The 43,510-nt window shown below is 68.4% G+C and carries 22 protein-coding genes and 1 pseudogene; 14 read left to right on the top strand and 9 right to left on the bottom strand.

From position 1 onward, the window contains the following. Positions 1 to 456: 456 nt before the first annotated feature. The 3 genes from ACIBF8_RS30640 to ACIBF8_RS30630 all read right to left on the bottom strand — a co-directional run bounded on the left by ACIBF8_RS30640 (position 457) and on the right by ACIBF8_RS30630 (position 2,352). Positions 457 to 1,362, bottom strand: coding sequence for a hypothetical protein (locus ACIBF8_RS30640; protein ID WP_396787391.1), 906 nt, complete (start codon positions 1,360 to 1,362; stop codon positions 457 to 459). 139 nt (positions 1,363 to 1,501) lie between these two features. Next, positions 1,502 to 1,795 (bottom strand): hypothetical protein, encoded by a 294-nt coding sequence (locus ACIBF8_RS30635; protein WP_396787390.1) that lies wholly within the window; start codon positions 1,793 to 1,795, stop codon positions 1,502 to 1,504. A 17-nt stretch (positions 1,796 to 1,812) separates the two neighbouring features. Then, positions 1,813 to 2,352: a hypothetical protein gene (locus tag ACIBF8_RS30630; RefSeq protein WP_396787389.1), complete on the bottom strand. Its 540-nt coding sequence runs from the start codon at positions 2,350 to 2,352 to the stop codon at positions 1,813 to 1,815. A 268-nt stretch (positions 2,353 to 2,620) separates the two neighbouring features. Between ACIBF8_RS30630 and ACIBF8_RS30625 the strand changes: the two genes are divergently transcribed. Further along, positions 2,621 to 2,923, top strand: coding sequence for a hypothetical protein (locus tag ACIBF8_RS30625; protein ID WP_396787388.1), 303 nt, complete (start codon positions 2,621 to 2,623; stop codon positions 2,921 to 2,923). A gap of 178 nt (positions 2,924 to 3,101) precedes the next feature. After that, positions 3,102 to 3,983, top strand: coding sequence for a tyrosine-type recombinase/integrase (locus ACIBF8_RS30620; protein WP_396787387.1), 882 nt, complete (start codon positions 3,102 to 3,104; stop codon positions 3,981 to 3,983). A gap of 125 nt (positions 3,984 to 4,108) precedes the next feature. On the opposite strand, the gene ACIBF8_RS30615 is transcribed toward ACIBF8_RS30620, so the two are convergent. Then, entirely contained in the window at positions 4,109 to 4,522 is a 414-nt protein-coding gene (locus ACIBF8_RS30615; RefSeq protein WP_396787386.1) for an Imm1 family immunity protein, read from the bottom strand. Positions 4,523 to 7,607: 3,085 nt separating this feature from the next. On the opposite strand from ACIBF8_RS30615, the gene ACIBF8_RS30610 reads away from it, so the two are divergent. Then, positions 7,608 to 8,609: a hypothetical protein gene (locus tag ACIBF8_RS30610; RefSeq protein WP_396787385.1), complete on the top strand. Its 1,002-nt coding sequence runs from the start codon at positions 7,608 to 7,610 to the stop codon at positions 8,607 to 8,609. Between the two features lie 202 nt (positions 8,610 to 8,811). After that, a complete protein-coding gene (locus tag ACIBF8_RS30605; protein WP_396787384.1) occupies positions 8,812 to 12,381 on the top strand; it encodes an NACHT and WD repeat domain-containing protein in 3,570 nt (1,189 codons plus the stop codon). Positions 12,382 to 12,552: 171 nt separating this feature from the next. On the opposite strand, the gene ACIBF8_RS30600 is transcribed toward ACIBF8_RS30605, so the two are convergent. From ACIBF8_RS30600 to ACIBF8_RS30585, 4 genes are all read right to left on the bottom strand, one after another. Further along, entirely contained in the window at positions 12,553 to 13,923 is a 1,371-nt protein-coding gene (locus ACIBF8_RS30600) for a recombinase zinc beta ribbon domain-containing protein (RefSeq protein ID WP_396787383.1), read from the bottom strand. A gap of 322 nt (positions 13,924 to 14,245) precedes the next feature. Then, the gene (locus ACIBF8_RS30595) at positions 14,246 to 14,476 is read right to left on the bottom strand and encodes a hypothetical protein (protein ID WP_396787382.1); all 231 of its coding nucleotides are present in this window, start codon (positions 14,474 to 14,476) and stop codon (positions 14,246 to 14,248) included. 1,065 nt (positions 14,477 to 15,541) lie between these two features. Further along, positions 15,542 to 15,850 (bottom strand): transposase, encoded by a 309-nt coding sequence (locus ACIBF8_RS30590; RefSeq protein ID WP_396787381.1) that lies wholly within the window; start codon positions 15,848 to 15,850, stop codon positions 15,542 to 15,544. A 52-nt stretch (positions 15,851 to 15,902) separates the two neighbouring features. Then, positions 15,903 to 17,582, bottom strand: coding sequence for a hypothetical protein (locus ACIBF8_RS30585; protein WP_396787380.1), 1,680 nt, complete (start codon positions 17,580 to 17,582; stop codon positions 15,903 to 15,905). Between the two features lie 226 nt (positions 17,583 to 17,808). On the opposite strand from ACIBF8_RS30585, the gene ACIBF8_RS30580 reads away from it, so the two are divergent. From ACIBF8_RS30580 to ACIBF8_RS30555, 6 genes and pseudogenes are all read left to right on the top strand, one after another. Continuing rightward, the gene (locus tag ACIBF8_RS30580) at positions 17,809 to 18,168 is read left to right on the top strand and encodes a transposase family protein (RefSeq protein ID WP_396787379.1); all 360 of its coding nucleotides are present in this window, start codon (positions 17,809 to 17,811) and stop codon (positions 18,166 to 18,168) included. 82 nt (positions 18,169 to 18,250) lie between these two features. Further along, positions 18,251 to 18,652, top strand: coding sequence for a DUF664 domain-containing protein (locus tag ACIBF8_RS30575; RefSeq protein WP_396787378.1), 402 nt, complete (start codon positions 18,251 to 18,253; stop codon positions 18,650 to 18,652). A gap of 1,111 nt (positions 18,653 to 19,763) precedes the next feature. Further along, positions 19,764 to 19,878 (top strand): annotated as a pseudogene (locus tag ACIBF8_RS30570) (IS701 family transposase); the annotation flags it as partial. Between the two features lie 553 nt (positions 19,879 to 20,431). Next, positions 20,432 to 20,992 (top strand): hypothetical protein, encoded by a 561-nt coding sequence (locus ACIBF8_RS30565; protein WP_396787377.1) that lies wholly within the window; start codon positions 20,432 to 20,434, stop codon positions 20,990 to 20,992. 1,177 nt (positions 20,993 to 22,169) lie between these two features. Continuing rightward, positions 22,170 to 22,826, top strand: a complete 657-nt coding sequence (locus ACIBF8_RS30560; protein ID WP_396787376.1) for a YeeE/YedE thiosulfate transporter family protein — start codon at positions 22,170 to 22,172, stop codon at positions 22,824 to 22,826. Further along, positions 22,826 to 23,242 (top strand): YeeE/YedE thiosulfate transporter family protein, encoded by a 417-nt coding sequence (locus ACIBF8_RS30555; RefSeq protein ID WP_396787375.1) that lies wholly within the window; start codon positions 22,826 to 22,828, stop codon positions 23,240 to 23,242. Before ACIBF8_RS30560 ends, ACIBF8_RS30555 begins: the two co-directional genes overlap by 1 nt. 244 nt (positions 23,243 to 23,486) lie before the next feature. Here the strand turns inward: ACIBF8_RS30555 and ACIBF8_RS30550 are convergent, their stop codons facing one another. Continuing rightward, a complete protein-coding gene (locus tag ACIBF8_RS30550) occupies positions 23,487 to 23,909 on the bottom strand; it encodes a hypothetical protein (protein WP_396787392.1) in 423 nt (140 codons plus the stop codon). Between the two features lie 114 nt (positions 23,910 to 24,023). Here ACIBF8_RS30550 and ACIBF8_RS30545 point away from each other — a divergent pair, with 114 nt between their 5' ends. From ACIBF8_RS30545 to ACIBF8_RS30530, 4 genes are all read left to right on the top strand, one after another. Continuing rightward, entirely contained in the window at positions 24,024 to 25,535 is a 1,512-nt protein-coding gene (locus ACIBF8_RS30545) for a CehA/McbA family metallohydrolase (protein ID WP_396787374.1), read from the top strand. A 1,100-nt stretch (positions 25,536 to 26,635) separates the two neighbouring features. Beyond that, positions 26,636 to 41,581 (top strand): amino acid adenylation domain-containing protein, encoded by a 14,946-nt coding sequence (locus ACIBF8_RS30540; protein WP_396787373.1) that lies wholly within the window; start codon positions 26,636 to 26,638, stop codon positions 41,579 to 41,581. Continuing rightward, positions 41,581 to 41,790: an MbtH family protein gene (locus ACIBF8_RS30535; protein WP_396787372.1), complete on the top strand. Its 210-nt coding sequence runs from the start codon at positions 41,581 to 41,583 to the stop codon at positions 41,788 to 41,790. Before ACIBF8_RS30540 ends, ACIBF8_RS30535 begins: the two co-directional genes overlap by 1 nt. Positions 41,791 to 41,867: 77 nt before the next feature. After that, on the top strand, positions 41,868 to 43,510 hold a 1,643-nt coding region (locus ACIBF8_RS30530; RefSeq protein ID WP_396787371.1), incomplete at its 3' end, for a condensation domain-containing protein.

The following is a 43,510-nucleotide window of genomic DNA, read 5'->3' as shown; positions in this document are numbered from 1 at the left end:
CCTGCAGCAAATAAGACCAACGACTAAAGATCAACCAACCGAGGTGGTCCAGTTTCAGCCGGACCACGGTGGTCAGGTTTGGAGCGGCGTTGACACGTGCATCTTCCTGGTGCGGCTTGCCCGCCGTCCAAGGGGCGCAAGGCCCTCCGTGAGCAGCAGCCCGTGTGGCCCCCGGCGATGCAGCAGTCGACGCAACGGCTCCTGGTCGCGGCATCGGTCGGTCGCGAGCTGCCTGCCACGGCTGGTTGACATCCGAGATCTCATCGTCGCCAAGGCGACCGTCACCGCCGAAGCCGAGGTCAGTGACGCATGACGACGATGGTCCCGGGCTGGGTCGCTGCCACCGCTCTTGCGTGCCTTAGCGGCCAGCTGCACCCCTTCGATCAACTCTGAAAACGTCGGCATCCGAAGCTGATCAATGACGCGTTGAAGCCGACGCGCGACCGCCTGATGGAATCAGCGCAGACCGTGCTGCGCGGCGACGCTCTCGGCTACCTTTCGGTGGGTGCCGGCCAGCCCCTGGGTGTCGACCGTGCCGGCGAAGGGCTTGCTGCTGTCTGGTTTGACGAGCGCGCCGCGGCGGACCCAGACGTCGGTGTGGCGGATCAGATAGTTGGTGGTCAGGATTGTGGCCCTGTGCGCGAGAAGGAATTCGAGGATGCGGTGCAGCTTCTCGCTGTTGCGCGAGTACCGGCTCAGCGCCGACGTGCACAGTACAAAGTTGCCTTCGGCGGCCTTCGCGAGCAGGTCCACCAGGCCCTGGTCGAAGCGCGGGTCGATCGCGCTGAACACGGTCGTGTCGTCGTCGGACGGTGGTGCCGTGACTACCTCGTCGCCGGAAGGCAGGCTGGGCATGGGTGCCGACGGTAGGCGCAGTGGACCGCGGCCGCCGTCGGCGAAGGTGTCGGTCAGCGCGTCCAGACACGCCCACGCACGTGGATAGCGCCCGGCCAGCCCGGCGAAAGGGCCCGGATCCTGAGCGGCGATGGGCTGGCGGCGGCGCGCGGCCAGCAGATGTGACAGCGGGCCGGCCGCGTACTCCGTCGCCGGGATGATCCCACTGTCCAGCGGACCGTCGTGGTGTGCCTGCTCGAGCAGGCTGTTTCGCACCACGAGGGTGACCTTGGCCTTCAGGTCCAGTGGTGACGCCAGCGGCTTGTGGTCGAACACCTCCTCGACGAACGGCGCGATCAACACGTCCTGCTCACGCTGCGGAAGGGCCGCCAGCGCCTCGGCCCGCTGCAACACGTCGTCGCCGATACGGTGGGCCAGATCCTCGTCAACGTCGCACGCTTCGGTCAGCATGCTGGGCAGCACGTCGCGGCAGTATTTGACCATGTGAGTGGGATCAGGGGCGGTCATCCCGAATGCCTCCGTCGGATGCGGACCTGGTGTCGACAGCGCCACACCCTAAGCAGACCGACGCGCTGTCGCGACAGACGCGCCATGGCGAATGCCAAACAGCAGGCCCCACTGGGCTGTCGACACCGATGCGGTCGCGCTACGGCCGCTTGTCGGGATCGAGGGCGTGGATGAGATGCCCGATCCTTTGCTGGTCGGGTGCCGGCCAGTACAGGTAGCGCGGACCGAGGAAGCAATGGAAAGCCCCGCCGGCGAACAGCTCCTCGAGCAGGTCAGCGGGCGTCGCGATGAGCAGACCAAACGGCCGCACCGCGTCCGTGGCTTTGAGGATCCCGACGTCGCGCGTCAAGAACACGTTCGCCCCGACCTGGAGCGCATCGTGCACCAGCCGGCGGTCGTTCCCGGCTGGAACAGCCGTCAAGGCTCGCGTCATCTCCCGCTCGGGCAGGATCAGCAGTCCTTCGCGGGAGGGGCGCTCCTCCGGTTCTCCCAGCCTAGGAGTTGTAGCGCGGCGGTGAACTCCTCGAAGGCAAGCAGCCGTTGCACGTGACGCTCCTGGGACAGGGTCTTCTTCGCATCGTCGACGGACGCCGCGAGCATGATGAAGCGGATGTCCCGAACTGCCCACAGGGCAAGAACAAGTTGCAGCGATTCCAGGTCTGTCGCGTAATCCTCGCCGGACACAAGATCAACGACGCTGTCGCCCGTCCAGAGCCGATGCCCATACGTGAAGTAATCGATCAACAGATTCGTGTCCCAGGCGACATGCAGGGGACCTCGCCCTCGTCGTCCCGCGAACAGCCGCACATTCTCCTCGTACACGAAGTGCGGTCCCTCAGGAGGAGCAAACAGTGCGGCTCGCTCCAGCATCCGCGTCACCTCGTCGGGGCCGAAGGAGGCCCGGAGCCGTCGGGCCATCTCGTTAGCCAGGTGGAAGCCCCACCTTTCGTCGTCGCGGTAGGCGGCGGTGGCATCGACGTAGAGCAACACCAACTCATCGTCTCAAGCGCCCATCGCCACTCCAAGCCCCTACTGCAGGCCGTAGGTGTGTCGGCAGTCGCGACGTTGTGTCGTCATGACACGACCTACCCGAGTCCTTGAGCAACTCGTTCGTCCGCTCATCCCTGCTACCTCGCCCGCGCGGCCGAGCCCACGCCCGATGCCGATGCCAGCGCTACCCGCCCGCGTTTGCCCGCCGGCAATCACCGACGCCTCGGGACTGCTGCTGTGGATGGCTCTCCCCGCTCGCTGCGGCCGGGTGAGCGCCCAGCACCTCCTGCACGAGATGGGCTGGGCGCCGGGACATCGCCTCGACATCCAGCTGTGCCAAGGCATGCTCGTCGTCACCTCCGCGCGGGACGACCGGTACCAGGTGGGCAGCCGAGGCGAGTTGCCCTTGCCGGCGAGCGCCCGGCAGATGTGCCGGATCGAGCCCGGCCAGCCTGTGCTCCTGGCCGCCTTCATCACGCATGACCTGCTCGTCGTGCATCCCGTCAGCACCGTCGCCCGCCTCCTCACCGACCTGCACCACCAGCTGTCAGGAGGCGACAGTGACCGCTGACCCGTCTGCTGTCGCCGCCGCACACCAGGTCCTTGCCCACCTGGGCGTCACCATGGCCGACCTCCAAGCCCACCCCGGCGCCCGGGTCGCCCTGCCCACGGTCGCGGAGTACCTGCCGCGCGTTGTCGCCGCAGCCGGGCCTGGAGCGCGGCGTACGTACGGCACCTACTGGGAGCGGATGGCCGCTACCTGGCCCGACCGACCGTTGGACAGCGTCGCCGCCAGCGACATCGAGGCCTTGAAACAACTGATGATGGCCAGCTCGGTGTCGCGGCGCAACAGCCGCAACGGCCGCCACGCCGGCGAGCACGTCGTCGCCGCCGCGCGCGCCTTCTACACCCGGGCCATCGCCGATGGCCTGATCGACGCCTCCGCCAGCCCCGCCCACCGGGTCGCGAAACCCCGCCGCCTGCCCAGCACCCGCCGCGCCCTGACCCCACACGAGCTGGAAGAAATCAATATCGAGGCCCGCATGAGCGGCAACGACGTCATCCTCGACGCACTGCTCCTGCGCCTGCACACCGAGACCGCTTGCCGTCGCGGCGGCGCACTGGCCCTGCGCCTGGTCGACCTGGACATCACCAACGGACTCGTCCGCCTGACCGAGAAAGGTGCCACCGTCCGGTGGCAACCGATCACCCTCGATCTCGCCGAACACCTGCACGAGCACGCCCGCGCCCGGGGCGCGGTGCTGCTCACCGATGCGCTCCTGCGCACCCGTGCCGGCCAACCAGTCACGAGCCGCCGCTACGACCACCTGTGGAAACGTCTCGGCGAGCGCCTGCCGTGGGTCGCCGTGCACGGTGTGTCCACACACTGGCTGCGCCACACCACTCTTACCTGGGTGGAACGTCACTTTGGCTACGGCATCGCCCGTGCCTACGCTGGCCACACTGACAGCCCTGGATCCTCCACCACCACGTACATCAAAGCCGACCTCCACGACGTGGCCAACGCGCTGTCAGCCATGACCAGCCAGCCCCATCCGCTGGCCCGTCTGACAGATCACGCCGACCAGTGGTCGCGGACGAACTGTGCAGTCTTACCTACATCCGAGTAGGGGCGGGTAGCCGCGTGCGGTGCTCCGAGTATGGCGGCGCCGGGGTCACCGCACGCGGCGAGGCCCGGCGAACGACGCCCTACCTCGGTCGCCGCACCTGCCTCCGGAGCCGTCCACGCTCGGAGCTATTCGACGGTTTCCCAGGCCAGGGCGGGGGGTCGTTGCCCGCCGCTGGTGAGGAACTGTCGTGCCGCTTGCCGGGCGGTCGCGTCGGTGACGCGGGTGCGTTCGGGCCACGCGTCGGTGGGCGTGCCGGCGTAGTCGAAGGTGAACGCGGGCCCGGGTTCGAGGTCCGGCTGGTATCCCCACGCGCTGCTGCCGTCGGCGGCGACGTAATAGACGAACGACCGTTCGGCGTGCCCGACGCAGATGTCGAGCATGACGGGGAAGTCGGCTTCGCTGGGTGCGATGAGGGTGACGCAGTAAGGCAGTTGCTCGGTGTGGGCGTGACTGATCGTGTCGAGCGCGGCGTCGAGTTCGGCGACGGTGCTGACCGCCGCGGTGCCGTCGCCACGTCCCCAGGTGATGTCGATACTCACCGCCGGACCCCTTCTCCTGTTCCGACGTACAGCTTATGGAGCCAGGTGCGATCGCCGTCGGTGAGGAACACGGTCAAGCGTGTTCCTTGCGGCAGGATCGTGGTGAGGATCCGTCGGGGCCCGCGACAAGGGCTGAAGTAGGAGCGATCCCGCACATAGGGTTTTTGCCCTATTGCCGCATGCTCATGAAGTCGCAGGCAGAGAAGGAATCTGCGGGCGAGAGAACTGACGTGAGTGATCGAGCTGAGGACCACGACGGCACCGATCAGGTCAAGGGGTCGCACCGACCGCAGTAGCACGGGTGGCGTGCCAGGTGGCAGTGCTGGCATGCTTGCCCGAGCGAATCTGCGATTCGTTCGGGATGAAGGACACTGCCTTCCATCCAGGCGGCGACGCATCGGCCGGTTTCGACGGCGTACACGCCGGAGCCACCGGTGGGCTGGGTGATGCGTCGTCATCTCGATCCGACGGGCTTGCGTTTGGCTTCGGCAAGTTTTTCCAGCCCGCGAAGCCGTCGTAGGCGATGGTTCAGGATCTAAGCTTAGGTAGGCGCGAGCCAGCGGGTCATCCTGTCGGTGAAGACCACCTCGTAGGGAAGATCTCGTAGGTCTTCTGCGGTCGCGTCCAGGCCGCGAGCCCGAGCTAGTTGGGCTAGCCAAGACCACGGATGTTCCTGCTCCTTTGCGCACTCTTCGTCGTCGGGGAGTACGGTGTTTAAAACGTGCTGGGTGATGCTTTCCCGAGTCTCGATGAGCGGGACGACGCCCCCCGGGACGCCGGTTGATCTAGCAGTGACAGTGAATCCGCGATCCGCATGCAGGAGCACACGCCGACCGTCGTCCAGTATCGCGAATTCGCTGACCAGGAAGCTGCGGGTACAAGCGTCCTCGGGGTACGCCTCTCGGAGGTCGCAGCTGGCACCTAGGCCGACGATGCGGCCGGGCTCGACGGGGGGAAGGTTTCCTGGAGCACGGTAGGCGCCCGGGTATGGGCGCCAACCGGCTTCCTCGTTGTTCACTGTCTGACTCCCGAGGATCCCGCGATCGTTTGGTTCTTACTTACTAAACCTCGCCACCTGATCACCGGTTACGGGCGTAGCTGGGACGCGGCGGTCAGGGGCTACAAGCGCGGTTCACCGGACCACCGTAATACAGTCCAGAAGGGTCGGCGACGCCAATCAGGTCGACATCAGTAGCGCCTCTCCAGCCGACGGTCGTGCTGCTTGAGCAGTTGATCCTCGCGTTAGATCTGCGGCCGGAGCCACCTCCTGCGTAGTAGTCGCCCGAGCCTGAGGCAACGGTGACCCATTGGCATGTGAGGTCGCACCAGTACGCCTGCAAGTAGATGTCGACGTTCGCCATGCTCGGACACGTGCCGGCGATAGAGAGCCAGTAACCATGGACGGATGTCTCGCCTGTCCCATGCGGGTCGTCGTTGGCCTGTCTGTAGGTGCAGGAACCAGCAACGATGTTGCCTGACTCCCCGAGGGGAGCGGCGTGATTACCAGGGTAGGGAGCCCAGGAGCCCGAAGGCGTACCGGACGATGACGAAGGCGCTGCCGCCGCGTTCGCGGGGAGCGCGCCGAGGCATACGAGTACAGCGCAGCAAACTGCCGCCGAGGTACGTCGTATGCGCCTCAACGTGCCGACTTTGGTCAAGCCAACCACCTCCACGATAATGAATATTACTCGTCGTACAGGAGGCAGTTACAAGCTGTCAAGAGGCTTTGCGTGGTCGGTTCCCACGCCGGCGATTACTACTGCGGATCGAACCTGATCGTTGTAGCCCTAGGTAGTGTCTTTAAAGGATCTTGGTGTCGGATGATGTAGCGCGTGGGTCGTCGCTACGAGTTGTCTGACATCGAGTGAGAAGCGCAGTCGTGGTACCTGCCGTCGATGGTGACCGGGTGGTCGGCCTCAGGTGGATGACCGACGGGTGCTCAACGGGATCGTGTGGAAGATCCGGGCCGGGCCGGGGCGGCGTGGCGGGACGTGCCGACCCGTCACGGGTCATGGCGTCGATCTACGCCCGTTTCCTTAGGTGAGCCCCGGGCGGCACCTTCGCGCGGATGCTCGCCGGGGTCCAAGCCGACGCGGTCGCGGCCGGGGACGTCGACTGGCTGGTCTCGGTCGACTCGACCATCGTGCGAGCCCACCAGCACGCCTCTGGCGCTAGAGGGAGGCCTGTGAAACGGACGAACCACAAGATCGGGCCCTCGGTCGATCTCGAGGCGGACTGACCATCAAGGTTCAACCTCGCCTGCGACGGTCTGGGTCGGACTCTGGCGTTCGTGCTCTCTGGCGGCAACGTCAACGACTGCGCCCGCTTCACCCACGCCGTGGCCGCCATCCGGGTCGAGCGGTCGGGACCCTGCCGGCCTCGGGTCCGGCCGGAGCATGTCATCGCCGACAAGGGCTGCAGCTCCAAGGCCATCCGAGCCGACCTGAGCACCAGACCGCCCACCCCACGTACCCGTGCGAGGATCTCCTCCACCTTGTACGCTGACTGACCGATCGACTGAGACACCCGCTCCACGGAGCTGCTGTGAGCTACGGTCCACGATCGCTGCAGTGCTCTGATCGGCAGCGCCCTGCAACCCCGCCTGGATCAACGCCTGCGCTTGGCGAAGCTCAAGCGCAGGTGAGCCTGTAGCCGTCAGCATTGGGCTGGGCGGGTTGGATCAGGCTCCTACCGGGAGCGCGGCGGTAGCCAGCGGCAGCGTCTGGTCGATGGTCATCCGGGTCCACCCGGAGCGGGGTGAGGGAATGGGCGACCGCGGCTAGATTGCCCAGACCGTGGTGTCGGCGGTGAGGACGGTCCGCAGGTCGGCACGCCCCGGGACGCCCGACCGGCCATGTCCCGGCTGCGGTCCAGATGCCGTCGAAGGCGGTCGCGGTGGTGACGCGAGGGCGGCGAGGCGTACACCAGGGATGAGGTTGGCCGCCTCGGCGGCCCGCAGTCGCTGGGGGTGCCGCCGGCCACCCCGTCCGGCGGCGTCGGCTGTCGGATATGCCCATTGCTGCGGATGGCACAAATGGCACAGCTTTCCTGGATGGCACTGTGCCATCTGTGCCATCGTCAGTTCATGACTCCGATCCCGCTGTCCCAATGGGCCGACCAGAACGGCGTCCCGCGCCGTACCGCCTACAACTGGGCCAAGAACGGCAAGCTCAACGTGCCGATCCATCGCACCCTCACCGGCCGCCTGGTCGTGCTCGACGACGACGAGACACCCGGTGATGCCCATCCGTTCGTGGCCGCCTACGCAGAGGCGCTGAGCCTGCCCGTCGGCGTGCACTCCGGCGACCTGCACCACTCGCCGGTCCTCGAGGCTTGGGGTATGGACTTGTACGACACGGTCGCCGACGACCTGCGTCCCGTGGTGCTGCAGCTGGCCCTGGCGGCGGCGTGCGCCCGCCCAAAGCGGGACGCGTGGTGGCGACTGACTGACTGGCTCGGCCGCGTCGAGCTGGCCGATTGGCACACCTCGACCGGCTTCCCCGAGGTAGCCGCGCTCATCAGTGAGAGGCAGCCGATCACCGACCAGGACAGCTACCTCGACTGGTGGCCATGTGGCGTCGGCTCGCACAAGTTCTGGCAGGACTTCGACGCCGCCGCGGCGCAGGCCGTCACCGCCGCCGGGCTCGGCCCGTCCGAGCACAATGACGCGATCTCGTGGCTCACCGAGTCGGCCCTGACGGACAACATCCCGATCGCCGGGCGCCGCGAGAGCCTGCGCAACCGACTCGACAAGCTGGCCGGCACCACCACCGACCACGAGCAAATTCCCACCATCCCTGACCGCAGCGACCTGTGGAGCCTGCGCGGTATGTACCCCGAGCCGGCCTGGGCCATCGCCCGCCCCCACGCCCGACGCACCGCGCAGAGCATCTGCGCCATCGTCGGCTGGGATCCCGAGAGCCCGGCACCGCCCGACGGACACCCGCTGCGCGAGATCGGCTACCGCGCCTGCCTGCACGCCGCCGAGACCGCTCTCGTCCCGTACGTGCACGACGCCCACCTACGCGAGATCGACGCCTTCCGTCGCGTCGCACTCGGCAAGCCGTGGCAACTTATTACGACATGAGGAAGCTGCGCAGGTGGATGTCTCGGTCAGCCACAGGGAGGGCAGCACGTCGGGGTGCGATCCATCGGTTCGCGGTGCCGCTGATCGAGATCCGGGCTTAGCCACGTCAAGGGTGTGGGTCCAGTCCCGGCCATGGTTGGAGTCTCTGTCGGCTATCCGCCACGCGCTGGCGAGCAGTGCCTTCTCGTAGTGCGATGACCACGTGGGGCGGGCACTAAGGGAGTACCGTCGCGAGTCCGGTGCCCTGCTGGGCACAATCGCCGTCGGTCTGGCTATCAACATCCTGACGGCGCGCACGGACAGCTGGCGCGGGCCGTGGCGCCTTGTCCTTGACTACGCCTACCTGTGGCTCCCACTCTGCGTCGTCCTGTGGCTCAGCTGGCGCTTCTTCGTCCATCGCCGCACAGCGGTCACGTGGCGCGGCGCGGAAAGCCCCTACCCCGGCCTCGCACCGTTCACGGCGGAGCGCGCGGGTGTCTTCTTTGGGCGCGACCGCGAAGCAAGGGACGTACTGAACCGACTGGAGCGCTCCGGGCCGGCGCCGGCAACCCGGATAGTCACAATCGTCGGCCCCTCGGGGGTGGGCAAATCCTCGCTGATCCGCGCGGGTGTCCTCGCTCGACTCCCACGGCGGTGGACCGTGGTGGGTCCGCTACGTCCGGCCGCTGACCCGTTTATGAGCCTCGCCGCGGCGTTAGCGGATGGCCCGGAGGCTGTGCTGGAGACGGCGCGACTGCTGCGCGAAGAAGCAGCCTCTCCGGAGGCCCCACTCCAGGTTGTTCCAAGTTTCCTCGCCGCCGCCCGCGGCCCTGTACTGCTCGTTGTCGATCAGGCCGAAGATCTGTACACGATGACCGGTGAGCATGACCGGGCCCAGTGGTGGACCTTGCTGACCCGAACGCTGACGGTGCTGCCGGAACTGCGCATGCTGGTGGCGATCCGGCCCGAGTTCCGCCGCCGGCTCACCGATCAGCAGGCCGGCTTCATCACCCGGCCGGTGGCCGTCGGTCTGCTGGATCCGGCCCGCATCCGACAGGCCATCGCCGGGCCTGCCCGGGCTGCCGGACTCACGTTCGAGGACGACCTCATCGACCGCATGACCGCCGACGCCACGGTCGGTGACGCGCTTCCCCTGCTCAGTCACCTGCTGCAACGCCTGCACCTGCAGTCCGATCGCCAACACGTCACGGTGGCTCAGTACGAACAGGCGGGGGAGGTGGGTGGTGCCATCGCAGCTCACGCCGAGCAGATCTACGAATCTCTCACCGAGCGGTACCCCCAACACGCCGTCGACTCTGCTCTGCTGCGTGGCATCGCTATGGAAGGTAAGGAAACCGTACGAAGGACGATCCAACGATCTGACCTCGATACCACCGCAGCGAGCATCCTCGAGGAGTTCAGGGCAGCCCGTCTGATCATCGACGTCGCGGACGGCACCTGCCTCGAATTGACCCACGACGCCCTGTTCCGCCAGTGGCGCCGACTCGCCTCGCTGATCAGCGCCAACGAGGAACGCCTGCACCGCATCACCCGGCTCGAGCACCGCGCGACAGCATGGCAAGCGGACCCACACACCGACGACCTCTTGCGCGGCCGAACGCTCGCCGATGCTCTCGCGCTCGCAGCCGAGGTGCCCCTCTCCACCACATCCCGACGCCTGCTTGACGCCTCCCAAGAGTCCGACCACCAGGACCGCGTCCGACAGTCCGAGCGGATCGCCGAGTTGGCGCAACAGGTGCGCCGGCAGGACCCCGAACTGGCCGTGGCACTGGCCCACACCGCGCTACACGAGTTGCCACCCACCCCGGCAGCGACGATTACGCGCTGGGCCCTGACCGCCACGTCGCGAATACAGCACCTCACCATCGGGCACACCACCAGCGTCACCTCCGCGGTCTGGTTGCCAGACAGTGGGGCCTTGCGCACCGCCGACAAGACGGGGCGCGTTTGCACCTGGGACGATGCCGGTCGCCTTAACGGAGTCGCCTTCGCCGCTGACATGAAAGCGTGCGGGCACACCCTGCTGAGTGCCAGCGGCGCCCTCGCCCTCACCGAGCATGATCGAGGCGCCATGCTGTGGCGCGTCGCAGACGGCCGCAACCTGGGCAGCCGAAGGGGGAGTCTTCCAGCGTCGTTCGACTCATTCTCGTGGCACGACGATGTCTGCTTCGCGGGACAGTTCGACTACCGAACCGTCGACGTCTATCGCTTGAACGATGACGTCCCACAGTTTGTCACCAGCATCGCGGCCACACACGTTCGCGCCACCGCATGGTCTCCGCAGGGTGACCGGCTGGCCATCGCCTCAGACGACCTGCTGCTCGTGGTCAGCATCGGCGAGCAGGCGTCGGAGGTCCTGCGACAGCAGGTAGCGTGGTCGCGCCCGGTGCTGTGCTGGGCACCGGACGGAATCCGACTCGCCGTCTCCGCCGATCCGGCATTCACGATGCGCCGCACCGACATCCTCGCAGCGAAGGCCCGCAAGCTGTGGATCTATGACACCGACACCGGCCAAGTCGCCGAAAGTGCACCGCCCGGCATGACCGAGGCCATGGCATGGTCTCCCGTCGAAGATGTCATCGCTTGCTCCGTGCGTCCAACCCGCCACCGTGACCGCGTGGCGCTGATCGACGTCGGCACCGGCCGGACAGTTGAGCGGCGGGCACGCCCTCACCAGATCAGCGCGATCGCCTGGTCCTCCGACGGCAAGCGAATAGGCTTAGGAACCTCATTTCACTATGTCGAGATCTGGGACGTCACCGGACGAAGCTTCCGCCGCCTGCCCACCGGAAGCCTGCAGAGAATTTCCTGGTCGCCGGACCTCAAACGAGCCGCTGTAAAGCGGCTCGGAACGATGCCAGAGATCATCGAAGCGGGCAAGGCTACGCCGGCGCTGAGGATCGGAGACGATGATTGCCTGTCAATCGCGCTCTCGCCACTAGGTGACCTGGTCGCCACCGGGATGCAAGAGCAGGTCACGGTGTGGGACGCGCGATCCGGTGCCATCCGGGTGCAGTGGGGCGCTCGCCCCCGACAAACTCCGAAACACAGACCGACGTTGGCGCCGCTTCCGTGGGTTTATGGACTCGCCTGGTCCGGCGACGGCTCACGGCTGGCTGTCCATACGCATTGCTTCTTCGACAGAACCCGACCCGCCCTCTCGGTGTGGGACGTGGCCAGAGCGCAGCGCCTAGCAGTTCTCGACGGAGGCGAAGACAGCACCGGAACGATTGCCTGGTCCCCGGACTCAAGCCTCATAGCCGCAATCGCCGGCGAACACAACGTGAGCTTGTGGCGAGCAGACGACTACACCCTCGTTCACCAATGGCGAACCGAAGGGCCCGACGAGGTAGCAGCCCTGGCCTGGTCGGATGACTCCACAAGACTCGCCGCCGCCGTCGGCAATCACGTGGAGATCTGGGACGTAGCGCAGGAGCAAGTCGGGTCACGCTGTCTCGGCCATACGGGCAACGTCGGGCACCTCAGCTGGGCAACCGACGGGCACCGCCTCGCGACCATCAGCGATGACTACATGCTCTACATCTGGCGCGCTCAAGAGGGACGGCCGCTCGGCGTACTTGACATACCTCGTGGGGTAGTGCGCAGCCTGTCATGGCAAGACGCCCTCATCGTCACCTACGACAACGGCACGATAATGAGTTGGGAAGTATGCGCTGACCTCGCGTCGACTTTGGTCGGAGGCAGTGAGCCTCGTGCGCTCAGCGTCGACGAACGCGCACGATACGGCCTGCCGTCAACGCCAACCGACTGAAGGCTCGGCAGGACACTAAAGCGGGATTCAACTTGATCCTGCACGTTCATCTCGGTCAGCCATGACGGAGCGAGTCGGCTTGAAAGCTTTGGCACTATGCATCCAGCATCGGGAGCTGGTAAATTAAAGGCATGAACACCCACGCTAAGCGTGGATGCTCTAAATATGTGTTCAGCTCCCCCCTCGGACACGAACCATTACCCCACGGTGCGCGCTGAGATCGATTGCAGCGCGCACCGTTTGCGTTTCAGGCTGGTAGTTCAGCCGGAGACCGAGTTGCCGGTAGACCTCGGCCTTGTCGACGGGATCGGCGTCGCGGAGCACGGCGGTGATGTCGCCGAGCGCGTTCACCAGGGTCGTGATCTCTGCTCGGCTCATCCTGCGCGGGGCGGTGCCCGTGTTCGCGCGGAGGTCTGCCTCCGCACGGGCGCGTTCGGCCTGGGTCTGCGCGATCCAGCCGGTGACCACCGTCGGGTCGGCTCCAGCGTCGAGGGCGGCACGGTAGCGCTCCAACTTGGCGTCGCACTCGGTGATAATCGTCTGGGCTGCTGTGCCCGTTGCGGGCGGTTGATGTAGGGGCTGGGCTTCGGTCATCGCAGTGATCGTTGATTCGATTTGGTGGGGTGCGAAGGCGGAGGCCAGCCAGGTGTCGATCGGGTCGGTGAGGGCATCCTCGCGTAGGTACACGTTGCGGGGATGCTCAACTTGGTTGGCGAGGGCGTATTCCTGCGGGAAGCGGCAGCGGTAGTAGGCGTCGCCGTGGTTGTACTGGCCCTGCATGCGTCGGTCGCAGGCGGCGCAGTAGATCATGCCTCGGAAGACGTAGGGGTTGCGGGTGCGCTGCCGGACGTGTTGTCCGCCGGCTCCCCGTCCGCGTCGTTGGAGTATCGCTTGGGCCTGCTCGAAGGTCGCGTCGTCGATGAGTGGCTCATGGGTGATGCCCTTGGAGACCACCCATTTGTCGCGGGCGTTCCAGGCGTTGCGTCGTTCGACCGCGGCGAACATGGGGCGGATGTGGCCGGTGCGCAGCTTGTCGAGTGGGATGTCGGCGAGGTGCGGGATGAGGTGCACGCGCACGATTGACTCGTAGCCGCGAAGGGTGTTCGCGTCGACGTCGATGTGGGCCAGCCAGGTGGTGAGATAGTCGGCGACGGTGGGCATGTCCGCCAAGACTCCGTCGCCGCGCAGTCGTTGGCGGATGCGCTCGACGTCGGGCAGGGGTCGTTTGGCGCGTACGGCGCTCTGGATGAGGTCGGCGATTTCGGTGCGGCGGCGCGTATCGCCTTTGGGTGCGAGGGCGAGGAGTTCGCGCACCAGGTCGAGTTCGTCGGCGGCGGCTCGTCTCGTGGGTAGGCCGGCGCGTCGCAGGAGCCGTCGGCGGCCGTCGGTGCTGGGTGGGAGTTCGAGTTGGTAGGCCCAACTTCCGTGCTCGGAACTCCAGGCGCGGTTGGGTCGGCGTAGTTTCGGGCAGTCGTTTCCGTAGGGCTTGCCGGTGTCGGGATGGCGGCAGCCGCAGCGTTTGAAGACATTTCCTGCAGGCATGGCTGGTGGTGCTCCTTGGTCAGGTGGGGGTGCATCGGTTTCGGTGATCCACATCGACGCGTGACATGCGGGCACAATCAAGTCGGCCAGGCCCGTCCAATGGACGGGCCCGGCCGACATGGAATCGGGCTCGGGGTTCTTTTGAAGGGGCGCGGGCCCTGTAGCCGGAGTGGCTACATGGCCCGCGCGTCAGGCGGTAATGGAGGGGTGTCCGTTGCGGCGCTGGGTATCTCTCGGGGTGCGGGGGTATCGAGCAGGCATGCTGCGCCGGCCCAAGGCCTTGAGGATCCGAGTCCCTCCTCCACCGCCGCGCGTCCGTGGCTCAGAGGAAGAGCAGCCGGCTCTTAACCGGCGGGTCGGGATGTTGGAATTCCCGCAGGCCTGAAGGTGCGATTTCCATACAGGACTCCCGGCGCTCGCCGCAGCGCACCGGCACTGTTGCGTCGATGCTGGTCGGATCATTGATCCAGGTCGGTAGCGTGTTGTCGGTGGAGCCGAAATGTAAGTCATGGATGCCCTGGCTGCTTACCATCTTGGCTGCATGCCTGGTCACCGTACTTTCGGTAATCGCCGTTCGCCTTTCCGTGGCGTACGAGCCACCGCCAGGTACAGAGCCGCCCAAGATAACCGACTGGATGCAGGGGTGGGGGAGCTTGGCCGGCGTGCTGGCTGGCGCTGGGGCGGCGGTGGCGGCGAGCTGGTTGCTGGTGCACGAGCGGCAGCAAAGCAGGGAGGCTCGCGTCGAGGCTGAGCAGGTCGGAGCCCGCGCGGTCCAATACTCATCGTTGTTCGGGACGATGTGGCGCAGTCCGAGTTGAGGCGCGCGCCTCTCGATTCGCTTCCAGGCGACCAATTACGGATCACAGCCAGCGCGCCGTGTCGTGGCGGTGGCTCGGTGCCCGCGCGCGCGTAACATCTGGTGATCTTCGTGGCGGAGATCCTTGAACCGCACGATAGCTGCGGGGGGTCAGGGATGTTCGAACTGCCCGAGGCGCTGCTTCCTCCGACACCGCTGACCAGCATGGGGATCGATAACTTCCTGACGGACATCTCCCTTACGTTGCGCTTTTTCGATTTCAACGGCCGGGAATGGCAGCGGACAGACAACGGCGATCCAGTACGAGCGCGAGAGCCTTTCCCACAAGGGAGCCGGCAGCGGAGTACGAGGACCAGCCTTGAACCGCGCCGCCAAGCCGCCGACGTCCGTTTCACCACCTCTGCCCGCTAGACGTGAGTCCGCAGTGCGGTGAACGGGGGCAGGACCCGCCTCCGGGGCCGCGTTCGACTCGCCATGCGCTGCCTGATCTGCAGGTACCTCGGCACGGGTTCTCCTCGCCCGGCGGCACCGGCTCTCGGCCCTCGCACCCTAACGTCGAACGGCTGGCGGATCCGGTCGGGTCGTTGCCGGGGTCGCCGCGGATGCCTTTGATCGGTGGGATCTTGCCGACCAGGGGCAGGAGTTGGGCGACTCGTGGCGGTTGCCGCCGGTCAGCGTACGGCGAGGGGGATGCCGCCCGCGTCGGTGATGACGTGGTGTTTCGAGCCTGGCTTGCGGCGGTCGACCGGGCTCGGACCGGTTTTGGGCGGCCCTTGAGCGCTCGGATGTGGGAGCCGTCGATCACCGCGCCCTCGACATGTCCAGCTGATCGGTGGCCGGCAGCTTGCCGAGCAGGATCTCGTGCAGTCGTTGCCACACGCCGACGTCGTTCCAGTCCCGCAACCTGCGCCAGCAGGTCATTCCAGAGCCGAACCCCAATTCCTGGGGCAGGTACTCCCACGGAATCGCGGTGTGAAGCACGAACGGGATCCCGCACAACACTCTGGGGTCGTCGAGGGGCTTGCGGCCGGGGAACCGGCGGGCGTGGTGGCAGCAGCGGTTTGACCTCGGCCCAGAGTTCGTCCGAGACGATCCACGGCGGCTGCTCACCCTCCTCACGTTCAGACAGAACGATCCTCGTATCCCGAGGACACGCTCACCATCACTTCGTGTTGGTGTCGATGGTGTAAACCACGTCTGACCCGACGTCGTGGCGGGTGATGCCGGGTGCGTCGGGGATGTTGAGCAGTGGTTCGTATGGGGTGCCGTGGACCCGGTTGCGGAGCAGGACGACGCTGCGGATGCCGAGCTGGTGCAACCGATCCAAGGCCGGCTGGCTGGGGAAGGTCGTCATGACGTCGCGGATCGCCTGACGGTTGGGTGTGGTGTAGCTGGCCGCACCGTTGACCATGGCGGGAAAACCGTCGGTCGACCAGAGTAGGACGTGGAGGTCGATGCCGTCGTTGGACGGCAATACCATGATCGGGGCGTGCGCGGAGGCTAGCGCCATCGCGGCTGGTTTGGCTGGGGTTTGGGGGTGGTCCAGGTTAGGCAGGCCCTCAGCTAGCACGAGGACCAGCAACGGAACGGTCAGTAGCCGTGCCGCTCCCACCGACCATTTCGGCTTGGCATCCCTGCGAGCCACGTCGGCCAGGTGGGTAACCAGGCCGGCCGCGAGGATGGCCAGGCAGAGAGTGGGCCACAAGATCAACCGGCCTGGTGTACGGGATCCATCGAACCCGGGCACGTAAAGGTAGAGCAGGCGGTAGATCGGCCCGTTCGTGCCCAGCGCGAGCAGCACTCCGACGACCGTCCCAAGCAGCAGCAGAAGCCGTTGCGTCGGTGACCAGCGGGACAGGAAGAGGCCGGCGAAGGCCAGTAGATACAGTGCGTACCCGCACAGCAGCACCTTCTCAGTCGGTGCGCCACCAAGAGCGATGCGGGCGTCGTTGTGCAGGGTGCCCCAGGGCAGCGAGGACTGCGGCGCCACGAGAAGTCCGCGCAGTGTCGGGGAGAAGTACGCGACGTAGTCCCAGTCCCGGGTGACATATGGGTTGAGCTCGCGGACTTGTTGGTACGCGTACGCGAAGTATCCGGTCACCGCGGTGAAGACCAGCCCCCCGATCAGATCACTGACGATCAGCCGGAGGCCAAGGCGTGGGCGGTGGATCAACCAGGCTGTCAGTGTGATCAGGCAGAGGGCGGCGAGGACGTACACGAATCCCAGCCCCACGCCGAAGCCTAGGCTGACCTGCCAGGCCGCGACGAGCCAGCCGGCGAACGCCCAGCCCGGCCGGACTCGTTCGGCAAGGTAGCCGCGGGTGAACGAGAGTCCGTGGCCGCGCGCCAGCATCGCCAGGGCCAGAGTGATGCCACCGGTGGAGAGAATATTCAAATGGCCGGCGTGGCCGTAGCGCCAGGGCGCGTAGGCGAGGGCGGCCCCGGCTACCGCGGCGGCGACCTTGTTCGCGCCAAGTTGGCGCAGGAGCGCGTAGCCGCCGAGGAAGGCGAGCGCGAAAGCCAGCACGAACAGGATGTTGTAGCGCAGCACGGCGGCGACTACACCGTTGCCTATCAGCCCTGCCGGGGCATAGCCGAGCAGGCTGTCGTTCAGGGCCAGGCCGTACTTGTCGGGATAAAAAGCGTTGGTATCCCACAGGCCACGCAGACCGTGGGTGAGAGCGTGGCCACCCCATCCCACCAGCCACGCTTGGGCCGTCGGGTCACCCGCGTCACCGACGATGGTGTGGGCCGGGTCGGCGATCGGCACAGTCTTGGCGCCGGAAGTCACCACGCGCGAGTACGGCGGAATCAGCCAGATCATCGCGACAGCGAGGAGCACCGAACCAAGGCTCGCGATGCTCAGTTCCCGCCGATGGGCTCCACGTGTCAGCCGACCCCTCGTGCCTGAAATGGCACGCGCGAGTCGGCCATTTTGTCCAAGCTCGCTGAGAGTGACGGCTGATGTGGGGCCTCCCGCCGGTGGCTCTACCTGCGTCATCACATTGACCCTCACTGTTGAGCCGCCGGAGTAAATCATGAGCAGGGCGGCGCATAGAGTCAAGACCTTGATCAATGCCGTCCAGGTAGCCGGGATTTGCGCTGTTTACCAAAGGCGTCTTGTCACGCAGGAGTCGCGATCGGTGCAGCGGCGCATCTTGCCGCTTCCGAAACAGGACACGCCAGGGTTGCTGCAGGCCCTCGCCCGGGTTCCGGACCCACGGGACGCCGGCGGCCGGATCCATCCGCTGCCGGGACTGCTCGCGATCGCGATCGCGGCGGTGGTTTCGGGATCGAGCCGCGTCGTGGAGATCGTCAAATGGGCCGCCCACCTGCCGGAGCGGCGTGGGAGCGTCTCGGCGCAACCCGCGACGCGTTCACCGTTGCCCGGCGGGTGCCTGACGACAGCACCCTGTCCCGGGTACTGACCGGTATCGACGCCGGCCCCTCGATGCTGCGGTGTGCCGCTGGCTGCTCAGCCGGGCGGTTCTGACCGGGGCCGGCAGGCGAGTGATCGCGGTCGACGGCAAGACACTGCGCGGTAGTGGGCCGACCGGGGCCCAGGTGCACCTGCTGGCCGCACTGGACCAGGCAGAACAGATCGGCCTGGCGCAGATCAACGTCGCTCAACAGCCCCACGAACAGATCAGCGGGAACTCCCGCGGCGATGGCGCCAGTTGGCAGATCACTGCGGACGAGATGATCGCCGACGTGGTCGCCGAATACACCGAGGCGTGCACTGAGTCCCGGCGGATCGCGGCCCGCTTCGCCCTCGACGACACCGTGCCGCACCATCGACTCGGCTGGGTATCACTGTGCTGGATCTACGTCCACATGATCGAGGAGATGGCCCGGCACGCCGGTCATGCCGACATCTTTGCGCGACAGATCGATGCGGCAACCGGCGACTGAGTTCCCCGCCCGTCGAGCCAGCGACACCGCAGCACGGCTGACACGGCGGTCAGTTGCCCTAGCCCCAGGACCCGGCCATGCTGCCGAGACATCAACGGACCCTCGGGTTCCCGCTGAGCAGCCGTCAGTTTCGCTGAACTCACGGGAGGCCAGGCCCCACGCTTGGATAGCTGACCCAGCTCCGCCAAATACTTGATTCTGATGGATCCGTGGGCCGCGTACTGTATCGTTTGTTCGATTTGCACGATATTGGCGCAGGCGTTTGCCCAGTTCGGTTATGTAACGCAAGCCGTGCCCGCGTTTTTGTAACGCGCTCGGGGGTTCGCGATACATCGGTCCCTTTCCATCCTGGTGTGCTGGTCGGGAGAGGCTTATGGAACCGGCCTCGCCGGGTCGCTTGTCCGTCGTCACAACGGCGCGTACGGTCGGTCGCAGAGCTGGCCTCGTCCAGCTACTAGACCTGCTGCTATGCCGTCCAGTTGTGCGGAGCCCGAGTCGGCCATCGATGCCGACGGCCTAAGACCCCGCCTGCGGCGCGCCTTCGGATCCCTTCGGTTGCAGTCGTCGACAAACTCGCTGCGTGTCACTCCAGGTCGGGCGTTGTCTGACTCGCCGCTGCCGCCTCACACCGGTTAGGTGCCACGACGTGCCGGTGTGCCCTCGCCTGCGAAGGAGCGCCCTCATGACCTCGTACGCAGTCCGCAGCCGTCGTGAACCGCCAGCTTCGAGCCGTTGGCTCGCCCAGCAGTTTCCGCACCGGGCCTGGCTCATCGCCGACCTGCAACGACGAATCGGCCGCGCCCCTGCAGCCATCCGCGCCTGCGCACCTGAGCCGGACCGATTCGGGCAGGCGATGGAGCCACGAAGTGCGCGTCGGCGGATGCGTCGGGGAGGATGATTCCGTAGGGGCCGCCGCCGCTGACGTTGTCCTTGTGGAAGTGGTCGGGCGCGACGGGCAGTAGGAATGCGGGTGCGTTCCAACCAACCACACATCGCCCACGATCCGGATCCGCGTCCCCAACCTCTCTGGGCAGAACACCTAGATGGCTAGCGGCCAGCAGCGCGTGCCTCGCCGACAACAGCGGCAAGACGACGTGGCGCCCGACCGCGGGTGCTGATCGTGGATGAGGCAGGGCTGTCTGGAGGAGGGAGTTAAGTCGGCGGGAGTGCAGCGTCAATACTCGGGCACAGCTGGCCTGTCGGAGAGATACCAGCTCGGAGTGTTCCGGGAGCCCCACGACGAGACTAGGGCGATCACCGCCGGGCTTGTCGCCGGCCAGGCCGTAGTAGGGCGTGACCGGCCGTCGATCGCGATCGGCATGGTCGCTCATCGATCGCCAGTCGTCCATATGGTATATATGCTTGCTGACCGAGACCTGCCCCTCCAACTCATGCCATCCACCCATTCGCCGGGTGACCTGGCCAGATCGGAGTGACATGGGCTGCTCACACGCTCAAGAATGCCCCCTCTTCCCCCTGCTCAACGCAAGCTTGCGCGACTGGCGTAACCACTACTGCGACAAGGAGCAGGGTTGGCCGACATGTGCTCGGTACCAGCTGTACAGGGCAGGCCAGCTCGTGCCAATCACTCTCCTGCCGAATGGAGTCGACGCGTTCAGGCCCGCACCTGCGGCAGTACCCAGTTCCAGACAACCGGTGGACGCACGTCGCACGGGGACGTCAGCAACATCGCGAGAGGTATCGGGAAGATTATCGGCTGCGGAAAGCGCAGGTGCTGCGGAGCCGACTCCACCGGTAAATTACCCGGATCGCTCGGGCGTGCGGGACAAGGTCAGCGATGCGTGGGTGCTTGCCATCGCCGATGATGCGAAATGCCGCGGCGGTGAACGGCTGCACGTGTGGGTGACGAGCCAGGAGAAGCCGTGGGCTGCTCCTCTTCCCATCCCCCAGCCAGGGGAGCCTTGTCACGCCGACGGACCGGTGGTGGTCGCCGTCGCCTGGTTCGAGCCAACCAGCGCCGCGTGGACGGAAACCCTCACTGGCTCGCGGTGCGAGGCGCAGGTGGAGGCGGCGATCTTGTTGGGCCTGCCGCGCTGGCCATCGGCGACACATCCGGCGAGGGTGACCACCTGGGGTGTGGGCCTGGGCACTACAGGTCTCGCGTTGCATGACCCGACTGGTCATGTTTTCGCCTCCGGCGTCGCCGAGATACCGTCCACTTGGACGACCGCCGCAAGGGCGCTGGGCGCCGTCGCCGTCGTCTACGGAGTTGGTCCCCTGCAGCAGGCAGTGCACCCCGTTCCGCCTCCGGCTCAACGGCTCACCGAGGCGCGACGCGACGGAACCGTCGCCGCCGCATGGGTACCACTGCTCGGGTGACAGGCCGAGGCCGCCCCCTTACCCGGCCAGGGTGTCACATCTCGCGGTCGCCGTCGGCGGTATAGGGGTGCTGAAGACGTGTTCCCGTGATGAGGCCCTGTACCGCGCCAAACTCTGTGCAGGGTCTGTGAACTCAGGTTTCGTTGATCCGATCATGCCGCCCGCTGGTACTCGTTGATGACGCCGCTGAAGGCCCGGAGGCGTCGTATCGGCGCGTTGCTCGGAAGGACGACGGCCGGGGCGTGGGTTCGGTGGGTGCTGGGCGGGGCTCTGGTGTGGACGATGCCCGCTGAAGCGGACGGCGTATCCGTCGAGCGCGGCGCGGGCGTGACGTTCGTCGTACACCAGGAGTTTGTCGGTGAACCCGTTCGGGACGCTGCGGATGAACCGTTCTGCGTAGCAGTTCGCCCGAGGGCTCGGGGAGGCATCTTCGCCAGTCAACGTCGTCGGGATTCGCCGGCCCCGCGCAGCGCGACGGCTCGGCGCGCCGACCGGGGCGCGGGGCTGGCCCTGCTCTAGTCGAACGATCCAGACGGCCGACGCGGACGCGCCATCGGCCACGGGCAACGGCCGTACGACCGCGACCAGGCCGTAGTAGGCGTGGCCGGGCCGTCGATCGAAGCCGCGCCGACATGATCGCTCATCGATCGCCAGTCGTCCATATGGTATGTATGCTTGCTGACCGAGACCTGCCCCTCCAACTCATGCCATCCACCCATTCGCCGGGTGACCTGGCCAGATCGGAGTGACATGGGTTGCTCACACGCTCAAGAATGCCCCCTCTTCCCCCTGCTCAACGCAAGCTTGCGCGACTGGCGTAACCACTATTGCGACAGTGAGCAGGGCTGGCTGACGTGCGCTCGGTATGAGCTGGCCCGGACGGGCCAGCTCATACCGATCACGCTCCTGCCGGACGGAGCCGACGCGCTATATTTGGGGCGCCTACCCGCCGGTGTGGGGTCAGACACCGCACGCCAGACACCCCCGTCGCGGCTCGCTCGGGGTCGTCCCAGCGGATCGAGCCGGTGCCGGCCCGGGAGCTCATCCGGGCACCGGCACCCGCTCAAGGCTTCAACACACGGCCACCCGCACCGGGTCCGCATCCCTCCAGAACCCCATCGACCCCAGCAGAGGCCCGGTGGTGGGCCCGACTCGCAGAGTGGATTGCAGGTCCCCCATGACTGAATACTGGCCCTGGTGGGCGGGGGCCGCGGGGCTCGCCCTCACCACCATCAACTACGCCGTCACGACCGATCGATCCTTCGGCGTGTCCGGCGCGTGGGACCGCGTGCTGCACTGGCGCGCCGAACGCCGTGTCGAACGCGTGAACGCCCGGTTCGCTGACGAACGTGTCCTCACCGCGGCTCTCGCCGCAGCTACTGCCGACCAGTTCGGAGCCGGTTCGGCCGCGCCTGCTGCGGATCCCACCCCGCACGGCGCCGCGCGGGCACCGCGACAGGACGGGCGATCACCTGCCGCGCCGAGCTTCTCACTGGAGAGCCTGCTCCCGGCACCCTTGGTCAGCCAGGTCGCCCTGCTCCTGTCGATTTTCGTCGGCGGGTGCGTAGCGGCGGTTACCGCCGGCCGATTCCAGCTCCGCCTCGACATGGGCCACGCCTTCGGCCAGATCGTGACCGACAACCCGATCGCAATGGTCGGCGCGCTCTTCATCGGCGGTGTACTCGTCGGCTTCGGCACCCGTCTCGCCGGAGGGTGCAGCAGCGGTCACGGACTCAATGGCTGTGGGCGGCTACGGCCGGTCAGCATAGTCGCGACTGCCATCTTCTTCGGCACCGGCGTCCTCGTGTCGTTCCTGCTGTGGAAGGTGATCTGATGCGTACCCGGGGCGGGATAATCGTCGCTAACGTCATCGCTGGGCTGGCTCTCGGCTACACCGTCTCGAACATCGGGTTCGGTGACTACGCCGAACTGAACCGTATGTTCACCTTCCAGGATCTTCGCATGCTCCTGGCCTTCGCCGGCGCCGTAGCGATCATCGTCGTGGTGTTCGCCGCATTGCGCGTCCGCCGTACTCCAGGTCGCATCCACGCCGGCGTCATCCCCGGCGCAATCTTGTTTGGCTCGGGCTGGGCGATCTCGGGTGGCTGCCCGGCGATCCCCATCGTGCAAGTCGCCAGCGGGTACCTCCCCGCGTTGGTCACGATCGCCGGCATAGTCGTCGGCATCCGGCTCTGCCGCTGGGCCAACACGAGGTACTTCCACCTCGACAGCGGATCCTGCCAGCGGTAGCCGAACGCGAGCGACTCGAGCTTCTCGTGGGTTCAAATCCCCTTGTTCCCCGCAGGCGCCTGGGTCCTGAATTTAGGACGGCCTGGTTGTGCGGTTTACTTACGAGCAATCCTTTGCGCCGACTACGCCGCGGCACGCCCTGTGCCCACAGCTTCGGAGACTCCGAGTCAGCGTGGCGACAGGTACGCCGATAGGCCCACTGTGCTCCGTGCTGCCGGGCCCGTGCAGGGCTGGCGGCTGAAGCTCACCGATACACATTCCGGAACTCACCTGACGCCTCGATGCCCCATCCCCAGTGCTCCTCTTGATACTTGATGAGGTCATCGCCGTGGACTTGTCTGGTCGCGTTGCCGACACGTACCCAGAAGTCCGGCGCGCCGGGGCCGCTGTTCCGCCCGGCGCGGCGTTCGAGGGTACGGAGCGGGGGAACGGCTGGCTGGAGCTGGTGCTGCCCGCGCCGGTGCTCGACGGGCTCGTCGGGGTGCTGGTGCCGCGCCCGCACCCGTCCCGTACCCGGCGCCCCGATCCTCGTCGTGGAGATCGAGGTTTCGCGGATTCGCGACGAGGACGGCAACGTGGTGCAGGCGGTCGGCTGACCGCGCGGCGGGGCAGCGCGCGGGTTGCCGAGGAACATCGACGCAACCTTGTTGAGCTGCTCGTTCGCCATGAATAATCAAGATCAACATTATATGTAACGCACAGTTACTGTTCACCGCGCCGTGGTTTGACTGTCCGCTTGACCCGCTTAGCGTCGGGACCGATCACCTATGCGGAGGAAAGCATGTCGAATTTCGATCTGACCCGACGTAATTTGCTGCGGGTCGGCGGGGTCGTTGCCGCCGGCGCCGCGGTCAACTTCCTGCCCGGCGTGGCGTTCGCCAACCCGCCGTCCGGTACCGGCCAGCAGACCAAGACCGTCACCGGCACCTTCACCCCGAGCATCTCCGACTGGTTCTACCTGCCCGTGCAGGTGCCGAAAGGCGTCAACCAGATCGACGTCAGCTACACGTACGACAAGCCCACCGTACCGGCCGGAACCCGCGGCAACGCCTGCGACATCGGCATGTTCGGCCCGGAGGGGCACGACCTCGGCAACGCCAAGGGCTTCCGGGGCTGGTCGGGCGGCTTCCGCAACTCGTTTTCAATCAGCGCCACCGAGGCGACTCCCGGCTACCTGGCCGGACCGATCAAGCCGGGCACCTGGCACGTGATCCTCGGCCCGTACACGGTCGCGCCGCAGGGCCTGAACTACTCGGTGACCATCACCCTGCACTTCGGCCCGCAGGGCGCGCCCTTCCGCGCCAACCCCGCCCCGACCAGCGCCCCGGCCAAGCAGCGCGGTCGCACCTGGTACCGCGGCGACTGCCACCTGCACACCGTGCACTCCGACGGCCGCCGAACCCCCGACCAGTTGGTGGCCGACGCGCGCGCCGCCGGGCTCGACTTCGTCGTCTCCACCGAGCACAACACGCCCAGCGCCCACCTCCAGTGGGGCAACTACGCCACCGACGACCTGCTGATCATCAACGGTGAGGAGGTCACCACCCGCTCCGGCCACTGGCCGGCGATCGGCCTGCCGGCCGGCGAGTGGATCGACTGGCGCTACCGGGCGGGCGACCCCGCCGACTTCCGGCACTTCGTCGACCGGGTGCACAAGCTCGGCGGACTGGTCACGGCCGCACACCCGTTCGCGAACTGCTTCGGCTGCACCTACGAGTTCGCCTACGAGATCGCCGACCTGGTCGAGGTCTGGAACGGGCCGTGGACCGACGACGACCAGGCGTCGGTCACCCACTGGGACGGGCTGCTGCGCGGCGGGCGCTTCATCCCGGCCATCGGCAATTCCGACGCGCACAACCCGGACCAGGTGGTCGGCAAGCCACACACCGTGGTTCTCGCCGACAGCCTGCGCAAGGAGCACCTGCTCGCCGGCCTCAAGGCTGGCCGCTCGTGGCTGGCCGAGTCCTCGGCCGTGCAGCTCTCCTTCACCGCGAGCGTGCCCGGCCGCACCGCCGACATCGGCGGCCGGCTGCCGGCTGAGATCGGCACCCCGGTCACCGTCACGGCCGTGGTCGGCGGCGTACCCGGTACGACCGTGACGATCCTCGACCAGCTCGGCCCCGAGCGCAGCGAGACAGTGCCGGAATCGGGTACCGCCACGGTGACATGGACCACGTACCCCCGCTACAGCCGCTGGGTACGCGCCGAGGTGCGCCGCCCCGCAGCCGGGTCGAGCCCGCTCACCGCGCCGATGGTGGCGATGACCAATCCGATCTTCCTCGGGCGGAACTGACGTCCCGGGCCCGTCGGCCCCGGGGCGGGCGGGCCCGGACAAGCCCCGGGACGGGCGTCCGCTCGTCCTCCACCACCACGAACCGGCGGGCGCCGCGACCCGCGCCTTTTGGTGGGCCTGGCGCTCAGGACCAGGGCTCGTCCGGATCGGCGTCCGGATCGAGACCGTCGGAGGCAAGAAGCGGCCGAGCTTCCACCAGAGGCGTTGTACGCCGTCGGCCAGATCGCCTTGGGGTAGGTACAGCAGCACCCCGTTCGGGAGCGAGCGCGTGGCCTCGACACTGTCCTCGTAGACGGCGGCCGGCACTTGAGCGCGAGGGTGATGCGCTGAGCAGTTCCACCTTCAACAGGGCCTCTCCGACGTCGGTCGGCACGCTCCAGCCCACAATTTCATCGATCAACACAAGCACAGGAGCCTGCCCGCGCTACGACTGACCACAACAGACAGACGGTGCGATCACGTTACTTGTCTGCCGGTAGCATCGACATCCGCAACTACGCAGCAGGCTCAACTGCGACGTCGGTCATGTCGGTGCGCTGCCGAAACGCCAGATCAGGCAAGTGCGGCTGGAGTACTGATATGTAGAGCAGTTTGTCAAGAGGGAAGGCGGGGATGGCGGGAGGTTCTGCGCGAAGACCTGGGTGAGGGCGCTTCGATGATTCTCAGCAGGTGCCAGGGCTGACGCCGAGGCGGCTGAGTGATGGAGGTGACGCTGGTTGGGTTTGGGGTTGAGCAGCATGTCGCGGCCGGCGCGCAGGATCTCGAGGTTGCTGATGGTGGGCCGGCGTTGTCTGTAGCGGCCCGATGTCTACGAAAAGCGAGAGGTGGTCGGCCCGGCCGGTGGTGACATCACCTCGCCCTGGCCGCAGATCGACACCACGACACACGTCTGGCTATCGAAGAATCTCATTCCAGGACTGAGGCGGAATCCAGTCATATGCCCGCCGCCCAGGTGGCATGGAGGTGGATCGCGGGCGCTGGCGGGAAGGCGCCCGAAAGGGCTGGCTCGGATTCCCTTGGCGTTCACCTTCCGTTTGTGGAATTTCGGGCGAACGCTGTAAGGGTAGTGGTTCCGTCTCGTGCCGCCCGAGGAGATTTGCATGCCGGACCGCAATTTCGAGCTTACCGCCGGTCAGCTCGGGATCTGGCACGCCCAGCAAATGAACCCCAAAAGCAACCTGTACCACATTGCCGAATTCGTTGAAATCCGCGGCGATTTGAACGTGGGTATTTTCCTGGATGCGCTGCACCGGGCGGTAACCGAGCACGACGCCTTTCACCTCCGGTTCGACGTGGACGAGTTGGGGCGGCCGCGCCAACGGTTCGAGCCGCCTGCCGGATGGTCGCCGTTGCTGGTCGACCTGAGCGGCGAAGCGGATCCCGAGGCCGCTGCGCAGGCGTGGATGCGCGCCGACGTGGCGAATGCTGCCGGTTTGGACGACGGGACACTGTTCACGCTGGCGCTGCTGCACCTCGGGGTTGGCCATCACTACTGGTATCAGCGCACCCACCACATCATCGGCGACGGGTTCGGTGGGGCCCTTGTGGCCGCCCGCGTCGCTGACCTCTACGCGGCACTGCTCGCGGGTGCCGAGCCGGATTCGCCGGCGCCGCCCTCGATGCGTGGCCTAGTCGAGGCGGACGCCGCCTACCGCGGCTCTGACGCGTTCGAGGCTGACCGCGAGTTTTGGCGCAGTGAGCTGGTCGGAGCGCCCCATCCGATCAGCGTGAGCGGCCGGCGGGCGATCCCGTTCCCGGACCGGCTCGCGCGACACACCGACGAGCTGCCGCCTGCGGAGGCGAGCGAGTTGCGGGCCGCAGCGCGCCGTCACGGCACTGCCTTGACCGTGCTGGCGGTAGCGGCGGCGGCGCTGCTGCTGCACCGCTCGACCGGGGTCCGCGACGTTGTGGTCGGGCTTCCGGTCGCCGCGCGCACGGACAGTCTTCAGCGAATCACGCCGGGCATGATGGCCAACGTGCTGCCGATCCGCCTCGCGGTCGGCCCCGGTGACACGGCGGCCGAGGTGGTGCGGCAAACCTCGCGGGTCGTCCGCAGGGCGCTGAGGCACCAGCGTTACCGGTACGAGGATATGGTGCGCGACCGGCCAGCGGGCAGCCGGCACGGTCTTTATTCACTGCTCGTCAACGTCATGGAATTCGACTACGACTTCCGCCTCGGAGCCGCCCGCACCGACGCCCATAACATCGCCGGCTTGCATTTCGACGACGCATCGATTTCTGTTTACCGGCGAGCGTCGGACGGCGCGCTGCGCATTGTCGCCGATGTCAATCCCGAAATCTATGATGAGACGTCGACAAGGCGGCTGACGCGTGATTTTCGGGCGGCTCTAGGCTGGCTGGAGAGAAATGACCCGGAGCGGCCGGTCAGCCAATTCACGCTCGTGGCGGACGATGAGCGTGATCTGATCCTGCGCGCCTGGAACGACACGGTCCACGGGGTTCCGCCAGCGCCCCTCGCGGAGTTGGTCGAGGCGCAGGTGGCGGCATCGCCGGAGGCGCTTGCTGTCGACAGCATGTCGTATGCGGAACTCAATGCGCGGGCGAACCGGTTGGCGCATCAGTTGGTGGCAGGTGGGGTTGGGCCTGAGTCGATCGTCGGCGTCAGTCTGCCGCGGTCGCCGGAGTTGGTCGTGGCGCTGCTGGCGGTCCTCAAGGCGGGCGGCGCCTACTTGCCGATCGACCCGGACAATCCGCCAGAGAGGATCGCGCAGCTCATCGCGGAGGCCCGGCCCGTCACTGTGATCGACGATGCCGCCGTGCCCGACGGCCCGGACCATAACCTCGGTATACGTGTGCTGCCCGAACATCCGGCCTATGTCATCTACACGTCAGGCTCGACCGGCCGCCCCAAGGGCGTGGTGATCCGCCACGCCGGTGTGGTGAATTACCTGGCCCGGGCGAGCGAGGTGTATTCCGGCCTCTCCGACGACGTGCGGTTCCACTCATCGATCAGCTTCGACACCACTGTCACATCGGTTTTCGGGGCTCTGGTTTCGGGTGGCCGGATTGTCACCGATGAGCGGACGACTGCCTTCCTTAAGGTCACGCCGAGCCATCTGGGTGGGTTGTCCGAAGCGCCGGGCAAGCTCCTGCTGGTCGGCGGTGAAGCGCTCCGTTACGACCAGCTGCCGGTCGGGGTGCCGGTGGTCAACAGCTACGGTCCGACGGAGACGACCGTGGCGTGCACCGATTTCGCGGTCGATGGGCCGGGTGAGGGTGTCGTGCCGATCGGCCGGCCGATGTGGAACACCCGTGTCTACGTGCTGGACGCCGTATTGCAACCCGTCGCGCCTGGTGTGATGGGGGAGCTGTACGTCGCGGGCGCCGGTCTGGCTCGCGGCTATCTCGGCCGTCCCGGGCTGACGGCGGAGCGGTTCGTGGCGTGTCCGTTCGGCGCAGGCGCTCGGATGTATCGCACTGGTGATCTGGCGAGGTGGCGTCCGGACGGTGTTCTGGAGTTCCTGGGCCGCACCGACGGGCAGGTGAAGGTGCGCGGCTACCGGATCGAGCTGGGTGAGGTCGAGGCCGCGCTGGCCACGCATCCGTCCGTGCGCCAGGTGGTGGTTGGCGTGCACGGCCAGCAGTTGGTGGCCTATGTGGTGCCATCGGTGGACCCGGCCGACCTGCGCGCCCACGCCGCCAGCATCCTGCCCTCCTACATGGTCCCCGGCGCGATCGTTCATCTGGACGCGATACCGCTGACGATCAACGGCAAGGTCGACCGCCGTGCGCTGCCCGCCCCCGACTTCACCGCGACTGTCACCATGCGTGCCCCTCGCAGCGGGCGTGAGCAGATCGTCTGCGAGGTCTTCGCCGACGTGCTCGGCCTGGAACGGGTCGGCGTGGACGACAATTTCTTCGAGCTGGGTGGACATTCACTGCTGGCGATCCCGGTGGTCGAACGGCTCCGTGTCCGGCAGGTCGCGATCGACGTGCGCACGCTGTTCCGGCACCCGACTCCGGCCGGCCTGGCGGCAAGCACGGGCCGTGCCGATGTGCCGGTGCCGGCCCGTCGTCCGTTGTCCCGTCCATTGACGGCGGAGATGTTTCCGCTGGTCGAGTTGAGCGCCGATGAGGTGGCGCTGCTGCCCGCCGACATCGTGGACGTCTACCCCCTCTCCTCGCTACAGGAGGGCATCTACTTCCATCATTTGATCAACCCGGACAACGATGTCTACGTCCTCTCGGCCGAGCTGCGGTTCGACTCGCCGGCCCGGCTTGACGGCTTTCTCGCGGCGTTGCAGCAGGTGGTCGACCGGCACGAGATCCTGCGCACCTCGGTCCACAGCCAGGGTTTCCGCCGCCCGGTCCAGGTGGTGCACGAGCGGGCCACCGTGCCGGTCACCTACGGCGGTGCGCCACCCGCTTCGATCGACCTGACCCGTGCGCCGCTGCTGCGCGTCCACGTCACCGGAGACCGGGCGCTGATGCGGATCCACCACATCGTGCAGGACCACACCGCCCTCGACGTACTGCTCGGCGAGGTGCGCGCCATCCTCGACGGGACCGCTGCCGAGCTGCCTGAGCCGGTGCCGTTCCGTGACTTCGTGGCCCTGGCGCGACTGAGCGTCTCGGAGAAGGCACACGAGAAACACTTCGCGGAGCTGCTCGGCGACGTGACCGAACCGACCGCGCCGTACGGGTTGCTCGATGTTCAGGGTGACGGGACCGACGTCGCTGAGGTGTCCCTGCACCTGGCCGCCGACCTGTCCGCGCACATTCGAGCTGTCGCGCGTACGCATCAGGTCAGCCCCGCCGCGGTGTTCCATGGCGTGTGGGCGCGCGTGCTGGCGGCGATCACCGGACGCGACGACGTCGTCTTCGGCACCGTCCTGTTCGGACGCAGCGGCGTCGGCGGCGGCGAGCGCACCCCGGGGCTTTTCATCAACACCCTTCCGATGCGCGTCGACACGCGCACCGTCACCCTTGAGACCCTGCAACGGCAGCTGACCGACCTGCAGGCGCACGAGCACACCCCGCTGGCCCTCGTCCAGCACACCGTCGGCGTAGCCCCGCTGTTCACGACCTTGTTCAACTTTCGGCACAGCACCCGCAGCGGCCTTGCCCTCGACGGCGTCGAGGTGCTGCGCGCCGAGGAGCGCACCAACTATCCGATCGCGGTGACCGTCGACGACTACGGCGATGACTTCGCGTTCGTCGTCCAGGCAGCCCGACCCGCCGACGCCGAGGAGCTGTGCGAGATGCTGCACACCGTCGTCGCGGCGGTGGTCGGGGGCACGCCGCTGGGCAGCGCCGACGTGCTCACCCCCGCCGGGAGCGCCGAGCTGGTCGCCGCCGGGCAGGGGGTCCGCCGTACGGTGCCGCCGGCCGTCCTGCCCGCGATGGTCGAGCGGCACGCGGCCGCGACGCCCGACGCGACCGCCCTCGTGTGGGCGGGCGGGCGGATGTCGTACGGGGAACTGAATGGCCGGGCGAACCGGCTGGCCCGCCGCCTGATCGCCCAGGGGGTGGGCCCGGAGACCGTGGTGGCCGTGCTGCTGCCACGCTCGGCCGACCTGGTCGTCAGCCTGCTCGCGATCGTCAAGGCCGGTGGCGCCTACCTGCCGATCGACCCCGCCTATCCGCAGGCCCGCATCGCCTACCTGCTCGACGACGCGAAACCGACCGTGATGATCGACGCGGTGCCCGAACTGGGCGACGAGGACGACGGTAACCCCGGCGTCGACGTGCGGCCGGACCACCCCGCCTACGTCATTTACACCTCTGGCTCGTCCGGGCGGCCCAAGGGCGTCACGGTGCCGCACCGGGGCGTCGCCCGGCTCGTGCGGGACACCGACTATCTGACGATCGGCCCACGCGACGTCGTCGGTCAGCTGTCCTCGGTGTCGTTCGACGCCGCGGTGTTCGAGATCTGGGGAGCGCTGCTGAACGGCGCGGCCCTGGCCCTCGCCCCACAGCGGGTGCTCGACGGTGCCGCGCTGCGGGCGTGGATCGCTGGTGCGGGCGTCACCACGGCGCTGCTGCCGACCGGGCTGTTCCACGAGATCGTCGACACCGACCCGGCGGCATTGGCCGGGCTGCGCACCGTCCTGGCCGGCGGCGACACGCTGTCGGGGCCGCGGGCCCGCCGCGCGCTGGCCGCTCTGCCCGGGGCGCGACTGCTCAACGCGTACGGACCGACCGAGAACACGGTCATCGTCACGGCCCACGAGGTGCACGCCGACGACGCGGCGCCGGGCGTGCCGATCGGGCGACCGATCGCCGACACCCAGGTGTATGTGCTGGATTCACGCCTGCGGCCGGTGCCGCCGGGGGTGCCGGGCGAACTTTACGCCGCGGGTGACGGCCTGGCGCGCGGCTACGCGGGCCGTCGCGGGCTGACCGCGGAACGGTTCGTGGCCGACCCGTTCGGCGGCCCGGGGGAGCGGATGTACCGCACCGGCGACCTCGTCCGCTGGGACGACGCCGGCCGCCTCGAATTCCTGGGACGGGCCGACGCGCAGGTCAAGGTCCGCGGCTTCCGCATCGAGCTGGGCGAGGTCGAGGCCGCCGTTGCCGGGCACCCCGGCGTGCGCCAGGCCGCCGTCGTCCTACAGGAGCAGAACCTCGTTGCGTACGTCGTCCCGGCCGTCGACCCGACCGAGGTGATCGCGCACGTGGGCCGCAGTCTGCCCGTCCACATGGTGCCCGCCGCCGTGGTCGGGCTCGACGCGCTGCCGCTCACCGTCCACGGCAAGCTCGACCGGCAGGCTCTGCCCCTCCCGCAGTTTGCCGCCACCGCCGCCGGCCGGGCGCCCGCCACACCGGCCGAGGAACTGCTCTGCCGGGTGTTCGCCGAGGTCCTCGACCGCGAGTTAGTCGGCGTCGACGACAACTTCTTCGAGCTGGGCGGCCATTCGCTGCTGGCCGTGCGGCTGGTCGAACGCCTGCGCACGCGCGGCGTCCCGGTCGACATCCGCACCCTCTTCACCACTCCGACGCCCGCCGGCCTGGCCGCCGCGGCCGGCCCCGGCGATATCGACGTGCCGCCGACCCGCATTCCGCCCGGTGCCGAGCGCATCACCCCCGAGATGGTCCCGCTGGCCGACCTGAACGTCGCCGACCTCGACCGGATCGCCGCCCGCATCCCCGGCGGCGCGGCCAACATCGCGGACATCTACCCGCTCGCCCCGCTGCAGGAAGGCATCTTCTTCCACCACCTGCTGGGCGGCGGCCGCGACGACGTCTACGTCATTCCGGTGACGCTGGCCTTCGACAGCAGGGCCCGGTACGACGCCTTCGCCGCGGCCCTGCAACGGGTCATCGACCGGCACGACATCCTGCGCACCGCGATCGTGTGGGAGGGTCTGCCCGAGCCGATGCAGGTGGTGCAGCGCGAGGCTCGGCTCAGCGCCGAAAACGGGATGGACCTCGGCCGGGCGCCGCTGATCCGCATGTGGGCGATCGACGAGCCGGAAACCGGCCGGGTGGTCGCCCGGCTGCGGATCCACCACCTCGTCCAGGACCGCACCGGGCTCGACACCGTCCTGGCCGAGGTGCGGGCCTTCCTCGACGGCGAAGCCGACCGGCTGCCCGAGCCGCTGCCGTTCCGCACCTTCGTCGCGCAATCCCGACTGCGGGTCTCCTGGGACGAGCACCGCCGCCACTTCGCCGCCCTGTTCGGCGACGTCACCGAGCCGACCGCCCCGTTTGGCCTGACCGACGCCAGCGTCAATCCGGCCGGTCTCCACCACGACAGTCTCGCCCTGGACGCTGGGCTGGCCGCTCGGCTGCGCGAACAAGCCCGACTGCACTCAGTCAGCCCGGCTACGCTGTTCCACGTCGTCTGGGGGCAGGTGCTTGCCGCGGTCTCCGGCCGCGACGATGTCGTGTTCGGCACCGTGTTGCTCGGCCGTCTGCAGGCCGGGGCGGGCGCCGACCGGGTGCCCGGCCTGTTCGTCAACACCCTGCCGGTACGCGTGCGCACCGACGGTGACGTCGTCGGCGCGGTGACCGCGATGCGCGATCAGCTCGCCGCGCTGATGGCGCACGAGCACGCGCCACTCGCCGTTGCCCAGCAGGCCAGCGGGGTCACTCCGCCCGTGCCGCTGTTCACCGCGATCCTCAACTTCCGGCACCTCGGCGCGGCCAGCGGCGATGACCGCCACGGCCTGGCCGGCGTGGAGATCGTGGAGCGGGGCGGCGGCACGAACTATCCGCTCACCCTGTCGGTGGACGACACCGGGCACGGCTTCACCATCGGGGTGCAGAGCGCCGTCGCAGCCCCGCTGGGCGCGATGGTGGCGAAGGCCGCCGAGGGGGTCGTGGCTCGGCTCGAGGGCCGGGCCACCGGCGACCTCGACGTGCTCGACGAGGCCGAGCGGGCGCTGGTGCTGCACGAGTGGAACGACACGGCCGTCGAGGTTCCCGGCCGTACGCTGTCGCAGCTGTTCGAGGAACGGGCGGCCACCCGGCCCGACGCGGTCGCTGTCGTCTTCGACGGGCGGCCGGTCACCTATCGGGAGTTGAACGAGCGGGCCAACCGCCTGGCCCGCCTGCTTGCCGCGCAGGGCGCCGGCCCGGAGCGCGTCGTCGCCGTCCTGCTCGACCGGTCCATCGACCTGGTCGTGACGCTGCTGGCCGTGCTGAAGACCGGTGCCGCCTACTTACCGGTCGATCCGGACCACCCGGCCGAGCGGATCGCGGCGATGCTCGCCGACGCCGACCCGGCAGTCGTCGTCGACAAGCCCGTCGATGTCGACGCGTCCATGTTGGACGGCGGTAACCTGGACGTCGACGTACGGTCCGATCACCCGGCCTACGTCATCTACACCTCCGGTTCCACCGGACGCCCCAAGGGCGTAGTCATTGACCACCGTGGCATCGTCAACCGGCTCGCCTGGATGCAGGCCACCTACGGGCTGACCGCAGCCGACCGGGTGCTGCAGAAGACCCCGTACGGCTTCGACGTGTCGGTCTGGGAGTTCTTCTGGCCCCTGATCGAAGGCGCCACCCTGGTCGTCGCGCGGCCCGGCGGGCACCGCGACCCCGCGTACCTGGCTGACCTGATCGTTCGTGCGGGGGTGACCGTCTCCCACTTCGTGCCGTCGATGCTGCGGGAGTTCCTGCACGAGCCGGCCGCCGCGGCATGCCGGGGCCTGCGTCAGGTCTTTTGCTCCGGCGAGGCGCTGCCGGCCGACCTGCACGATCTCTTCCGCACGCTGCTGCCCGCGTCGCTGCACAACCTCTATGGCCCGACCGAGGCATCCGTCGACGTCACCGCGTGGACCGCGGCGCCCGGAGAACGGCCAGCGGTGATCCCGATCGGTCGTCCGGTGTGGAACACCCGTGTTTACGTGCTCGACGCCCGGCTGCGGCCCGTCCCGGCCGGTGTGCCCGGCGAGCTCTACCTGGCCGGCGTGCAACTGGCCCGCGGTTATCTCGGCCGGGCCGCGCTGACGGCGGAACGCTTCGTGGCCTGCCCGTTCGGCGGCGGTCGCATGTATCGCACCGGCGACCTGGCCCGCTGGGGCGCCGACGGCAACCTCGAATATCTGGGTCGCACCGACGACCAGGTGAAGGTGCGCGGGTTCCGCGTCGAGCTGGGCGAGATCGAGGCCGCGCTGGCTGCCCAGCCCGGCGTACGCCAAGCCGCGGCCGCCGTCAACGACCAGCGGATCGTCGCCTACGTGGCACCCCCGGTCGACGGTGCCGTGCTGATCGGCGCGCTGCGCGCGACGCTGCCCGACTACATGATCCCGGCCACGGTGGTGGGCCTGGACGCGCTGCCCCTCACCGTCAACGGCAAACTCGACCGGCGGGCGCTGCCCAAGCCGTCGTTCGCCGCTACCACCGCCTACCGAGCACCGACCAACGTCCGCGAAGAGTTGCTGTGCCAGGCCTTCGCTCAGGTGCTCGGCGCCGAACGCGTCGGTCTGGACGACGACTTCTTCGCCCTCGGCGGGCATTCGCTGCTCGCCACCCGCCTGGTCAGCCGGCTGCGCACGGTGTTGGGCGTGGAGGTGCCGATCCGCGACGTCTTCGAGGCGCCGACCGTGGCCGGGCTGGCCGCCCGAATCAGCGCGGCGGGGGCGTCCCGCCCGCCGCTGACGGCCCGGCCCTGGCCGGCGGTCGTCCCGCTGTCGCACGCGCAGCAGCGGCTCTGGTTCCTGCACCGCCTGGACGAGACGAGCGCGGCCTACCACATGCCGATCGTCCTGCGCCTCACCGGCCGCCTGGACGAAAGTGCCCTCGAAGCCGCCCTGAACGATGTCGTCGCCCGGCACGAGGTGCTGCGCACGGTCGTCGACGGGCCGAGCAGCCAGCGGATCCTGCAAGCGACCGTCCGGCTTGTGGTCGCCGCCCTCGACGAGTCCGCTGTCACCGACGCGATCGGCACGCCATTCGACCTCGCGCACGATCTGCCGCTGCGGGCGTGGCTCTTCCGCGGTGACGGCGACGAGACCGTGCTGGTGCTGGTGCTGCACCACATCGCCGGGGACGGCTGGTCGATGAGGCCGCTCGCCCGTGACCTGTCCGACGCCTACCGGGCTCGCCTCGATGGCCACCAGCCGGACTGGGCGCCGCTGCCGGTGCAATACGCGGACTACGTCCTGTGGCAGCACGACCTGCCCGTCGATGGCCAACTGGAGTACTGGCGCAAGGAACTCGACGGGCTGCCTGAGCAGCTGACCCTGCCGATCGCCCGGCCGCGGCCCGCCATCGCCTCGCACCGTGGCGGAATCCTGCGGCTGCACCTGAACGCCGATCAGCACGAGCGCCTCACCGAACTGTGCCGCACCCGGGGTGTCACCCTCTACATGGCGTTGCAGGGTGCCCTGGCGGTGCTGCTGTCGCGGCTCGGGGCCGGCACCGACATCGCGGTCGGCACGCCGATCGCCGGGCGCACCGACGAGGCCCTCGACGACCTGGTCGGCTTCTTTGTCAACACGCTCGTCGTGCGCACCGACCTGACCGGGCGGCCCACCTTCGCGACCGTGCTCGAGCGGGTGCGCGAGACAGTGCTTTCCGCGTACGCCAACCAGGACGTGCCGTTCGAGCGCCTCGTCGAGGAACTGGCGCCGTCCCGGTCGACCGCCCGCCACCCGCTCGTGCAGGTGCTGCTGTCGGTCCGCAACCAGCCCGCGCCGGTCCTCGACCTGCCCGGGGTGCGGGTGTCGACCATCCCGCTGGAGCAGGTCGGGCCGGTGACGTCGCGGTTCGACCTGTCCTTCGAGTTCGCCGAGGTACCCGGCGGCGGACTGGACGGCCGGGTCACGTACGCGACCGATCTGTTCGACGCGGCGTTGGTCCACGATGTCGCCGACCGGCTGACGCGCGTACTCGACGCCGTAGTGGCCGACCCGGACCGACCTGTGGACGGCCTCGACCTGCTGTCACCGGCCGAACACGACCGGATCGTGCACGGCTGGAACGACACCGCCCGCCTGGTCGGCGAGACGACCCTGCACGGGATGGTCGAGGCGCAGGCGGCGGCGAACCCGGATGCTCTCGCGGTGGACGACCTGTCGTATCGAGAGCTCAACTCGCGGGCGAACCGGCTGGCCCGGCACCTGGTGGGCGAGGGCGTCGGCCCGGAGTCGATCGTCGCCGTGCGACTGCCCCGGTCGCCAGTGTTGGTCGTGGCGCTGCTGGCGGTCCTCAAGGCAGGTGGGGCGTATCTGCCGATGGATCCGGCCCAGCCGGCGGAGCGCATCCTGGACGAGGCGCGACCGATTGCGGTGATCGACGAGGTGGTCGTGCCGGACGGTCCTGACCATGACCTCGGCGTGCGGGTGCTGCCCGAGCATCCGGCCTATGTGATTTACACGTCCGGTTCGACTGGCCGTCCCAAGGGCGTCGTGATCCGGCACGCCGGTGTCGTCAACTATTTGGCGAGGGCCCGCGCCGTCTATCCGGGGCTGGCCGACGAGGCCCGGTTCCATTCGTCGGTCGGGTTCGACACCACGGTGACGTCCGTGTTCGGCGCGCTCGTCTCGGGTGGCCGGGTGGTGACCGAGGAGCGGCCGACCGCCTTTCTGAAGGTCACGCCCGGTCATCTGGCCGCGCTGTCCGAGATTCCGGGCAAGGCCCTCATGGTGGGTGGTGAGGCGCTGCGCTACGACCAGCTTCCCGCCGGAGTGTCGGTGATCAACAGCTACGGTCCGACGGAGACCACCGTGGCCTGCACCGACTTCGCGGTCGACGGCCCTGGTGAAGGCGTCGTGCCGATCGGCCGGCCGATGTGGAACACCCGCGTCTTCGTGCTCGATGCCGCGTTGCGCCCGGTTCCGCCTGGCGTGGTGGGGGAGTTGTATGTCGCGGGCGCTGGTCTGGCTCGTGGCTATCTCGGCCGTCCCGGGTTGACGGCGGAGCGGTTCGTGGCGTGCCCGTTCGGCGGGGGCGGCCGGATGTATCGCACCGGTGATCTGGTGAAGTGGCGCCCGGATGGTGTGTTGGAGTTCCTGGGCCGCACCGACGACCAGGTGAAGGTGCGCGGCTACCGCATCGAACTCGGCGAGGTCGAAGCGGCGGCTGCCACACACCCGTCCGTCCGTGAGGTCGCGGTCGCCGTTCATGCCCAGCACCTTGTTGCCTACGTCGTGCCCTCGGTCGACGCGGCCGACCTGCGCGGCCACGTAGCCAGCACGTTGCCCGATTACATGGTCCCCGCGGCCGTGGTCACCCTGACCGAGCTTCCGCTCACCGTCAACGGCAAGGTCGACCGGCGCGCCCTGCCCGCCCCCGACTACGCCGCAGCCGTCACCGACCGGGCACCGCGCGGGCACCGCGAACGGGTTGTGTGCGAGGTGTTCGCCGACGTCCTCGGCCTCGACCGGGTCGGCCTGGACGACGACTTCTTCGCCCTCGGCGGGCACTCGCTGCTCGCGATCACCCTGGTCGAGCGGCTACGCGACCGGCAGATCGCCGTCGACGTCCGCACCCTGTTCCTCAACCCGACCCCGGCCGGTCTGGCCGCGAGTTCGGGTCGCGCCGAGGTTCTGGTCCCGCCGCGCCGCCCACTGTCTCGCCCGTTGACGCCCGAGATGTTCCCGCTGGTCGACCTCACCGCCGACGAGATCGCCCAACTGCCCGACGACGTGGTCGACGTCTACCCCCTCGCACCGTTGCAGGAGGGCATGTACTTCCACCACCTGATGCACCGGGAAAACGACGTCTACGTCCTGCCGGTCGAGCTGTCCTTCGACTCGCGACAACGCCTGGACGCCTTCGTCGCCGCCCTGCAGCACGTCGTGGACCGGCACGAGATCCTGCGCACCTCGATCCACAGCTTCCGCGAACCCGTCCAGGTAGTACACGAGCGGACAACCATCCCCGTCACCTACGGAGACGAACCGTCGGCCCCGATCGACCTGAGCCAGCCGCCGCTCGTGCGCGTCCACGTCACCGGCGACCGGGCTCTCGTGCGGATCCACCACATCGTGCAGGACCACACCGCCCTCGACGTGCTGCTCGGCGAAGTACGCGCCTTCCTCGACGGCACAGCCGGCGAGCTACCCGAGCCGGTACCGTTCCGCGACTTCGTGGCCCGCGCCCGACTCGGCGTCGCCGACGACGAGCACGAGAAACACTTCCGTACGCTGCTCGGCGACGTCGAGGAACCGACCGCCCCGTACGGTCTGTTGAACGTCCAGGGCGACGGCTCCGGCATCGCCGAATCATCCGAGACGCTGCCCGCCGAGCTGGCCGCGGCGATCCGCGAAGCGGCCCGCCGGCACGGGGCCAGCCCCGCCACGCTGTTCCACGCGGTCTGGGCCCGGGTGCTGGCCGTCATCGCCGGACGCGACGACGTCGTCTTCGGCACCGTCCTGTTCGGGCGCATGGGCTCGAGCAGCGGCGAGCGCACCCCCGGCCTGTTCATCAACACCCTGCCCGTACGCCTGGACACCCGCACCGTGACGGCTGCCGAGGCCGTGGCCGAGCTGCGGCGGCAGCTCGCCGACCTGCAATGGCACGAGCACGCGCCCCTGGCCGTGGCTCAGCGGGCCGCCCCGATCAGCCCGCTGTTCACCACCCTGCTCAACTACCGACACAGCACCCCCGGCAGCGTCAGCGCCGCGCTCGAGGGCGTCGAGGTGTGCAGCGTCCATGAACGCACCAGCTACCCGATCACGGTCATGGTCGACGACCTGGGTGACGACTTCGCGGTCACGGTGCAGTCGGCCGACCCCGAGCCGCTGCGCGCCATGCTTGTCGCCGCGACCGCCCGCATGGTCACCGCCCTCGACCACGGCGGCCCGCTGCACCACATCGGCGCGGTCGTCCCGGCACCGGCCGCCCCGGCCGCGCCCGAGACCGTACGGCCGGTCGCCCTGCACCGTCTGTTCGAGGAGCGTGCGGCGGCCACCCCGGCGGCGACGGCGCTTGTTGCCGGGGACGAGCGGCTCTCCTACGGGGAACTGAATGTCCGGGCGAACCGCCTGGCCCGCCTCCTCGTCCGCCGCGGCGTCGGCCCCGAGTCGCTGGTCGCGGTCGCCCTGCCCCGTACGGCCGAGCTGATCGTCACCCTCCTGGCGGTGCTCAAGGCCGGCGGCGCCTACCTGCCGATCGACCCCGACTACCCGGCCGACCGCCGGGCGGCGATGATCGCCGATGCCCGCCCGGTCGTGGTCGTCGACGGTCCGCTGGACGCTTCCGGTGAGGACGGCACCGACGTCGGGGTCGACGTGCGGCCCGAGCATCCCGCCTACGTCATCTACACCTCCGGCTCCACGGGCCGCCCCAAGGGGGTGACAGTCACCCACCACAACGTCGTCCGGCTGTTCGGGCGCACCGAGCAGTGGTTCGGGTTCGGCGCCGACGACGTGTGGACTCTCTTCCACTCGTACGCCTTCGACTTCTCGGTGTGGGAGCTGTGGGGCCCGCTGCTGCATGGCGGCCGGCTCGTGCTCGTCCCTGGCGACGTGGCCCGAACACCGGCCGCGTTCCTCGACCTGCTGGTGCGCGAAGCGGTGACGGTGCTCAACCAGACCCCCTCGGCTTTCTACCAGCTCATCGAGGAGGTGCGGCGCCGGCCGGGTCTGGCGGCGGGTCTGCGGCTGCGCACGGTCGTCTTCGGCGGCGAGGCCCTCGACGTCACCCGGCTGCGCGGCTGGTCGGCCCCGGGGCTCCGGCTGGTCAACATGTACGGCATCACCGAGACCACGGTCCACGTCACGTACGCGCCGCTGACCACCGCCCGACTCGCCTCGACCGCGGCCGACAGCCCGATCGGCGTCCCGATCCCCGACCTGGCCACCTATGTGCTCGACCGGCACCTCAACCCGGTGCCGCCCGGCGTGCCCGGCGAACTGTATGTCGCCGGCGCCGGTCTCGCCCGCGGCTACCTCAACCGGCCCGGCCTGACCGCCACCCGGTTCGTCGCGGACCCGTTCGAGGGCGGCCGCATGTATCGCACCGGTGACCTCGTCAAGCAGCGGCCCGATGGCGAACTGGTCTACCTCGGCCGCACCGACCTGCAGGTGAAAATACGCGGCTACCGCATCGAACTTGGCGAGATCGAGGCCGCGATAGCCGCTATGCCGTCGGTGGTCCAAGCCGCCGCCGTGGTCCGCGACGACCGCATCTGCGGCTACGCCGTGCCGGCCACGGGAGAGACGGTAACGGCCGACGAGGTACGGGCCGCCGCGGCGCGGATCCTGCCGGCCCACATGGTTCCCGCGGCGGTGGTCGTGCTCGACCGGTTACCGCTGACCGTGAACGGCAAACTCGACCGCAAGGCCCTGCCCACACCCGACTTCGCTCCCACAGCGACCGCCCGCCGCGCTCCGGCCACCGACCGCGAGCGGCAACTCTGTGTCGCCTTCGAGGAGGTGCTCGGCGTGACCGGCGTGGGCGTCGACGACAGCTTCTTCGACCTGGGCGGCCACTCGCTGCTCGCCACGCGGCTCATCGCCCGCCTGCGCACCGAACTCGGCGTCGAGGTGCCCATCCGGGCACTGTTCGACGCGCCCACCGTCGCCGGCCTGGCCGCAGCCATCGGCGACACCGCACCCGCCCGCGCCCGACCCGCGCTGAAGCCTCGCTCCCGGCGCGGCGACACCACTACCGAAAGGCGACCCTGATGACCAACCCGTTCGAAGACCCGGAAGGCCGCTACCTCGTGCTCGTCAACGACGAGGGCCAGCACTCGCTGTGGCCGGTCTTCATCGACGTGCCCGACGGCTGGGAGGTCGTGCACGGCGAGGCCGACCGCCAGGACTGCCTCGACTACGTCGAGAGGAACTGGACCGACATGCGGCCCAAGAGCTTGATCGCCGCTACCGAGGACTGACAAACCTTCTCCGTTCGGATGGGCGGCCCTGATGCCGCCCATCCGCTGTGTGGTGCCACTTTTCCAGGAGCGTTCCGATGATTCCCCTGTCTTTCGCGCAGCAGCGGCTGTGGTTCCTGAGCCGGCTCGAGGAATCAGGTGCGACCTACAACATTCCGCTGGTGCTGCGGCTGCGCGGCGCGCTCGATCCGGGCGCCCTGCACGCGGCCCTGACCGATCTGGTCGCCCGGCACGAGGTGCTGCGCACGGTCTTCCCGGAAGCGGCGGACGGCACCCCGTTCCAGCACGTGCTCGAGGAGTGGTCGGTCCCGATGCCGGTCGAGGCGATCAGCGAGGCCGCCCTGCCCGCCGCGATCGCCCGCCACGCCGGGCACACGTTCGCGCTGACGACCGAGATCCCGCTGTCCGCGCGGCTGTTCGCCCTCGCCGTCGACGACCACGTGCTCGCCCTGGTCGTGCACCACGTGGCCGGCGACGGCTGGTCGATGGGACCGCTCGCCCGCGACCTGTCGGCGGCCTACCGGGCCCGGTGCTCGGGCACCGCTCCCACCTTCGACGAACTGCCGGTCCAGTACGCGGATTACGCGCTGTGGCAACGGGACCTGCTCGGCGAGGCCGACGACCCGGACAGCCTGCTGGCAGCCCAACTCGCCTATTGGCGGCGCGCCCTCGACGGCATCCCGGACGAGCTGACCCTCCCCGGCGCCCGGCCGCGCCCGGCAGTGGCGTCGCATCGCGGCGGCCTCGTCGAGGTCACGCTTGGCGCCGGTCTGCACGCCCGGCTCGGGGCGTTCGCCCGCGGCGCCTCGGCCACGCCCTTCATGGTGCTGCAGGCCGGGCTGGCCGTCCTGCTGTCGCGCCTGGGCGCGGGCCCGGACATCCCGTTGGGCACGCCGGTGGCCGGACGGACCGACGACGCGCTCAACGACCTGGTCGGCTTCTTCGTCAACTCGCTCGTCGTCCGGGTGCGCGTGGCCGGCGCCTTCGCGGACGTCGTCCACCAGGTGCGGTCGACGACGCTCGACGCGATGAGCCACCAGGATGTGCCGTTCGAACGGATCGTCGAGGACCTCGCCCCGGCACGCTCGCTCGCCCGGCACCCGCTGTTCCAGGTGATGCTCGGCATGCAGAACACCGCCACCCCGACGCTGGACCTACCCGGCGTCGAGGCCTCGCTGCTGCCGACCGGCTCGGCCCCGGCCAAGTTCGACCTTGACCTGTCCTTCACCGAACTGCCGGGCGGTGGGATGCGCGGCCGGATCACCTATGCTGCCGACCTCTTCGACGCCGAAGCCGTACAGGGCCTCGCCGATCGGCTCGTGCACCTGCTCGACCGTGCCATCGACCGGCCCGACCTCCCGATCGCGAATCTCGACATCCTCACCGCGGACGAGCGCCACCGGATCCTCGTCGGCTGGAACGACACGTCCCGTTCCTACGCACCGGCAACACTGCCAGGACTGTTCGAGGCTCAGGCGGCGGCGACCCCGGACGCGCCCGCCGTGGATGCGGTCACCTACCGCGAGCTGAGTGACCGGGTAAGCCGGCTGGCCGGTGTGCTGGCCACGCGTGGAGTCGGCCCGGAGACACGCGTCGCGGTCGTCCTCCCGCGCTCGGTCGACCTCATCGTCGTTCTGCTGGCGGTGATGAGGGCCGGCGGCGCGTACGTGCCGGTCGATCCGGACTACCCGGCCGATCGGATCGCGTTTGTCATCGCGGA

The organism is Micromonospora sp. NPDC050276, assembly GCF_044459545.1.
Taxonomy (GTDB): domain Bacteria; phylum Actinomycetota; class Actinomycetes; order Mycobacteriales; family Micromonosporaceae; genus Micromonospora.
Note: the sequence above shows the minus strand (reverse complement) of the source record. Positions and strands in the feature narration are given on the sequence as shown.

Excerpts from the sequence above, each read along its gene's own strand:
- ACIBF8_RS30600 (WP_396787383.1), bottom strand. The coding sequence starts at position 13,923 with ATGCCTGCAGGAAATGTCTTCAAACGCTGCGGCTGCCGCCATCCCGAC.
- ACIBF8_RS30610 (WP_396787385.1), top strand. The coding sequence starts at position 7,608 with ATGACTCCGATCCCGCTGTCCCAATGGGCCGACCAGAACGGCGTCCCG.
- ACIBF8_RS30560 (WP_396787376.1), top strand. The coding sequence starts at position 22,170 with ATGACTGAATACTGGCCCTGGTGGGCGGGGGCCGCGGGGCTCGCCCTC.
- ACIBF8_RS30640 (WP_396787391.1), bottom strand. The coding sequence starts at position 1,362 with ATGACCGCCCCTGATCCCACTCACATGGTCAAATACTGCCGCGACGTG.
- ACIBF8_RS30540 (WP_396787373.1), top strand. The coding sequence starts at position 26,636 with ATGCCGGACCGCAATTTCGAGCTTACCGCCGGTCAGCTCGGGATCTGG.
- ACIBF8_RS30635 (WP_396787390.1), bottom strand. The coding sequence starts at position 1,795 with ATGACGCGAGCCTTGACGGCTGTTCCAGCCGGGAACGACCGCCGGCTG.
- ACIBF8_RS30545 (WP_396787374.1), top strand. The coding sequence starts at position 24,024 with ATGTCGAATTTCGATCTGACCCGACGTAATTTGCTGCGGGTCGGCGGG.
- ACIBF8_RS30535 (WP_396787372.1), top strand. The coding sequence starts at position 41,581 with ATGACCAACCCGTTCGAAGACCCGGAAGGCCGCTACCTCGTGCTCGTC.
- ACIBF8_RS30620 (WP_396787387.1), top strand. The coding sequence starts at position 3,102 with ATGGCCGCTACCTGGCCCGACCGACCGTTGGACAGCGTCGCCGCCAGC.
- ACIBF8_RS30555 (WP_396787375.1), top strand. The coding sequence starts at position 22,826 with ATGCGTACCCGGGGCGGGATAATCGTCGCTAACGTCATCGCTGGGCTG.
- ACIBF8_RS30550 (WP_396787392.1), bottom strand. The coding sequence starts at position 23,909 with ATGGCGAACGAGCAGCTCAACAAGGTTGCGTCGATGTTCCTCGGCAAC.